Below are 57,671 nucleotides of genomic sequence, written 5' to 3'. Positions count from 1 at the left end.
AGGGGCCGCTGAAGCTCTAGATGGTTCACCTGCTCAGCTGTACAAGATGGGTGAGTTCATTGGCAACAAGGATGTGCAGAGCTATGCTGCTCGCAAAGGCGGAAGCTACGTGCCCTTGCAGAAGGTGTCGTCAAAGTTCTTGCACACCCTTGTGCTGAACAAGGTAGACCTACGGTGGTCGGAGAAGCAGAAAGCGTGGTACTCGGTGGGTAAAATTGGCTTAGCTAGCATTGGCAAAAAGGACCTGAATGCCATGATTGACGGCTACATCGAAATCAAGAGGGAAGCTAACGGTGATGCCGTAGAATTGTACCTAGAAGCCGACCCCTTGACGTGGTATTACCTTAAGTACACCAACAATGTGCTGCTGGCAAAGGCCCAGCACGGTAGCTTCGACGAAATCATCGGCTTTAAGGCCAAAGGTGACTACAACACGGCCACGCAGTACGGCTTCTACCTAGGTGATGACCAGGAAGTGCAGAACTACCTCACGCACTTCCGCAAAGACTACAACGTCGACACGAAAGGGAAGAAAGTAGCGCCTGTGGTGAGTAGTGGCAACGACTACGACTCGATGGAGGAAAGCGGTAAGAAAAAGAAAAAGAAGAGTAAAGACGAGGTGGTGGAAGATGGCAGCCAAACTGCCGACGCCCCGGTAGAAGAAACGTCGAAGAAGAAAAAGAAAGACAAGGCTGCTGCTGGTAGCGCCTTCGATACCGATGCTACTCCACCAGCTGCCACGCCGGTAGAGGACACGGGTAAGAAGAAAAAGAAAGAGGAAAAAGTAGAAGAAGCCGCTCCGGCAGCCGACACTCCGACGGAGGAACCAAAGAAGGAGAAAAAGAAAAAGAAGAAAGGTGACGACGACCCCTTTGGTGAGTAGCAACCTAGCCCCGCCCGGTTTCCGCGGCGGGGCTTTTTTGTTGGTGGCACTATCAACGCTGCCCCCGCGCTGCACACCGGTTATAAAATTGCGTATAAGCCTCCTGTAGACTCTTATATTTGACCACCACCCTAGCCCGCCCCCTTCTGCCATGAATCTTCCCATTGTACTTGGCTTGCTTGTGCTCGCCTATCTGCTTGGTTCCATCCCGACTGCGCTGTGGGTTGGGCAACGTTTCTTCGGCCTCGATATTCGGGAGCACGGCTCCGGCAACGCCGGTGCCACCAATACCTTCCGGGTGCTCGGTAAAAAGCCTGGCTCCCTAGTGATGGCCGTGGATGTGCTGAAAGGCTGGGCTGCCACTTCACTGGCGCAGGTAATGCTTCAACAGGGAGCTATTCAGGAAGGTCAACTGCTGTACTTTCAACTTGCATGCGGCATCTTAGCGGTGCTAGGTCACATTTACCCCGTCTTCGCGGGTTTCCGTGGCGGCAAAGGCGTGGCCACAGTACTGGGCATGATGCTGGCTATTGCGCCGCTCACAGTAGGCGTGTGCTTATTGGTCTTTTTGGCCATGCTCTTTATCTGGCGTTACGTGTCGCTATCTTCTATGACGGCAGGGCTAGCTTTTGCCTTATTGCAACTGTTGCCTCCCTTTCGGCCGGACAATTCTCTACTGTTGATCTTCGGCTTTGTGCTAGCTGGCTTGCTGATTTACACGCACCGAGCAAATATTCAGCGGCTGTTAGCTGGCACCGAGAGCCGGGTGCCGCTATTTGGGCGCCGATAATTTTCTGACTTCCATCTGGATGAAGAACGGAAATGGACCTCGCAAAAGAGTCCTCCTACCAAGCTTAATGACGATATTCTTGCTTCAGCCAAGCATAGCTAGGTAGTATAAGTTGAAGAGGCTATGAGGACAATCAACCGGCAGCGTAGTTACCTTTACCCCCAGATTCCCAACTAACACTACTGCTGCATGGCTTCCTTCCTTCAAGATAACCAAGATCGGTTTCTCACTGAGCTAGTCGATTGGCTGCGCATTCCTAGCGTATCAGCCGACCCAAAGTTTCACAACGATATCCTCAAGGCGGCCGAATACCTCAAAGCGCGTCTCGAAGAAGTTGGCTTAGAGAACGTAGAGCTGTGTCAAACGGCAGGTAACCCCATTGTCTACGGCGAGAAAATAGTAGACCCTAGCTTGCCCACGGTGCTCGTGTACGGGCACTACGACGTGCAGCCCGCTGACCCCCTGGAACTGTGGACTTCGGGACCGTTCGAGCCAGTTATTAAGGACGAGAAGATCTATGCGCGCGGTGCTTGCGACGACAAAGGCCAGGTGTACATGCATGTGAAGGCCTTTGAAGTAATGATGCAGCATGGCGGCCTGCCTTGCAATGTGAAGGTGATGGTAGAAGGCGAAGAGGAAATTGGCTCCAACAACCTAGGTATCTTCGTGCGAGAGAACAAGGAAAAGCTGAAGGCCGACGTGATTCTCATCTCCGATACGGGGATGATTGCCAACGATACCCCGAGCATTGAGGTCGGGCTACGTGGCTTGAGCTACCACGAGGTAGAAGTAACTGGCCCCAACCGTGACCTACATTCCGGCCTCTATGGGGGTGCGGTGGCCAACCCCATCAACGTGCTGTGCAAGATGATAGCGAGCCTGCACGACGAGAACAACCACATCACCATTCCCGGCTTCTACGACAAGGTAGACGTGCTGAGCGATGCCGACCGCGCCGAACTCAACCGCGTGCCGCATTCCGATGAGGAGTTCAAGCAAAGCATCGGCCTGCCCGCTACTTACGGCGAGGAAGGCTACACAACGGTCGAGCGTATCGGGATTCGTCCGACGCTGGACGTGAATGGCATCTGGGGCGGCTACACCGGCGAGGGCGCCAAAACGGTTATTGCCTCCAAGGCCTTCGCCAAAATCTCGATGCGCTTGGTGCCCCACCAAACGTCTGAAGAAATTACGGCGCTGTTTCAGCAGCATTTTGCGAGCATTGCGCCCGCAGGCGTGACAGTGCAAGTGCGGCCCCACCACGGCGGTGAACCAGTTGTGACGCCAACTGATTCGGTGGCGTACCAGGCCGCCGCGAAAGCCATTGAAACGACATACGGCAAGAAGCCCGTGCCCACTCGCGGCGGCGGCTCCATTCCGATTGTAGCCATGTTCAAATCGGAGCTAGGTATTGATACGGTGCTGCTTGGCTTTGGCCTCGACTCCGATGCCATTCACTCCCCTAATGAGCATTTCGGAGTATTCAACTTCTTGAAAGGAATCGAGACGATTCCGCTGTTTTACCAGAACTACGCGCAAGATTTTAACAAATAGAAGTAGCGCCTGCTGCTGATAGTAAAAAGCCCAACTTTAAAGATAGGAGTTGGGCTTTTTGTCAAGTTATGAACTGTTATTCTACCGCAGAGCCTAGACCATTTATCGTTTTCTGCCAAACAAATTGCCAAACATATAGCCCACATAGAATTGCACCACGCTGTTGCGAATCTGAACTTCAGACGTTACTTGTGTTGTCGTATTCGTGATAAATTTCTTGAAAGGAATTAGGCTATGTGTGTACCTCCATCCCACGTTAAATCCTTTTGGATCTTGGTAACCAAAACCAAGTGCATACCCATACTCTAGCGCTGGGTGTTGAAAATCAACCTTCGTGTTAGTGGCTACATTACCGTTGGCCGTAATGGTCTTATTCGAATACAGAAAGCTAATCTGAGGTCCTGCTTCGAAGAACAAGCCGCCAACATTAGCCTTCAATAATACAGGCACATCTAAGTAAACCAACTGAGCGTTGATGGAGGAATCAGTAGCAGTAGCTTGGTCTCCTTTTAGGGAGTACAATATTTCGGGCTGAAGGAAAAGCACACTGTCGCCGAGCAAGCCTAGGCCAATGTTCAGAACAGCACCTGCATGATACCCAACTCGGTATTTGCTTTCCTGAACGTCTTTGCCCACTCCGTTTGCTAGGTTGCCCCCAGCTTTGATACCGAGCCGTACACTCTGCGCTTGGCTCGAAAAGGTCATGCTAACGATGAGTAACAAGAAGACAAAAAATGCTTTCATGGAATAGGCCGGTACTGTAGAATAGGAGAGGATAAGTAGCCAGTAAAACTACGAACAGACCACTAGTCCTATTGCTTACCTGCGAACAACTTGAGGAATAAAAAACGCCCGACTCTTAACAGAGAGTCGGGCGTGCAATAAATTAATCTAAATAACTATTTCAGCTTCAGTAAATAACCCACCGAAGCTTGGAACACCGAGAAACGGGCGTTAGCCAACTCGTTGTTATGATAAAAGCGTTGGGCAAACTCGGTGAAAGAGCCGTTGTAGCGAAGCCCAATCAGCAAGCCGTAGCTCGTTTGTACTCCAAGTCCTGCTGTTAGGCTCATTTCGTTGCGGTTTACGCGTGCTAGGCTAGGTTCGGTATTGCTGTGGCTGGCTTGGTTGCCGTTGAGCAGGTAGCGCTCCTCATCTTTCACATGTAGGAGTCGGCTGTATTGCGGCCCAGCCTCAACGTAAAAGCTCTTGAGCTTAAATTTGATCAGTAGCGGTATATCGAGGTAGTTATAGGACGAGGTGCCCTTAAGGGTGTAGGTGCTGTTACCAACCTTTGCCGTCGGATTATCAATCTGGTAGCCACGCTGTGAAAACAACACCTCCGGCTGCACGGAGAGCATGCCATCTTTCAGAAAGCTTACATTCAGTAGCAGCCCCCCGTGGCCACCATACCTAGTGGTGTAGTAGTCCTTGTTGGCTACGTCGCCGGCTAGGCGGGAAGCGTTGCCCCCTGCTTTTATTCCAACGCCAAGGCCGATACCCTGCGCGTGCGCCGCCGGGGCTAGTGAGGCGGCAGTACCAACTATAGTCGCCGTCAAGAGCAAAAACTTATTCATAATAAACGAGGTAAGAAAACGGCAAATGCAGCACGCACAAGGGGAGAAAACACAAACGTAAGGCGACTACAGCAAGGCTCGAAAGTAGTGAGTAAGTGGTTTTTGCTGCTTTATAATCGACCAGAAGCACTATTTCATAGATACAGAAAAGCCTACTGCCCAACGCCTAGGTTAGGCGTTGGGCAGTAGGCTTAGGAAAATAGGAAAGGAGTACTTAGTTGCCGCTGGGGAACAAGAACCCTAATGAAGCTTGGAACACCGAGTTGCGAGCATTGCGCAAGTCGTTGCCTTGGTAACCGTTCTTAGTGAAGTCGGTGAAGGCACCATTGTAACGCACGTCCAGAATAACACCAACTAGTTGCACACCGATGCCGGCAGCATAGCCTACTTCAAAGCGATTCACATTGCTGAGGTCGCGCTCTGCGGCGCTATAATCCAACTGGTTACCGTTGAGGTAACGACGAGTTTCGTCTTTACGGTTAAGCAAGTAGCTAAACTGTGGGCCAGCTTCTACGAAGATAGGACCAGCCTTTATCTTAGCTAGTACGGGCAAATCGAGGTAGTTGTAAGTGGCTTTGCCTTTGTAAGTATACAAGCCGCTCAGGTAAGAGCCATCATTTTTGAAACCCTTTTGCGAGTACAATAGCTCTGGTTGCAACGACAAGAAGTTGTCTGCAATCAACGGCACGTTTAGCATCAGGCCGCCCACAAAACCAGTTTTGTTCTGGAAACGATCCTCATTAGCCAGATCGCCAGATAGGTTCGATAGGTTCGCGCCGGCTTTGATACCTAGGCGTACGCCTTGTGCCCGCGATTCAATGGCTGAAATAGAAGTAATAAGGAGTAGGGCAACTACTGCGAGAAATGACTTTTTCATGATAAAAAGGAAATGCCTGGCCAGCTGAAAATGACCAGCGTAATGAAGCAAGAGGTGTAGTGTGAGAAACCGAAAGGCTGACTAGCAGCTAGTCAGCCTTTCGGTTGTAGTGTTATTTGCCGAGTGGGAGCAAGTAGCCGAGTTGTACTGTAAACTGCCGGTTGAACGCTTTTGGCTCGTAACGGGCGCTCACGTCTTTCGTGTCGAACAGGGTTTTGAAACCTTGGTTGTAGCGGACACCGAGGCTAAGACCACCTTCCGTTTGGTAGCCTAGGCCAGCTACACCACCAATGTCGAAGCTCGAAAGATCTTCTTTGTAGTCACCTCCAGGGCTGCTGGGTTTGTCTTTGGTACCGTTGTTATACTTGGTCGTTTCGGTGAATTTTTGGCTTGAACGAGCCATGTAGCCGACTTGTGGACCTAGCTCGAAATATAAACCCGATCCGCCGGGAGCTGTGTTGATACGTACTGGAATGGGGAGGTCGATATACGTGAAGTTACGCTTGCCTTCACTTTCGAACTTATCAATACTTGGTCCTTCTGCACCAAAACGCGTATTCAGTGTGTTACGGTCCGTGATCTGGTAAGAGCGCTTAAAGCCTTTACGGTTTACAAGAAGCTCCGGAGCTAGCGTCCAGAAACCGTCGCTGCTGAGCGGGAGTTGGAACGACAAACCTGCATTGAAGCCAGGTAGATAATTAATATCGGCGCTGCCATTAGGACCAGCGACTTGATCAGCATTCTTGCCACCAATAGTGGAAAGAGTACCACCAACGCGGACTCCGATACGGAAGCCGGATTGAGCGTGGGCCAAAGAAGCAGTAGCAAGGCCGAGCGTGAGTAGGGCGAGCTTTTTCATAAAAAAGGTAGGTAAACTTTAGGGTCAACTGTTAGAAGCTCAGGCAACCAATATTGGATTGACTAGCGTGATGTATGGGCGTCTATAGCGTAAGAGAAAAAAAAAAGTTGCGACTAGGCATATAATAAATTGTTAAAAATGAGTAAAATCGAGGTCAAGTTTCCCCCAAGCTAAAGAAGCAGAATAGCTTACCCTAGGAGGGAGAAGTGCGCGTTTCCGTAACTGTGGCGCGCTGGTTGCGTTAGTTGAAGCATTGCTTGTTAGTTATGCTTCACGTTTCCGTATCTCGCTTACTCGTTATTGGGTTTACGTTACTCGGGTTGTTACCAGGAATACCGCGCCGCAGCCAAGCGCAACAACTGTCGCCGACGCCTTCTAGTGCTGGTCCGTTAGTTATTGGGGCCTACGGGCAAGGAAGTTTTATTATTGCCCACACCCCGGCGGTAAAGCACCTAGCGGTATCGCACCCTACAGGCTTCGAGCTGAATGTGCAACGTCAAACCAATGGCTCTGCTCCTTGGCACGCGTGGTACCGCTATCCAAAAATTGGACTGGCGTTGGTTTACTATGACTATCATAATCCGATTCTAGGTAAGTCGTACGCTGCCACTGTTTACCTCAATAAGTCGTTTTGGCGCATGCCCCGGCAGGAACTCAACTTTCGCCTAGGTACTGGGGTAGGGTACTTTCCCGATGCTTTCAACCAAGAAACCAATCATAAGAACAACATCATCAGCTCGCATCTGAACGCAACGATTCAGATGCGGGTAGAGTACGATGTGGCCTTGTCGGAGCACCTAGGTTTGCTCATGGGCGTAGGGCTCAATCATTACTCCAACGGCGCCACTACGAAGCCAAACTTCGGTATCAATCTTCCTTCGGTGGTGTTGGGTGTCAATTATCATCAGCAGCGGTCGTTTCGGACGTTGCCACTTACCCCCGCTGACAAACCTGCCGACGTGGGGCATAACTTCATCAACCTAAGCAGCAGCCTAGGTTTCAAGCAGCGCAACGAATCAGATCGGCGCAAGTACCTCGTCAACTCCGTATCGGCGATTGGCGGCCGGCGCATCAACCGAAAGAGCAATTTACTGGTGGGGTTAGAAGGCTTCTATGACCATTCTTTGAGCGCAGAACTACGCGACACCGCCAGTGCTGGTGAGAAGCTGCCTGACGTTAAGAAAGCGGGCGTCTTGGTGGGGCACGAGTTGCTGTTCGGCCGTTTGGCCTTCGTCACGCACCTCGGCTTTTACATCTACAATCCCTACAAATCCAATAAGTTTTACTACGAACGGCTAGGTCTGAAATATCAATTTACCGACCTGCTTTTCGGTGCTGTCGATCTAAAAGTTCATCGCGGTTCCGCTGATGTCATTGAGTGGAAAGTAGGCGTCAAGCTCTAATAAGCGTAGCTAAGTGACCGACTAGGCGTGAAAAGTGATGAGTAGAGAAGCAAATGGTATTGCCAACAAGTGAGTCGCAACGGAGCATCACCTCATTGTCTTGCGTCTTAGCAAGATGCTGCCGCACAGCAGCTTTTGTCAACAACAAGGAAGCAGCGCTACAACTTAGTTGTCTTCTCCGGCTTTATTCGATTACACAGTGCAAAGAATGCAGCTACTCAATTACGCTCCGCTAGGGTTTGGTTAATACGTTTCACCAAAGCCGGACCTTCGTAAACGAAACCAGTGTACAGCTGCACGAGCGTGGCGCCTGCCGCCAGCTTTTCTTGAGCATCAGCGGCCGAGTGGATACCTCCTACACCGATAATAGGCAGTTCCCCGTTGGTACGGTGGTGTAAGTAGCGGATTACTTCGTTGGCCCGCTGGCGTAAAGGCCGGCCGCTAAGCCCACCCGCCCCGATGTCGGTCAAGCTAGCTGCCGGTGCGCGCAGACCGCTCCGGCTGATGGTCGTATTCGTCGCTACCAAGCCGCTTAATTGCGTCTCGCGGGCAATGGTTAGGATATCATCCAGCTGGCCGTCGGTTAGGTCAGGGGCAATTTTGAGCAACAGGGGGCGAGGGGTCGGCTGACCTAGGTTTGCTTCCTGCACCTGCTGAAGCAGCCGGATCAAGGGTTCTTTCTCTTGCAACTGACGCAGGTTAGGCGTGTTCGGCGAGCTGACGTTGACCACAAAGTAATCAACCGTATCAGCCAGGGCCTGTACACAAGCAACGTAGTCATCGGCGGCTTGCTCGTTGGGCGTGTCTTTGTTCTTGCCAATGTTGCCACCGATAATAACCTGCGAGCGACGTTGCCGCAGCCGCGCCGCTACCGCCGCCACCCCGTCGTTATTGAACCCCATGCGGTTGATAAGCGCTTCGTCCGCTTTCAACCGAAACAACCTAGGTGCGGGGTTGCCTGGCTGTGCACGCGGCGTTACGGTACCAATCTCAACAAACCCAAAGCCAAGGGCACCTAGCTCATCCGTCAGCTCGGCGTTCTTGTCGAGGCCGGCCGCCAAACCTACGGGATTCTTAAACTTTAAGCCAAACACCTCCCGCTCTAAGCTAGGGTGCTGGTAGTCGTACAGCATCCGGAGCAGGGCAGCCGTGCCAGGCACCCGACCCGAGCGCTTCAGGCTGCTGAAGACAAGATGGTGGGCCTGCTCGGCATCGAGTTGGAACAGGAGCGGCTTCAACAAGGACTTGTACATAGCGCCGCAAAGCTACGGAAAGAGGAACGGATCAGCGGAGTAATTAAGTAATGTTGAACGCCATTGCTCAGTTACGTTATTAGTCCGCTACTCTCTTCCTCACTATCCGGCCCATCCTTCCCGGTCGAGACTGCGATACTGGATGGCTTCCGCTAAGTGCTCGATGCGAATTTCGTCGGTACCCGCTAGGTCGGCGATGGTGCGCGCCACTTTCAGAATACGGTCGTAGGCGCGGGCCGAGAGGCCTAGGCGTTCCATTGCGGTTTTGAGGAGGGTGCGGCCTGCTTGGTTGATCTGACAGATATCCTTCACCATTTGCGGGGGCATCATGGCGTTGGAGTGCACATCCGGAAATTCCTTGAACCGCTCAGTTTGCACCGTGCGCGCTTTCTCTACGCGTTGTTGAATATGGCTGCTATGCTCGGCTTTGCGGGTTTCCGTCATCTGGTCGAAGGTAACGGGCGTGACCTCTACGTGCAGGTCGATACGGTCGAGGAGCGGGCCACTTACTTTGTTGAGGTACCGTTGTACCACGCCGGGGCCACAAACGCACTCTTTCTCCGGGTGATTGTAGTAGCCGCACGGGCAAGGGTTCATGCTGGCGATGAGCATGAAATTGGCCGGAAAATCGATGCTAACCTTTGCCCGCGAAATGGTGACGCGGCGTTCTTCCAGGGGTTGGCGCATCACCTCCAGTACTGTGCGTTTAAACTCTGGGAGTTCATCTAAGAACAGTACACCGTTATGGGCCAGCGAAATTTCGCCCGGCTGCGGATTGCCCCCGCCGCCCACTAGGGCCACATCCGAAATCGTGTGGTGCGGGCTGCGGAAGGGCCGGGTGCTCAGCAGCGAAGCATTCGTACCTAGCTTGCCAGCCACCGAATGAATCTTGGTAGTCTCCAGCGCTTCCAGCATATTCAGAGCAGGCAAAATGCTTGGGAGGCGCTTCGCTAACATCGTCTTGCCCGCCCCTGGAGGGCCGATCATAATCACGTTGTGCCCGCCCGCGGCAGCTATTTCTAGTGCCCGTTTGATGTTCTCTTGGCCTTGCACATCGGCAAAGTCGGCCGCGTACTGATTGGCAGCATGCTGGAATATATCGCGGGTATCGACTTTCAGAGGAGCTATTGACATGCGACCTTCAAAAAAGTCGATGGCCTCCTGCATGGTCTCGACGGGAATCACGTCGAGGTTGTTGACGATAGCAGCTTCTTGGGCATTTTCCTTGGGTAAGATAAAGCCTTTGAAGCCTTCTTTGCGGGCTTGAATAGCGATGGGGAGTACGCCCCGGATGGGCCGCAAGGCGCCATCGAGGGCTAGCTCCCCCATGATAATGTAGTCGCCGAGCTGCTCGGTCGTCAGCTGCTGTGAGGCGTGCAGAATACCTAGGGCAATGGGCAGATCGTATGCGGAACCTTCCTTGCGAATGTCAGCAGGAGCCATGTTCACGACCACCTTGGTACGGGGCATGCGGTAGCCCCGAAACCTGAGGGCTGCCTCAATACGCTGCTGGCTTTCTTTGATGGCACTATCGGCCAGCCCAACTACATAGAATAGAGTGCCTTGAGATACAACAACTTCAATCGTAATAGTCGTAGCATTGACACCTTGCACGGCCGAGCCGTAGGTCTTGGTTAGCATAATGGGAACTGCTAGAAAAGCGAGATGGGAACGGAGGAAGGCATGAAAAATCGTGCCCATCGCAGAGCAATACCGCAAGCTGCGCAAAAGCTAGGTGCCACGCGCGCAGAGCCGTTAGTGAGCAGGCACTACCAGCTGCTCGATCAGCATAATCAAAATGTGGATGACCTTGATGTGAACCTCTTGAATGCGGTCGGCAAAGCCGGTGTGGGGCGCCCGGATTTCCACGTCGCTCAAGGCGGCTAGCTTACCGCCATCTTTGCCTGTGAGGCTAACTACGCTCATGCCTTGCTTGTGTGCCGCTTCGGCTGCCAGCAGTACGTTAGGCGAGTTACCGCTAGTACTGATGGCTAATAACACGTCGCCAGGCCGACCCAAGGCTTCTACGTAACGGCTGAATACACGGTCGTAGCCATAATCATTCGCCACACAGCTCATGTGTGACGCCTCCGTAAGCGCAATAGCAGCTAGAGCGGGCCGATCACCGCGGTAGCGGCCACTAAGCTCTTCGGCAAAGTGTTGCGCATCGCACAAAGAGCCTCCATTGCCACAGCTAAGTAGCTTACCATGACTTTGTAAGCTAGCTGCCATCAACCGGGCGGCTTGCTCGATGCGGCTTAAGTTATTTGAATCAGCTAAAAAGCGGTCGAGTAAGTTACGGGCCTCGGTTAGCTCGGCCCGAACGAGGTCGGTTAGGAGAGGGGTCACGAAGAAAAGGTTACAGCGACGAACGGCCGTCGCGGCCCGGCGCTGGGGGAATGATGGTATTGGGCTTTTCGATAGGGGCGTTAGCTAGGCCCGGGTCAGACTGCGGAAACATAGGTGAGTGCGACGTCGGCTCCACGGTGGGAGGAGTCGTCACGGAGCGGCGTTGCAGGTCCCGGTCGCGCTGCTCCATCTGATGATCGTAGAGCTTGGCTTTCAGTTCGTTGATCTTGTTTTCGTGCCGCGTGATGTCGCGCTGCAAAGCCAACGAGTTGACGTTTTCCGCCAATAATTCTAACCCTAGCAACACCAAACCAATGATGAACAATGTGTTGTAAAAAGTAGCTAGGTGGTAAGCACTATCGGGGTTACCGATAGTTGAGGCGGTATTAAGACCAAGGGCAGAGGCGAAGGTATCGCGCGTGGCAGGGCTGAACACAAACAGCAGCGCCAAGAGCAGATACACCATGGCAACGATGTTGATAATGCGTTTGAGAGCGAGCATAAGGGTAAAGGCTAAATGGAAAGGAAATCACGCCTATTACGCAAATAACGTCTTAATAGATGAGCGGTAAGCTCAACATTAAACCAGAGTCGCGTTGCTTTGTAGCTGATTCAGACGTTGATACAAGCCCCCCGATTGGCGTAATAGATCTTCGTGGGTGCCGCGCTCCACAATACGGCCGTGTTGCAGAACCACTATCTCATCGGCGTGCTGAATCGTGCTTAGGCGGTGCGCAATAACCAAGGAAGTACGACTTTTCATAAGACGAGTTAGTGCTTCCTGCACGAGCTTCTCAGACTCTGTATCGAGGGCGGAAGTGGCTTCATCGAGAATCAGAATAGGTGGATTGCGCAGAATAGCGCGGGCGATACTCAACCGCTGGCGCTGACCGCCCGAAAGCCGTGAGCCTCGGTCACCGATCAGCGTTTGGTATCCATCCGTAGTAGCGGTAATGAAGTCGTGTGCGTTGGCAATTTTAGCCGCTTCAATCACTTCGGCTTCCGTCGCGGCAGTATTGAAGCGGATATTGTTGAAGATGGTATCGTTAAACAAGATGCTTTCCTGGGTCACAATACCCATCTGGTCGCGCACGGAGTGAATAGTACACTCACGGATGTCGTGGCCGTCGATCAGAATTTTGCCGCCCATTGGGTCGTAGAAACGGGGCAGGAGGTCCGCTAGGGTCGATTTGCCGCCGCCCGAAGGCCCAACCAAGGCTACTGTCTTGCCTTTCGGAATAGTCAGGTTGATATCCTGCAACACGGGCTGCTCGCCGTAGGCGAACTGCAAGTTGCGGAGTTCGATTTCGCCCTGGAAAGGTGGAAGTATTTGCGCGTTAGGTAAGTCGCGGACGGTAGATTCGGTGTCGATGATGCTCAAAATTCGCTCACCAGCAACCAAGCCGCGCTGAATGTTTCCGAACGATGACGACAGCGCCTTGGCCGGTGTGAGCACTTGCGAAAACAGAATCACGTAGCCAATAAACGTTTCCCCATTCAGGCTTGATTGACCACCCAAAATCAGGGTGCCGCCAAAGTACAGCAGCCCCGCCACGACCGATACACCGGCGAATTCTGAGAACGGTGAAGCTAGGTCACGGGTGTTGTCGATGGCACGCGAAGTGCGGGCATATTGGTCATTCTGCTCTTCAAACTTGCCTTTGATGTACTCCTGAGCGTTAAAGGCCTTGATGACGCGGATGCCACCTAGCGTTTCGTCAATCACGGAGAGCATAGAACCTAGGGTGCTCTGGCTCTGCTTGGCTTGGGTGCGCAGGCGCTTGGCCACGCTTGCAATGATGCCCCCAGAAATGGGCAGCAAGATCAGCGTAAACAGCGTGAGCGGCAGCGAAATGTGAAACAGCACCGCAAAATAGGCTATGATAGTGAGCGGCTCCTTGATAACAGCAGTCATCGTATTCACCACTGAAGTTTCCACTTCCTGCACGTCAGCCGTAAAGCGTGACATCAGGTCTCCTTTCCGCTCCGCACCAAAAAAACCTAGCTGCAGCCCGATAATGCGGTAGTACAAGTCACGGCGCAGGTTGCGAATGACGCGGGCACGCACCTTCGCTAGCAACCGCAAACTCAGGTAGCGGAACACGTTGCTGAGCAGCACCGAGCACACCACTACCAAGCACACAAAAGCAAGCGCACCTAGCTTGCCTCGGTCGGCTAGCACGTCAGCAAAGAAGTAATTGAACGTATCTGTCACCCACTGAATAGTAGGGCGAAAGGCAGGCAGAGCGGCCGGCGCCTGCAACTCAACCTTGTCGGTTTTGTCGAACAGCACTTTCAGCAATGGGATAACCAACGTGAAATTGGCGATGCTGAAAATGATGGTCAAGACCGTATAGATCAAGTATTGAGGCAAGAAAACGATCCAAGGGCGCGCGTACTGGAGAATGCGAAGGTAGGTCTTCATGGTCGTGGCAAAGGTAGCGCATTCATCGGGCTCAGCTTCGTGCTCGCAGAGCCGCCTTTTAGATGAGCGTTACGCTCACAAGCTAGTAGCGCAACGCAGAAGAAAAATCATTGGCTGTGCAGCTCTATATGGCAACGTTCCCGATAACGTTTGCACAAATAAGTACAGGCAGCTAGCTCCGAAATGCTAGATTAATAGGCTAACATTAATAAAGTTTGGCCTCTCTGTTTGCGCTTAAATTTAGTAGTAACTAGCAGTTCGCACGTAGCGAGCTACTCACTTGAACTTATCACCTCAATACAACCCACTCTTGAAAGCACTATTCTCTTCTGCTCTGCTAGCCATGGGCAGCTGGCTGATGCATTTCGACGCTACGGCAACTCCCAACCCACCCTTGCCGCCGGTAAAAACGCCTGAGTTTCGGAAAGACACGGTCAACATCACCAAGTTTGGGGCAGTGCCTAATGGCTTAACGAAGTCGACCGCTATTCAGCAAGCCATTGATGCTTGCAGCAAAGCCGGTGGTGGCGTAGTGCTAGTCCCTCGTGGGCATTGGCTAACGGCAGGCATCGAGATGCGCAACAACGTGAACCTGCACCTAGCTAAAGGCGCTCTGGTGCAGTTCAGCGACAACCACGCCGATTACCACCTGATCAAAACCAGCTGGGAGGGAGTGGAAGCTGTCCGCAATCAAGCCTTAATTTATGGTGAGAACCTAGAAAACATTGCCGTTACGGGGGAAGGCGTTTTTGACGGGGCCGGCGATACGTGGCGCGCCGTTAAAAAGAACAAGCTAACCGAAACCCAGTGGAAGCGTCTTACCGCTTCGGGCGGTGTGGTGAATGAAAAAAAGGATACATGGTATCCCTCTGAGCAGTCGTTGAAAGGCTCCACTATTCCCGAAGCCTTCTATATCCGGCCGGGTAAACAGACGCCAAAAGACTTCGAAGATATCAAGGATTTTCTACGGCCCGATATGATTGTGCTAGCTCGTTGCAAGCGCATTCTGCTGGAAGGGGTGACGTTTCAGAACTCTCCTGCCTGGACCATTCACCCGCTGATGAGTGAAGACATCACTGTACGTAACGTGTATGCTTTCAATCCCGAGTACGGCCAAAATACCGACGGAATTGACCTAGAGTCGTGCAAGAATGGCATTCTGGAAGGTAGCACGTTCGATGTCGGCGATGATGGAATCTGTATCAAGTCAGGGCGCGATGAGCAAGGCCGCAAGCGTGGCATGCCCACGGAAAACTTCATCATCCGCAACTGCACGGTGTATCACGCGCACGGCGGTTTCGTGATTGGCTCCGAGATGTCTGGTGGGGCGCGTAACCTGTACGTGTCTAACCTCACGTTTATGGGCACCGATGTAGGCTTGCGTTTTAAGGCAGCTCGTGGTCGAGGCGGCGTAGTAGAAAACATCTTCATCGACAACGTTGATATGAAGAACATCGTCGGCCAGGCGATCATCTTTGACCTCTATTATATGGCTAAAGATCCGGTGCCCCTAGCTGGCGAATCGACGGCCCCACCCGTCATCAAAGCTGAGCCCTTAAACGAAGGCACCCCAACGTTCCGGCATATTGAAATCAAGAACGTGACTTGCAATGGTGCCGAAACGGCCATTATGTTGCGCGGCCTGCCCGAAATGCCTGTGAAGGATATTAGCATCGAAAATGCTGTGTTACAAAGCACAAAGCCCATGCTGTGCATTGAAGCCGAAAACATCCGCCTGAAGAATGTGACGCTTCTTTCTAAGGAAACAAAGCCAGTATTGGAAATCCAGAATAGCCAGAACATCAGCTTCGATAACCTGAAGTACACGGCGGGTGCTGATCTTCTGATGCGCATCACCGGCGACCGTACGAAGAATATCAAACTCACCAACACCGATACCAAAGCGGCCAAAAAGGACGTGGAGCTAGGGGATAAGGTGTCGAAGAAAGTAGTGCTGGTTTCTAAAAATTAAGTTTCTTGTTTATTGAACTTCAGTCTGGGCGGATGCGGCGATTTGTTGTCGTGCATCGGTCTGGACTGACGTTGTAATAGAGGCATTACGTACTTTTCTCCCATGAAAAAGAGTTTTCGCTTGCTAGCTGCCTTGTCGCTGCTAGGCTTAGGGCAACATGCAGTGGCGCAAACCAGCAGCCCTGCTCAAACTATGTCGCAGCGCATGGCCGATGCATTCATCAGCTGGCATCCTGACTCCATCCTGATCGGTAACCGCAAAACAACCCGCTGGGATTACGAGCAAGGCCTTATGCTGAAGGCGCTGGAACGCGTGTGGCAGCGCACTGGCGATGCTAAGTACTACACGTACATTGTGAAGGACATCGACCAATTTGTACAGCCTAATGGGGTTATTCGAACCTATAAGCTGGAAGATTACAACCTCGATAACCTAACTACTGGTCATGCTCTGCTGACCCTAGCTCAAGTGTCGCAAGGCAGTCAGGCTGCTCAAGAGAAATACAAGCAAGCCGCTCAAACGCTGCGTAAGCAGCTAGACGGTCAGCCGCGCACGAAGGAAGGGGGCTTCTGGCACAAGAAGGTCTACCCGAACCAGATGTGGCTTGATGGCTTGTATATGGCCGAACCCTTTTACGCCGAGTACAGCAAAGTTTTCAATCAGCCGGCCGGCTTCGACGACGTTGCCAAGCAATTTTCTTTGATCGAGAAGCACTTAGTTGATCCTAAAACCGGCTTGCTTTACCACGGCTACGACGAAAGCAAGGAGCAAAAATGGGCGAACAAGCAAACTGGTCAATCACCAAACTTCTGGGACCGGGGCATGGGCTGGTATGCCATGGCCCTAGTCGATGTACTCGATTATTTTCCAGCAAATCATCCCCAGCGCGCGCAACTCATCAAAGACGTGCAGCGCTTAGCGCCAGTGTTAGCCAAGTACCAAGATCCTAAGACTGGTACTTGGTCGTTGGTCGTTGACCAAGCTTCGCGCAAGGGCAACTATGCCGAAGCCTCGGGGTCTAGCATGTTTGTGTATATGCTCGCCAAGGGCGTACGCATGGGCTACCTTGATAAGAAGTATGCTGCTGTTGCGCAGAAAGGCTACGACGGATTGCTGAAGACCTTTGTAGCAACAGAAAGCAACGCCCTAGCTTTCAATGGAACCGTCAGCGTCGGGGGACTAGGTGGCAACCCGTACCGCGATGGTAGCTATGAATATTACCTCAGCGAGCCGCTGCGCAAGAATGATTTGAAAGGGGTAGGACCTTTCATCCTGGCTAGCATCGAAATGGAAATAGCCAAGGAGAACAGCGTTGGTCAGAATAAGACGGTTGGGCTTGATTACTACTTCAACCATGAGTTTCGTAAGAATACTTTCACAGGTGAGCAGGAGCAATGGCACTACACCTGGGAAGATCGGACGCATGGTGGTTTCTGGTTGCTAGGCAACCAATTCCGGGAGCTAGGTGCCAAAACGGTTTCCGTCCCGACTGCCCCTACTGCCGCCTCACTGAAAGGGATTGACGTCTACATCATTGTTGACCCTGACAGTAAGAAGGAAACTGCTAAGCCCAACTTCGTTCAAGCCAATGATATTAAGGCCATTACTGATTGGGTCAAGGCTGGGGGGACGCTCGTGATGATGGCGAATGATACTTCCAACTGCGAGATTCCGCACTTCAACGAACTTGCTAAAGCCTTCGGTATGAGCTTTATTCCGAAGAGCTTGAATATGGTAAAGGGAGACCAATTCGAGCAAGGCCGCGTGGACATCCCAGCGGGTAATGCGGTATTTAAGCACACCAAAGCAGCCTACATCAAAGAGCTAGCTCCTATTGGTCTACAAGGAAACACCGGCAAAGCCTTGGTTTCGAAAGGCACTGATGTTATCATGGCTACTGCTAAAGTAGGGAAAGGCACCGTATTCATCGTTGGTGACCCATGGCTGTATAATGAGTATACGGATGGACGTAAGATCCCAGCAGTGTACGAAAACTTCAACGCTGGCAAAGACCTAGCTACTTGGGCGTTGCAGCAGAAATCAGCTAAATAAGATTGCGCAATATAGTATTCACGCTAAAGCCTCTGTTACCTAGGTAGCAGAGGCTTTAGTATGTACAAGGCTAGCTGCCTTCCTAGCTTTGATCTAAGTACGATAAAGAGTTTAACTCTCCCATCCGGCTGGACGACTCCCGGATAACTAGCTCCGTTGGAAGCTTTACAGTGTTAATTGGCGCGGCTTTCTGTTTGCGCTCAATCAAGTCAATGAGCCGTTCGGCCGCTACTTGCCCAATTTCCTGTGCCGGCTGCACGACTGTACTCAAAGACGGATATAGAAGGTCGGCGACATTCAAGTTCGTAAATCCGATAAGCGAAACATCGCGTGGAATGGCAAGATGGCGCTGACGCAAAGCTGTAAGGCAACCTACGGCCAACCGGTCGCTCGCCGTAAAGAAGGCGTCTGGGGCAGGCGTCAGCGCCATGAGTTCATCTACCATGGGACCTACCTCGTTCGGCCCAAAAGTGCCATAGCGAATAAGTTGCTCATCGTAAGGCAAGCCATAACGCTCCAGCGCTGCTTGATAGCCCGCTAGCCGCTCTTTCGTAATAGATAACCACGGCGGAATTGTCAGGTGAGCGATGCGCTTGCGTCCACTCTTGATCAGGTGTTCAGTTGCGGCGAAAGCACCAGCAAAATTGTCGGCAACTACTTGCGTTGCTTGTAGCTCTGGTGAGACCCGATCGAAGAGCACGAGCGGTAGTCCTTTCTGTTGCACTTCTTTCAAATGATCTACCTTGTCCGTTTCACTCGAAAGCGAAATAAGAAGACCATCTACCTTCCGATCCATCGATTGCTCGACGTTCGCTACTTCCCGCTCGTACGATTCATGGCTTTGAAAGATAATAACGTGATAGCCACGATTATAGGCAATAGCCTCAATGCCATTGATAGCTTGGGCAAAAAAGAAATTAGCAATCTGGGGGACAATAACCGCAATAGCGCGGCTCGAACTACCCTTTAGACTAAGTGCAATAGGGTTTGGTCGATAGTTAAAGCGCTCAGCACATTCCATGACCAAGCGTTTTGTCTCCGGGTTAATCTCGTAGCTGCCCCGTAACGCCCGCGAAACAGTAGACGTCGAGATATTAAGCTCCCGGGCAATATCTTTTATGGTGAAGTTACTCAACTGACGGACGGTAGAAAGCTAGGTAGAGTACAATAATCTGAAAGTACAAACCCTACTGACATTTGACTCTGTCAGAAGAAGGAGGCCCTAAATTCAGCTTTTTTCTGCAATAAGTTTTTAACGGGACCTACTGTGGCAACGTTCCCGATAACGATTGCACGAATAAAAACAGTAATATTCTTCCTTTTTTCTTTTTGAGAGACTAATCTTATTGACCAAAAACTTTCCTCACCGTTGTTGGCACGTTGCTTGAACCTTTCGAAAGGTCTATAAAGTAGTTCGGCTTGCAGGTGACTTAGTCTGACGATCAAAAACTTCAGTTTATCTATTTTCTGCTATTCGAATCAGCTGATTTTACTAACGATTTAGTTAAGGCTACTTCTGAAACTGCCCGTGCTGCTGATTGTCAACTCTACGTTCTGGAGCACTAGGTTCCTACTTACCAAAGGTGGACTGGACGTTTTACTTAGCCAATATCTGTTGACTAACGCTGGCCTTGACTATATGGAGGCCAGCCATTCAAAGCAAATCAATTTAACCTAGTCCCACACCCTTCTCTTATTTTATGAAAAAACATTTATTGCTGTTGCTATTGCTGCTACACGCTGCATTGCTTGCGTCAGCACAACAGAGGGCCATTCAGGGCATAGTTCGTTCAACAGAGAAGAACGAGGTGTTACCAGGCGTTACGGTCGTAGTAAAAGGAACAACTATCGGTGCTACTACGAACTCGGAAGGTATGTTCACCATGACCATTCCCGAAGGAGATGCCACCTTGCGCTTCAGCTATATTGGCTTTGTGTCTAAAGATGTTCCGATTGGGAATAAGACAAAAATTGATGTTCAGCTGTCGCCTGACTCTAAAGCTCTTGATGATGTAGTTGTAATTGGCTATCAACCAGTGCAACGGCGTGATGTAACCGGTTCAGTGTCATCTGTTAGCGCACAGCAAATTAAAGACGTCCCGGTTAACTCAGCTGCGGAAGCGCTGAATGGCCGTTTGGCAGGTGTGCAAGTAACCGCCTCCGAAGGACAGCCTGGCTCTGATATTCGGGTGCGAGTACGGGGCGGTGGCTCCATCACGCAAGATAACTCTCCCCTCTACGTTGTGGATGGAGTGCAAGTAGAAAATGCGTTGTCTGTACTGTCTCCCCAAGATATTCAGTCAGTAGATGTACTTAAGGATGCATCGGCTACTGCTATTTACGGTGCTCGTGGCGCCAACGGTGTAGTAATCATTACGACCAAAAATGGTCGTGAAGGCAAGACTGTCGTGAGCTATAATGGCTTTGCAGGCTTCCGTCATATTACCAAGACGATTGACGTACTAAAAACGTCCGACTACTTGGACTATGCATATGAGCGCTCAGCCATTGCAGGAGCTGATGCATTGAATTCATTTAAAAGCCGCTTTGGTACTCGCAACTATACCAGCGATACACTAGCTCTTCAAAGAACAGCTCCATTCATCGATTGGCAAGACAAAGTATTCGGTCGCGATGCTTTCCAGCAAACACACAACTTGTCTATCTCGGGTGGCGGAAAAGGTACAACATACTCTTTGAGCCTGACCCATAATGATGAAGATGGCATCCAGATTCAATCAGGTTTCACACGAAACTTGGTAAACTTCCGCTTCGATAGCAAAGCTAGCGACAAGTTTCGCTATGGGTTCAATACTCGCTTCTTAGACCAGTCAATTACAGGTTCGGGCACTTCTTCGCAAGGCACCAGTTCCACGACAAACACTCGTCTGCGGAACACAATTGTCTACCTACCATTTGCTTCGCTACTACCAGGTTCAGTGGATCCCAATAACCTGAACGTAGATGATGAGTTCTTCGCGGCCTCGGGTTCGTTATCGAACCCAGTCCTGACTATCCAAAATGAATACCGCAAAGACAAGCGTCGCCTTTTCAACTTGAGCGCTAACGCTAGCTACAACTTCACGAAGGACCTAGTCTTCCGTTCGACAGTTGGTTTTGACAATACAAACAACCGCACAGATACTTTCAACGGTCAATACTCGCCTACAATCCGAGGTGGTAACTATTCTGGCTTGCCTTTCCTAGGTATAACGACGAGCCAGCAGGTAACCTTTAACAACTCCAACGTCTTGACCTACTCCTTTAAGAAGGGCAAGCACTCTGTGGATGCTTTGTTAGGACATGAAATCTATCAGCAGCGGACAACAGCTCTAAACGTGCTGAGCTATTACTTGCCACTGCAGATTACAGCTGATCGGGCATTCGACAACATCAACCAGCGCGACCCTGCCGCACCTGCTACTCAGCAGCCTGCTCCTACCACCAGCGTTCCTTCTGACTATCGTTTACTGTCAGGCTTTGCTCGTGCTACTTACTCTTATGAAGACAAATACCTGTTCACTGGTACAGTCCGCGGCGACGGTTCGTCTAAGTTCAAGGGGAACAACAAAGTAGGTTACTTCCCAGCTGGTTCGTTTGCTTGGCGCATTTCGCAAGAAGATTTCATGAAGTCGATCAGCAATACTGTATCGGACATGAAACTGCGTTTGAGCTACGGCTTGGCCGGTAACAACCGCATCGGCGACTTCTTGTACGATCCGCTCTTCACTACTGGTGGCAATATTCAGTATGCTGTAAACCATACGATTGTTCCTGGTTCGGCAGCACTGACGTTGGCTAACCCAAATCTGAAATGGGAGACGACAGTATCGCGCAACCTAGGTTTAGACATCAGCTTGTTCAACAACCGGGTTCAATTCACGGCAGATGCTTACTACAATAAGACGCGCGACCTGCTGCTGAACCTAGCTATCCCATCTACTTCGGGATATGCAACTCAGTTGGTTAACATTGGTGCAACTTCAAACAAAGGCTTGGAGCTACAAGCTAGCGGTACGGTCATCCAAGGGAAAGATTTCACCTGGACCTCTAACGCAAATATCTCATTCAACCGGAATAAGGTTGAGAGCCTAGGGCCTTTGAGCGAGTTACCCCTACAGTACTCCGGGTGGGCTAGCACCGCTATTGCCGCTGACTACTATGTCGCAGTTGGTAAGCCAGTAGGTTTAATGTACGGCTATGTAACTGATGGCTGGTACACTGCCGATGACTTCGAAGGCTATGACAGCAGCAAGGCTAGGTGGGTACTGAAAACAGGTGTTGCTAGCGACAAAGGTGTAACGGGTTACAGCAGCACAGAGGTCAATCCAGGTACTATCAAGCTGAAAGATGTGAACGGTGACGGCACTGTAAACGAACAAGACCGCACCGTTATAGGCAATGCTAACCCTAAGTTCTCGGGTGGTTTGAACCAACAGTTCAACTACAAGAACTTCGATGCCAGTGTCTTCTTGAACTTCGTGTATGGCAATGATGTCTACAACGCCAACAAAATTGAATTGACATCTTTCCTTGCTAACTCCCAGCTTAGCAATGGCCTAGCTATCATGAAAGATCGGTACCGCACGATTGACGAAAACGGTGCCATCATCACGGACCTAGAGACCTCACGTCGTTTGAACCAAAATGCTAAAATCTGGTCGCCAGCTCGCCAGCTTTTCCCCCATTCTTGGGCAATTGAGGATGGCTCATTCCTGCGCGTGAACAACGTCACGGTGGGCTATACTGTGCCGAAAACCATCACGCAGCGCATCAAGCTTTCTCAAGCTCGTTTCTACGTGACGCTGAACAACCTTTACACATTCACAAAATATAGTGGCTTTGACCCTGAGGTTAATACCCGCCGTGGTACACCGCTTACTCCTGGCGTTGACTATGCTGCCTATCCCCGCAGCAAAGCTTATCTGTTCGGTATGAACCTATCCTTTTAATTACTAAGGCTACTTTATTATGAAACGCATATTTCGTCCCACTTTTCTAGCCGCAGCTATTGCCGGTTCACTAGGCGTTAGCTCGTGCAAAGATTACTTAGAAGTTAACCCAACGGCTGTTGACACGCCCGAAACGATATTCAGCAACGTAAGCGGCGCTACTAGCGCAATAATTGGCGCTTACGACCCTTTGTCAGGTGATGCTGGTTATGGCAACCGCCTTAGCTCTTATTATCCCTTCGACTCCGATGAGATGCAAAGCAGCCAAGGAGGGGATGACGCTGGTTCAGGTCGTCGCGGTATTGCCCGCTACACGTCCGTTACCACCAATGCAGAAGTACTCAACCCTTGGAACCAGTTGTATCAAGGTATTGAGCGAGCTAATCTCTGTATCAAATACGTCCCGGAGATGACGCAGTATAACAGTGGTACCGATATGATAGCCGTCAGACGTATTCATGGGGAAGCGCTAACACTGCGGGCTCAATATTACTTCGAACTAGTACGTAACTGGGGCGACGTGCCAGAACCACGCACCCCTTCAGTAACGGGCCAAGACTTCAACTTGCCTCGAACTGACCGCGACGTGATTTTTGATCACTTGCTGGATGATCTAGCTTTGGCTCAAACGTTGGTACCTTGGCGTTCGGAGGTTGCCAGTGATGAGCGCATCACAAAAGGTGCTGTGAAAGCCCTGCGGGCTCGTATTGCTATGTACCGCGGAGGCTATTCACTGCGCCAAAATGGTCAAGTAAGCCGTCCTAGCAACTATAAGGACTTCTACACCATCGCACGCAATGAGTGCTCTGAGCTAATGGCTAACCGTGGTCAGCACACACTTAATGCTAGCTACGAAGAAACTTTCCGGAGCATCAATGAGCTACGGGTTGAAGCTGCTCACGAAATCATGTTCCAGGTAGGTATGGGTGGCGCTAGTGCAGCTTCAGATAGTAAGTTAGGATATTACAACGGTCCACGTATCACGGCTTCACCGAAGTATGGCCAGTCAAGCGGCGCCGTGACAGTACTACCCACTTACTTTTATGCTTTCGATTCGCTGGATACACGCCGTGATGTAACAATCGCGCCTTACACCATCGGCTCAACCGATAACCAAGCGCTTACTACCCTGATCAGTATGTACGATGGCAAGTTCCGCCGCGACTGGCGGTTGCCATTGGTTCCAGCAGTGTCAGTACAAAGCTTAAATTACAACTGGCCCCTCATCCGGTTTGCCGACGTGTTGTTGATGTTTGCGGAAGCACAAAACGACCTGGCTGGGCCGACAGTAGCTTACAACGGAATTACTGCTACACAAGCTTTGATGGAGGTGCGTCTGCGTGGGTTTAAAGCAAACGCAAAAGCTGCTGGCACCCCCCCGACAGATCAAGCAGGCTTCTTCAATGCTATTGTTAACGAGCGTTTCGTAGAATTTGGGGGCGAAGGTATTCGCAAGTATGACCTCATTCGCTGGAATCTGCTCGGAACAAAGCTTGCAGAGGCAAAAGCCACCATGCGAGCTTGGATAGCTGACCAAACGGCATCTAGCCCCTATGCCAAGATTCCATTGGTGATGTATTACACTGTTGTGAACGGTCAAGCAAAATACTCTCGGTCGCTTTATCGCCCGACTCCGGCTACTAAGCCAGCGGGTACCACCAACGTGAACTGGCGTTCGTCTATTACGGAGGCCAGAATCGCTGACATTGCCTCCGGTTATACGACCAACCGACAGTTGCTCCCTATTCCAGCATCAGCTATTACAACAAACCCCAACTTGGTACAAAACCCAGGATATTAATAATGGATAGTAGCCAAACCTCCTTTTCAGAAGATTCCTCCCTATCGTGGGAAAACGTAGGTGGAGGTGTGCAACGCAAGATCCTCGTCTATAACGCTGACCTGATGATGGTGAAAGTTGCCTTTGAAGCAAGTAGTATTGGCGCTATTCATCAACACGTGCATACACAGATTACTTACGTGGAAAGTGGTGTGTTTGAAGCCACTGTAGATGGGCAACAGCGAGTGCTTCGAGCAGGAGATACATTCCTCGCTTCTTCTAACGTGTGGCATGGGGTAGTTTGCCAAGAGGCAGGTGTCCTAGTAGATGTGTTCAATCCGATGCGCGAGGATTTTGTGTAATCCGCTGAGCTAGTAAATACAAACGCATGAAGCAGTTTTGGAAACTGTTATGCTTGATTTTGGGCCTGACCGCAGGATTTATTCCTGCGGCTCAGGCTCAACGCATTATTGTGGCTGCGGATGGCTCGGGAGCATTTCGAACCATTCAGGAAGCAATCAACAGCTTACCTACTCAGGCTGCACAGCCACGGACTATCTTCATCAAGAATGGCACTTACCGTGAAAAGGTATTTGTTGATGGGAAGAGTAACCTAATCCTTGAAGGAGAAAGTGAAAAAGGAGTTGTATTGACCAATGCACAAGCCCGGGATGCTTGGTACTGTAACCCTGAATCGCACGCCAATGATTGGGGAGTAGCAACGCTAAACATGCGTAACAGCCCCGATGTGACCTTGGAAAAGCTCACCGTCATTAATAGCTACGGCTTTGATGCTACGAGTGAAGTAACTATCGACTGTCCTACTGCTTCGGGGGGAAAGAAAAGCATTAGCAAAACCGGGCATCAAATGGCATTGCGGACAATGGCAGGTACGATCCGGCTTATTGCTCGCCATTGCACGTTTCGCGCCTTAGGTGGCGACACTGTTAGCCCTTGGGATGTAGAAGCCGGCCTGTACTATTTCGCTGACTGCACGATGGAAGGTGGGGTTGACTTCTACTGCCCGCGTGGTTGGGCTTACGCTGAGAACTGCCGCTTTATTTGTCACAACATGGAAGCAGCAATTTGGCATGATGGCTCAGGCAGTAAAGACGAGAAGAGCGTTCTAAAGAATTGCACCTTCGAAGGTGACGATAACTTTAAGCTAGGTCGCTATCATCGGGAATCACAGTTCTACCTGATAGGTTGCAAGTTCCCGAAGAACATGGCTGATGCTGACATCTATCATGCGAAGTCGGGCCCTGGTACTCCCCTATGGGGGCGCCGAGTGTATTACTACAATTGCCACCGGAAAGGCGGTGATTATGCTTGGCACAAAGACAACGTGGATAAAGCAGAAAGCACACCCAACCCAAGACAAATTACTGCTAATTGGACCTTCGGGGGACGCTGGAATGTCGATAAAAAGGCTGCCGCAGTGGCTGCACCGGCGCCAGTGGTATTAACTAAAGACTCCGTAGCCGAACGCATGCTAGTCTTTCAGCGCAGCGTTGGTGGCTGGCCCAAAGCAGTGAACGGCCAAAAGGTAAGCTATGAGCACCCACTAACGGCTGCTGAGAAAGCTAGTACGCGCAAGGATGCCGGAAAAGACGATGCTACTATTGATAACAATGCCACCACTCGGGAAATACGCTACCTATTAGCGGCAGCTCAGCGCACAGGCAATACAGCGTACCGCAGTGCCGCGGAGAACGGTATTCGTTATCTGTTAAAGATGCAGTATCCGAATGGTGGCTTTCCGCAATACTACCCAGATCATAGTCTTTACCGGCATCAGATCACCTACAACGACAACGCCATGATTCGGTCCTTATTGGTGCTGCGGGACTTAGTCGAACAAAAAGGAGATTTTACGCTCGTCGATCGGGCGTTGGTGCCACAAGCAAAGCTAGCTGTAGAGCGTGGCGTCGACTGTATTCTAAAAACACAGTATGTGCAAAATGGAAAGCTCACGGCCTGGTGCGCCCAACACGACGAGAAAACACTGCAGCCCGCTAAAGCCCGAGCCTTCGAGCTAGCTTCGTTGAGCGGCGACGAAACCGTTGAAATCGTGAAATTTTTGATGGGAGTTGACAACCCTACGCCGGAAGTGCGCAAGGCTATTGATAGCGCAGTGGCCTGGTTGAATGCGGTGAAGATGCCTAACCAAGCCGTGAAGGATATCGCCGATCCGAAGCAGCCAACCGGCCGCGACCGGGTTATTGTTGCTGAGGCTGGCTCTACTCTTTGGGCCCGGTTCTACGATTTAGAATCAAATAAGCCTATCTATGTAGGTCGTAATTCAGAGAAGAAAAATACCTTAGCTGAAATAGAAAACGAACGTCGGGCTGGCTACCTCTATGTAGGTACTTGGCCTGAAAAGCTGCTGACCAAAGACTATCCTGCCTGGCAGCAAAAATGGGAAAAAGGCAGCAGCAAACTGTAACCAAAGCACAAGAGTCAATCTACAAAATGAAGCATTTATCTCGCTCTATTGCGGCCAGCCTGGCCAAAGCACCTGTAGCAATACCAGAGGAAAAGCTGTTCGAGCTGCCCGAGAAAGTCATACAGTTTGGCACTGGTGTGCTGCTGCGCGGCTTGCCTGATTTCTTGATCGATAAAGCCAACCGCCAAGGCATATTCAATGGCCGCATCGTGGTGGTGAAGTCAACGGATGGAGGTGACATCGAAGCGTTCAACCGGCAGGATGGCCTATATACGGTATGCGTCCGCGGTGTTGAAGATGGTCAAACAGTAGACGAGAACGTAGTATGCTCAGCCATTAGCCGGGTACTGTCAGCGAAAAGTCAGTGGGAGGAAATTCTGAAGTGCGCTGCCAATCCGGAACTGCAGGTAGTTCTTTCTAACACGACAGAGGTAGGCATTCAACTGGTGCCCGATGATATCCGGCAGTCGCCGCCTCAGTCATTCCCAGGTAAGCTATTGGCTTTCCTGTACGCGCGTTTTCAAGCGTTCAATGGCGACAAATCGAAGGGGCTAGTGATTGTACCAACGGAGCTAATTCCAGATAACGGCAGCAAACTGGAGGCGATCCTGCTAGAGCTAGCGCACCGCAATGGCCTTGAAAGCGAGTTCATGGATTGGCTGGAAGCGGCGAATACCTGCTGCAACTCCTTAGTTGATCGGATCGTACCCGGCCGCCCCGACGAGGCTACCTATCGCGGTATCACGGAGCAGCTAGGTTACGAAGATGATTTGCTCACCATGTCAGAAGCTTTTCTACTATGGGCTATTCAGGGCGACGAGCGGGTGAAATCCATTCTGTCGTTTCATGAGGTAGATAAGGGCATTGTCATTCAGCCTGATATTAACCTGTTCCGCGAGTTGAAGCTCCGCCTTCTTAACGGCACGCATACTCTGAGCTGTGGCTTGGCCTATCTGAGCGGCTTCGAAACGGTGCGTTCGGCAATGGAAAACGATACGGTGGGTACTTTTATCAGCAACCTGATGTTAGCTGATTTGCTACCCGGCATTCCATATCCAGTAGACGAAAAAGTAGCCCAGCGTTTTGGTTTGCAAGTCATGGACCGCTTTCGTAATCCCTTCATGGAACACCGCTGGCTAGCCATTACCATGCAGTACACCGCGAAGATGCAGATGCGCAACATTCCTACGTTGATGCATTATTACAAGCGCTTTAATGCTGTGCCAGAGTGCATGGCCCTAGGTTTTGCTGCCTATTTGCTGTTCATGAAAGGCACTGAACAACGTGATGCTACTTGGTATGGCCAAGCCAATGGGGGTGAGTATGTCATTCAGGATGATAAGGCTGCCTACTTTGCTGACATTTGGGCAAACCATGAAGCAGAGGAATTAGTCAATACGGTGTTGTCCAACCAGTCGCTATGGGGACACGATTTGACCCAGTTGCCTGACTTTGCGAAGCAAGTGAGTGACTATTTACAAAAGATGCTGGAAAATGGCGCTTACCCAACAGTAGCTGCTTATTTCAATAAAACGACGCTCGTAAAATAGATGAAGCATTTAGTAGCCAAAATCCATCCCGACGACAACGTACTGGTGGCATTAACCGATTTGCCAATTGGAACACCAGTAACGTGGGATGGTACAACCGTAACAACCACGGAAAAAATACCCGCTAAGCATAAGTTAGCTTTACAAGCCCTACAGCCTGGCGACTCTATTACCATGTATGGTGTGCTTGTTGGTAAGGCCCGGCATACCATTCAGTTAGGTGGCCTGCTCACGACGGCTAACATCCAGCATGCTACTAACAGCTACGACGAGCACCAAGAGAAGCGCCGGAGCTGGAATGCACCAAATGTAGATTACTGGCAGGAGCAGACTTTTATGGGCTTTCACCGCTCCGATGGACGCGTGGGTACGGCCAACTACTGGTTGGTCGTTCCGCTGGTATTCTGCGAAAACCGCAACATTCAGGTCTTGGAAGAAGCCTTGGTCAATGACCTAGGTTACGCTCGCCGCAAGAGCTACCAGCCGCAGACGCAGGAGCTTATCTCGCTTATGCAATCGGGCAAGACAGTAGAAGAAATTCTGGCTACCGATCTGCGCAGCGCAGACAACGCGGCTGCTCGGCCTCGACTGTTCCCCAATGTGGATGGCATTCGTTTCCTTTCGCATGAAGGTGGCTGCGGCGGTATCCGCCAAGATGCACAGTCATTGTGTGGGCTACTTGCTGGCTATATCACGCACCCCAACGTAGCAGGTGCTACGGTGCTTAGCCTAGGTTGCCAGAACGCCCAGGTGAGCATGCTGCAAGATGAAATCAACAAGCGTAGCCCTAACTTCGACAAGCCACTCTACATTTTGGAGCAGCAGAAGATAGGCACCGAAGAGGCACTTGTAAGCCAGGCCTTGCGCCAAACGTTTGCTGGTCTAATGATAGCTGACAAAAGTGAGCGTCAACCGGCGCCACTCAGCAAACTGACAATTGGTTTGGAGTGCGGTGGCTCGGATGGCTTCTCAGGTATTTCAGCCAACCCAGCTGTGGGGCATGTGTCCGATTTGATGGTTGCCCTAGGTGGTTCCGTGATTTTGGCAGAGTTCCCCGAATTGTGCGGGGTAGAGCAGGAGCTAGTAGACCGTAGCGTCGACAGCGAAACGGCCGAGCGTTTCAGCAGCCTCATGAAGGCGTATGGCGACAGCGCCATTGCTGTTGGTTCGGGCTTCGATATGAACCCTTCACCTGGTAACATTCGTGACGGCCTCATTACCGATGCCATGAAATCGGCCGGAGCTGCCCGCAAAGGTGGTTCCTCACCCGTAGTAGCTGTGCTCGACTATCCGGAACTAGTTACGAAGCCCGGCTTGAACCTGCTGTGCACCCCCGGCAACGACGTTGAGTCGACAACGGCCGAGGTAGGCTCAGGTGCTAACCTAGTGCTATTCACCACTGGCCTAGGTACGCCCACGGGTAACCCGATTGTGCCCGTAGTGAAGATTTCGAGCAACACGGCGCTAGCGAAGCGCATGCCCGATATCATCGACGTGAATACTGGTACTGTTATCGACGGCGAAGAAACCATCGAGCAGGCTGGGCAGCGGATCCTGGAATACGTGGTACGGGTTGCCAGTGGGGAAGAGGTAAGCGCCGTGCGCCACGGACAAACTGACTTTATTCCTTGGAAACGGGGAGTCTCGTTGTAATATCCCAGCTTTAAATAGCCACATTGCAGGAGACTACGGGGAAGCAATTTCCGCGCAAGCTCCTACCTTTCCGAACTAGTGCGAAGGAGGAGCTTCGCCCCTAATTTTACCAATTATGAAGAAGCCTTTTTTGAACGAGGACTTCCTGCTGCAGACCGATACGGCCCAGCAACTCTACCATGAGTTTGCTAAGCAGATGCCCATCATCGATTATCACTGCCACCTTCCTCCCGACCAAATTGCCCAAGACAAGCAGTTCGAGAACCTAACGCAGATTTGGCTCTACGGCGACCACTACAAGTGGCGCGCCATGCGTGCCAACGGGGTAGACGAACGCTGTATTACCGGCGACGCTTCCGATTGGGAGAAATTTGAGAAGTGGGCGGAGACAGTACCGTATACCATGCGGAATCCGCTTTACCATTGGACGCACTTGGAGTTACAGCGCTACTTCGGCATCACAGAGCTGCTAGATGGCAGCAGCGCCCGTCGCATCTATGATGCCTGCAATGAGAAGCTTCGTACGCCAGAATATTCAGTGCGCAACCTGCTGCTGAAGATGAAGGTGGAAACCGTCTGCACGACCGACGATCCAGCCGATTCGTTGGAGCACCACCACGCTATTGCTGCTGAGCCATTTGGCATTCGGGTACTACCAACGTTCCGCCCTGACAAGGCTATGGCGGTAGAAGACCCTGCCGTTTACAATACTTACTTAGATAAGCTAGCTGCCTCAGCTAGCGTAGAAATCCATACGTACGGCAACTTATTAACTGCCTTACAACGCCGCCACGACTACTTTGCGAAGCTAGGTTGCCGTTTGTCGGACCACGGCTTAGAGCAGATCTACGCCGTTGACTACACCGACGAAGAAGTTATTGACATCTTCGCCAAGATTCGTGGCGGTCAGGCCCTGACGCACGACGAAGTTCTGAAGTTTAAGTCGGCCATCCTCATTGCTTTGGCCGAAATGGACTGGGACAAGGGCTGGACGCAACAGTTTCACCTAGGTGCTCTGCGCAACAACAACTCGCGCGCACTACGGCAGCTAGGCCCCGATACTGGCTGGGACTCTATCGGTGATTTCCCCCAGAGCCGTGCCCTTTCGACTTTCCTCGACCGCCTCGATTCGCAGGATCGGCTTGCCAAAACGATCATTTATAACCTGAACCCTGCTGATAATGACTTGATAGCTACCATGATTGGTAACTTCAACGACGGCTCAGTGGCGGGTAAGGTTCAATTTGGTTCCGGCTGGTGGTTCCTCGACCAGAAGCTAGGCATGGAGAATCAGATAAATTCTCTTTCGAATATGGGTCTGCTGAGCCGGTTTGTGGGCATGCTCACCGATTCGCGCAGCTTCCTTTCCTATCCCCGCCATGAGTATTTCCGCCGGGTGCTGTGCAACCTCTTCGGTACCGACGTGGAAAACGGCGAGCTACCCGACGACCTAGCTTGGATCGGTCAGATTATCCAGAACATTTCTTACGGCAATGCCAAGGCCTACTTTGGTTTCGAGAATGAAGCAAGTGGTAACGTTCGGCGAAATCATGATGCGGCTATCGCCACCGCTGAATTACCGATTCATACAAACGGATAGTCTTGAAATAACTTATGGTGGCGGCGACGCCAACGTAGCGGCATCGTTGGCGCGGCTGGGTATCCCGGCCGCCCACGTTACTTGCTTTCCTGATAATGAGCTAGGTCAGGCTGCGGCGCAGTCCTTCCAACGGCTCGGGGTTGACATGTCGCACACGGTGTTTCGTGGTGAACGACTAGGTCTTTACTTTCTGGAAGTAGGGGCTTCGATGCGAGCTAGTAAGATCGTATATGACCGCTTCAACTCGGCCTTCGCGAACCTACAACCCGAGTGGCTCAATTGGGAAGAAATTTTGAAAGATGCCCAGTGGTTTCACTGGACGGGTATCACGGCAGCGGTATCAGCCACAGCAGCACAAGCCTGCCGCGACGCAATTAAGGTGGCGCGCCGCTTAGGTATCACCGTTTCGGCAGACGTGAATTACCGCCGCAACTTATGGCAGTACGGCCAGAAGGCACAGGACGTAATGCCCGAATTGGTAGAAGGCTGCGATGTGATTGTATGCACGGAGGGCGATGCTGACGATTTGTTCGGTATCAAACCCGAAGCTGATACTTCAAATCGGTTCGAGTCAGTTGCAAAGCAGCTGGTACAACGTTTTCCGCAGGTACAGAAAGTAATTGCTACCAATCGTGAAACGCTTAGCGCCTCGCACAATCGATTGACGGGCATCATGTTCAACGGCCAGGAGTACATCGAAACGCAGGCGTACGACATTGTCCCGATTGTCGATCGAATTGGGGGAGGAGATGCTTTTATTGCTGGGTTTATCTATGGTTCGCTAACTTACCCCACTGAGCAGGCAGCCCTCACCTTTGCAGTTGCTGCCTCGGCGCTCAAACATACCATTCATGGCGACGTCAACTTAGCGACTGTTGCCGAAGTGGAGCAAGTAGTTGGAGGAGATACCTCCGGCCGCTTACTGCGCTAATGTTCTAACAAACTAATTACATGGCTCGATTTTCCGCTGCTGACGCCCTTTCCACTGTTCTGCAGTACCCTATAGTACCAGTATTCTATCATGCAGATGTGGTGTATGCAAAACGCATCGTGCAAGCTTGTTACGCAGGTGGTCTTCGGGTGTTTGAATTCACGAACCGAGGAGGCAATGCCTTCGACGTTTTCTCGGAATTGCAATCGTTTGTTGCCGAGCAATGCCCGGACATGTTGCTAGGTATTGGCACCATCTACAAAGCCGAGGATGCCGAGCGTTTCATTGCGGCTGGTGCTGACTTCGTAGTGCAGCCCGTAGCAACTGCTGAGGTAGCTACTGTGTGCAAACAGCACAACATTCCGTGGATGCCTGGCACCATGACGCCGACTGAGATTTATAATGCGACGCAGCTGGGCGCCGCAGTCGTTAAAATCTTCCCTGGCAACATGGTTGGACCTAGCTATATCAAAGCATTGCGCGGCCCCATGCCCGACGTCACGCTGATGGTAACAGGCGGTGTAGAGCCCACGAACGAGAGCCTAGCGGATTGGTTTGGTGCTGGTGTTAATGCAGTGGGTATGGGTTCGCAACTTTTCAAGAATGCGGACGATACGGAGGCTCTGAGCGCTAGCATTGCTAAGCTCCTGCAATTCGTGAATACGCTGAAAAAATAACGCTGCACGTAGGTAGCCGTCGGCGTTCAAGCTGGGGCTAGCTTCGCTGTAAGTCCCGCTCACTCATTTGACCGATCGACTTTGATGACTCCATCCACGCCTGTCGCAACGACATCTTCTACTATCGGCAAATACCGCTGGACGATCTGTTCGCTGGTATTTTTCGCTACTACGGTCAACTACCTCGATAGGGCTGTTATCTCTTTGCTAAAGCCGTACCTCGAAACGGAGTTTCACTGGAATTCGGGGGATTACGCTAACATTGAAATAGCTTTTAAGCTAGCCTATTCGATAGGTATGTTGGGCGTAGGCCGAATCATTGATAAGCTCGGTACCAAGATGGGGTATGCCATGTCGACGTTCCTGTGGAGCTTGTCGGCAATTGGTCACGCTTTCGTGAGTAGCACGTTTGGCTTTGGGGTGGCACGGGCATTCCTAGGTATCACAGAAGCTGGCAACTTTCCGGCGGCTATCAAAACCACGGCTGAGTGGTTTCCGCAGAAAGAAAGAGCACTAGCCACAGGCATCTTCAACTCCGGCTCCAACGTGGGAGCTATCATCGCTCCACTAACGGTGCCGCTGATTGCTGAAACGATTGGTTGGCAATGGGCTTTCATTATCACGGGTGCCCTAGGTTTCGTGTGGCTTATTCTGTGGTTCGTTTACTATGAAGTTCCGGCGCGTCATGCTAAGCTCACCGAAGCCGAGTTCAAGTATATACACAGCGATGTAGACGACTTAGCAGCAGCATCGATCGAGACAAAGCCAAAAGTTTCGTGGTTCAGGCTATTGAGCTATCGACAGACCTGGGCTTTCGTGATAGGCAAATTCATCACGGATCCTATCTGGTGGTTCTACCTGTTCTGGTTGCCCGACTTTCTGAATAAGCAATACGGTCTTAAAGGTACTGACATCGCCATGCCCGTAGCGCTGGTATACGTGTTGTCCAGCATTGGAAGCGTTGGAGGTGGTTGGATTCCCTTGAATTTCATCCGGAATGGGTGGCCAGCGTTCAAGGCCCGCAAAACGTCGATGTTGCTCATTGCCTTGTGCGTGTTCCCAATTGTGTTCGCGCAGTACTTAGGTCAGATTAATATGTGGCTGGCAGTAATTGTAATTGGTATTGCCGCTGCCGCGCACCAAGCTTGGAGTGCCAACATCTTCACGACGGTATCCGATATGTTCCCTAATCGGACTGTCGCTTCGGTGACGGGCATCGGGGGTATGGCTGGGGGCCTAGGTGGTATCCTGCTGTCGGCGCTGGTGCAGAAACGCATGTTTGTATACTATGAGAGCATCAACCAACTCGACAAGGCTTACTTCATCATGTTCCTGATATGTGGTGGGGCCTACTTAGTCGCTTGGCTCATCATGCACTTCCTCGTGCCCCGCATGAAGCCCATCAACTTAGACGAGGCATAAGTAACTCGTTGGTTTTCCTTTGCTTTTCCAAAAATGAAAAAACTGTCGTTGCTGCTGGTGATGCTATTGCTTGCGCTACCAGCCCTTACCATCGCCCAAACCAAAAAAGATCAAATGGCCGTCAAAGAGGTAGAAGCCCTAGAACGTCAACGGTTCGACGCACAGGTAAAAAAGGATTACCCCGTTCTGGAAAAGTTATTTGGCGAAGACCTCGTCTACACGCACTCCGACGGGCACCAAGATACCAAGACGAGCTATATCCAGTCGATTCGCGACGGCAAAAGCCAGTACGAGAAGATTGATATTGAAGCGCTGAACGTACGTTCTTATAATGACGGCAACACCGCCGTGGTGAATGGCACTATTGTTATCACCTCGCCTCCAAAGCCTGATGGCCAACCTAACCTAGCTCGGCTGAAGTATGTGGTCGTGCAGATTAAGGACACGAAAAAGGGCTGGCAAGTGGTGCTTTGGCAGTCACAAAAACAAACAAAATAAGCCAGCGCAAACACGCTCTGCTTGTCTGAGCACAGCAAGATAAACGGGCCTCGCGCGCAGTGTAATCGAAATCGGACACTGCACGCGAGGTCCTTCTTTTTCCAAGAAGAAGTTGAACTAACGCATACAATCTCCCTCATGAGTACGAATCCTGACAATATCTTGGCCCAGCCAGTAGGCACTACCCTGGAGCGTTATATTATGCGAAAGCAAAGCGAGTTTGCTTTCGCCACGGGCGAGTTGTCGCAGTTGCTTCGTGATATAGCGCTGGCTGGCAAAATCATCAACCGCGAAGTAAACCGCGCCGGTTTGTCGGAATTGAAGGGAGCTTTTGGGACCGAAAACATCCAAGGTGAGCAGCAGCAAAAGCTAGATGTAGTTGCCAATATCCGTTTTATCCGGGCGCTTAAAAACGGAGGACAAGCGTGCGCGGTGTTATCAGAAGAAGAGGATGAAATTATCCAAACGGGTAACAACCAGGGCAAATACGTCGTCGCCATGGATCCGCTGGATGGGTCGGCTAACATCGACGTAAACGTGCCGATCGGAACGATCTTCTCTATTTACCGGCGCGTGTCGCCGGTAGGCACCCCGGCCACACGCGAGGATTTTTTGCAAGGCGGTCGGAAGCAAGTAGCGGCCGGTTATGTGTTGTATGGCTCCAGCACCATGCTCGTGTACACGACTGGCCACGGCGTGGTTGGCTTTACTTATGAACACTCTTTAGGCGAATTTTTCTTGTCACATCCTGAGTTACGCATTCCGCAGGACGGCAAGATTTTCTCGTGCAACGAAGGGCACTGGTTCGATTACCCGGAGTTTGTGCGTACCTACTTAATGGAGTGTAAGCGCAAAGGCTATAACGGACGCTATGTAGGGTCTCTGGTTGCTGATTATCACCGGAGCTTGCTGATGGGAGGCATCTATATGTATCCGCCCACTGAAAAGAAGCCACAAGGAAAATTACGCCTGTTGTATGAGTGCTATCCGCTGGCGTTTATCATTGAGCAGGCCGGTGGTGCTGCCGTCGCAGGCGCCGACAATACCGCTGTGCTGGATATAGTGCCTACCGACTGCCACCAGCGCAGCCCTCTTTTTATCGGCTCGTCGCACATGGTAGAAAAGATCGTAGCAGGAGCTACTGAGAAGGCCGCAACTACCGTGAAGGTCTCTTAAATTATTATAACATACTAGGTACCAACAAGAAGAGGCATCCGCCGTGGACGCCTCTTCTTGTTGGTACCTAGGTCGAGCCTGCTAGCTAGATTTTCTCTGGGAGTAGCGTAGAGTCTTCGAAATTGCCGAGGATCGGTTTATCACCTTCCGTTACAGCTTCCACCAGAAGGGCGCCACCTACGAATGCACCCTTCCACGATTCGCCCAGACCACCAAATACCTCCTCCCGGTCGCCGCGGGAACGGAGCTTGTTGATGCCGACTTTGAAGGCACGGATTTCCTTAGCGGTGCGGCTTGCTAGGTGTGTATCATCACTAGCCAAGGCCGACACGAGGGCTCCGTTAGAGATGTTCATCTCGCCCACCAGTTCTTCCACACGGTCGACCAAGACAATTGAATCGATGGGGCCGAAAGGCTCCTTGAAGTATAGCTCGCTCTGGCGTGGCAGGTTTACTAAGGCGCGAGGTGCCACATACGACCACCGATTTTGGCCAGGTAGGAACAGACTGTCGTCGAGCTTGCCTTCCAATAGGGGAGTGGCGCCAGTTTTCAACGCATTCTCGTACAGGCGGTTAAGGTCGGCGGCCTGGTTGGAGTTGATAACCGGACCAAAAGCTAGGTCCGGTAGTGCATCAGTGGGGTTATCCACTAGTGTGGGGTTACCCACCTTCAGCGTGTGGATAACATTCCAGTACGTCTCTAAAAACTGCGGAAACAAATCGCGCTGCACTACAAAGCGCACGTAAGCGGTGCAACGTTGTTTGCCGTAGTCGTAGCCTTTCTTGAGCTGATCCGCCAGGGTGCTCCAATCGGAGAAGTTCCAGATGCCATACGTGTTCACGCCTTCCATCTCCAGCATGTAGCGCTTGTGTTTCGACGCCAAAGCATCGGCGATGTTGCGGCCATTGTAGCGGCCTCCTACAAAGCTGAGGCAATCCACATGGTCGTCCTTCACTAGAACATCGCTTAGCTCGCCCCCGGGGCCACTTACAAGCGTAACGGGCAACCCACTCCGACGAGCTAGGGCAAATGCCAAACTCAACGAAATGAAGCCACCATCCGTTGGGGTTTTCGCAATGACTGAGTTGCCGCACAGAATCTGCACAAGCACCGCGTGCATCAGCACCGACATGGGGTAGTTCCAGGAGGCAATGTTGCTCACTAGCCCAAGCGGCTTGCGCTTATCCAACATGCCTTCAATGTTGTCCACGTACCACTGCACACCGTCGATACAACGGTCGATGTCGGTAAAACCTAGCTTGTAGGTTTTGCCAATTTCCCAGATGAGCAGCTTGCCAATAAGTTCTACGTGCTTACGTAATAGGTCCAAGCACTCCTGCACGCGTAGCTTGCGCTCGTCTAGGTCGGTAGCGGCCCAGGTGGCGGCTTCGCCTTTGGCCGCCCGCACAGCGCGCAGAGCTGTATCGCGGTTCAGCATGGGTAAGCCACCGAGTACTGTGCCATCGACCGGCGAGATGAACTCGCGCGGCGTACCCGAACATTGCCATTGACCTTCTAGGAGGTTCAGAAAACGACCCTGCTGGTCAAAAATCTCAGGGGCAATCTGCTTTACCTGCGCCAGCAGGCCAAAAAACTCAACTTGAGGAGAAATGATTTTAGGCATGAAAAGGAGGTCGTTGTGGGCAAGCTGATACGATGGGACCAAGATAGGCCAGGGTTTGCTAATATTTCGCACTCCTAGCTACTCAATCTAGTCTTAGTCTGATGCCAACCCGCAGCGTACGCGAGCTAGCTCTTAAATACACCTACTACTTCAATCTGACCATAGATATTGCGGTTGAACTCGGCTATCTCTTCCGCGGGCACCCAAAGCTCCTCGTGGTGCCGGTCGCCTACATTTTGTACCGGAAACTGGGCAGCATAATCTGCGTCGATGGCAAAGCGCAATACGTAGCCGACGCCGTAGTAGGGCACGTTCCAGTCCCGAGCTATTTGCGCCGCATACTCTTCGTTAAGTACCGGATAAAAAATGGGTTGCTCTGGTAAGCGCGGCGGAAAAGCTAGCCATCCGGAAGCCGCTATAAGATCTAGCTCCTGCTGATTAACGGGTCGATAGAGTAGGAGGGTAGCCGATTCGTGGCGCATGGGACAAACCTAAACCTAGGTTGATGAACTTGAAGAGGGGCTAGGTTCAAAACTCGTGCAAGCGTTGCGCGATGTTCCAGCGCAGCGCCAGCGTTGCAAACACCTCGTTCGTCTTGGCCGTAGTAGGCAACGCGGACGTTTGGTGACGCGCAATGAGCTTGGCATCGAGCCACACGCTGTGTCGCACTTGGTAAGTAGCCGTAAAATCTGTGTGGAGCAGGCGGGTTTTGTTGCCGTCGCCCACGCGGAAGCCGTACTCAAGAACGTTTCCGTTTGCGTCGGTGGGGCGCACTGTGTAGGGTAAGAGCACATTACCGCCGTAGTTGAGCAGGGTATTGTTAGCACCTAGGTAGTCGGTGCCCTGCACGGTATAAATTCCTTTGGCAACCAAATTCAACCGCGGCAGCACCGACGGCTGATAGCTGATGATGCCTAGCAGTTCGTAAAGATTAGCACCCATGGGGTGAGCCAACGGTTGCTGGTAATGCTGGTAGTTGCGAAACCGGTCTTCGTGCTGATACGTGTACGGGCGGATGTAGCTGAACTCACCTTGAATATCGAGGTTCGAAATACCCGCTACATCCAGCAGTTTGCCTCCTAGCTGCACGGCCTGCTTGTTCGCCCACCAGCCATTGCCCGAGCGAATCTCGCTCAATACGAACTCATCTAGTATTAGCTGCCCGTATAGCTGTGCTCGGTGCTTGATGTTCCATTTGAAATCTAGCCCCAAGATGGCGTTGTCTTCTGAGCCAATATGCTGCTCGATAGCGCGGTAGAAGATAATAGGGTTCAAGTATTGCAATTCGAAATTGCCTTTACGCCGTGAAAAGACTTCCGATTCAAATACGCCAATATTAAAGTTGGGCGTAACGTCGAGGCTCAGATGATGCAGCGCAAAGTATTTCTTCTGGAATACGGTATCTGGCGTCACCCCGCGCTCGGTGTACTTACCACTAGCCGTCATTTCGGCGAAGAGGTTTTGGTAGTTCAATTTCCAGATGCGGGTGTTCAGCTTCAGGAAAAAATAGGGCGCGCTATAATCAGATAAAATTAAGGAGCGATACCCATTGCCAATAATATTCCGATCATGGCCAAGCTGCACGTTGATATGCTTGGTTGCTGCATACGTGACGTAGCCGCGCGCTGAGAAGAAGTCGTATTGGTCAGTTTTCCCTTTAAAGGGTTTCCAGTACCCTTCGTGCGGCACAGCCCGGTCACGGTCGATGCGGCGCTGTACGTAGCCTGGCACAGCCATCTGGTTGTCGGCCAGGAAGGTGTAAAAACCGAGGCGCTGATCAATGACGCCTTCCACTTGTATGCCCCGCGTATTCACGTAGCGTAAGCCGCCAAGCTCATTATCCTTACCAGCTTGCAGCAAAAGCACTGGGTTGACACGCAGCGTAAAATCGGGCGTAGCGACGTGGAATAAATCGGACTGATTTCGGTAGAAGTTCTTCAGGATCGGCCGGCGGCTTTGGTTCTGGCCTAGGGCTGAATCTTGGGGCGTATAGTGCCAGTTGTCACGTAGCAAGTACCTGGCATTAAAGCGGTCGGCCGCCGACAAGCTAGCTCCGGCCGTGCTATCATGGACTATGCGTTGGGCCAGCCGGGCCACACTAACCCGCGAGTACGGCCGCACGGAGGTATGCGGATCATTGAGCGTATCTGGGCCATACTTGATAGCGTAGCGGTCGATGAGCCGGTATACGTCCTGGTCGAGCGGGACGTAGGTGGCGCCCTGGGTTGTTTTAGGAGCTGGTGTAGGGTTCTTCGGCGCAGCTTTGTCAAACACTAGCCACGTGGGGCCATCGGCAGGAGTCGTTTGTGCGATGGCACGCCCCGTTAATAGACCTAGGGTGCTAACAATCAGTAAGGATTTTCTCATAAGGTAGGTAGAACGCCGCAGGCTGGGTGGTAGTACAGCACAGTTGTACAAACCTACGCAGTTGTGGTGGAGTGCACACGAGAAGACAGTAGAAGAACACACGTAGCAGCTTGTCAGAGCGCACGTCTTACTTTTAAGAGCAAATTGCTAACCAACCATTTGGGCTACTACTCTTCTCAGCACCTGTGTCACTCCGCTACCTTCGCCACGCCGAAATCAACCTAGCTGCTTGGGACGCTTGCGTAGCCGCCTCCCAAGCAGCTGTGCCTTACGCGTATTCGTGGTGGCTAGGGGCAACCGCTAAGCAATGGGATGCTGTGGTGGAGCTACATGCCGAAACCGATGCATATACCTCGGTGCTACCACTTCCTTGCAAATGGCGGCCTTGGGGCCGGCAAGTGTACCAGCCAGCTTTCACGCAGCAACTAGGTTTGCTCACTACCAAAGAAAGTCAGCACCGAGTTATAGCAGATTATTTAGCAATGACGGCTGGCCGCTTTTCGCGTTTTTATACGCAAGCAAACGTAAATAACCTGGTGCCTCCATTGCCCGCTGACTTCACTTTTACGGAGCGCCGCACGTATCTGCTAGACCTAGCCACTGATTACGCCACCTTACAGGCCCGTTATAGTGCCGATTACCGACGACGGTTGCGCCGCAATTTAGAGCAAGTTCGACCGTTAATAGTAACAGAAGCAGTAGCAGCGAAGGAGCTGATCCAACTGTTTCGTCGGCATAAGGGAGGGGAGGTAGCAGGATTGAAGGCCTGGCATTATGAGCAGCTAAATGCCTTAATGAAGGCCTTACAAGCTCGGCAGCTAGCTAGAATTGTGGAGGTTCGCCAGCCTGACACCGATAACTTACTTGCTGGTGCGCTGTTCGTACAGCATCAGGCTGGCCTGATTTACTTGTTTGCGGCCGCCTCGCCGGCAGGCAAACAAGCCGGGGCGCCCTTGTTGTTGCTCGATCATATGATCCGCCAGCACGCGGGTACTCCTGGGTTGGTTCTCGATTTTGAGGGAGGGATAATACCGTCAATTGCTCGTTTTTTTGCCAACTTCGGGGCAACACCCGCCTCATACGCGGCTCTATCTTACTCTACCCGTCAACCTTGGTACTTGCTATGGAAACCATAACACCCGCCTCCGATACTTCTCTGCCTGAACGTGTGCACGTTGTGTGCGCCGAGCCCTCGATAGCAAATCATTTCTTGGCAGAGCTACGCGACGTGGATGTGCAGCGCGACAGTTTGCGGTTTCGGCGCAACTTGCAACGGCTCGGGGAAATTATAGCGTACCGGATCAGTTCGCAGCTGAGCTATACCACTAAAACGGTGCAGACGCCCCTTGGGCAATCGGATGGGGAGCTGCTACGCGACTTTCCCGTGCTAGCCACCGTGTTGCGGGCAGGATTACCGTTTCATCAAGGCTTCCTCAACTATTTCGATCAATCGCCTAGTGCATTTGCAGCAGCATACCGCATTGAGGGCACAGCCCAAGTGCAAGTGCAGCTTGATTACCTAACGGCACCAAATTTGGACGAGCGGGTGTTGATCCTAGCCGATCCGATGCTCGCTTCTGGCAAATCATTGGTACAAACATACCGGGCGATGGTGCGCTTCGGCCAGCCTCGGCAGGTACACATTGCCGCCGTCATTGCTAGCCCAGAAGGGGTGGAGTACGTTACGCGTGAAATTCCGGAAGCTACGCTCTGGGTTGCGGCTGTTGACGATGGCCTCAACGAGCAAGCTTATATCGTACCCGGCTTAGGTGATGCTGGTGATTTATCGTACGGCAGTAAATTGTAATGAACACGTAATGTTTCAATCCTAAGCACTTGTCTTGTAACTTGTTATTTTCATTAATCGATTAAGGATAACCTGACCTCTTTTCCGCAAATACACCTGTTTCGTGATACCGTACGCAGTTAAATATCTTTCCGTTTTCCTGCTGAGCATGCTCAAATTCCTGGGCGGCCCGGTAGCAGGTGCAGCCGCTGGTCTGCCTCCTAGCCTTATCTGGGGGCTTACGGTGGCGGGGATGATGACTAGTGTCGTGGTAGTGTCAGGGCTAGGTCGGGCGTGGGCGCTGCATCAGCGGCAACGGCGGCAATTGCGTGGCAAACCGTTATTCAGCAAAAGGAGCCGAGGAATTGTGCGTATTTTCCGACGCTTCGGAATGCCAGGTATTGCTTTCCTAACGCCCATCTTGTTCAGTCCCATTGGCGGCACAGTCATCGCTACGCAGCTACATGTGCCCAGGACCAGAATTTTGTTTCATATGCTTTGGAGCGCCGCCTTCTGGGCCGCTGCTCTTACCATGCTAGCTTGCCGGTTTAGTCACCTGTCCATTTTTCATCATTAAACCAAAGAGCTCCTAATCACAGTGGGAGCTCTTTGGTTTAATGATGAATTGATTAGAAGAGAAAGGGCTAGGCTTGGAAATACCTACTAATAGGTATTTCCAAGCCTAGCCCTTTCTCTTAGTTTTAGCAAAATAAAAGTGCGATTAATTCTACTGTCTCTGTTTTCTCTGCCTTTTACTCTCCGCTACCTGTTGCATATGAAAAAAGACTTACTTCTCAGCCTACAGTACCGTCGGGCCATGTTAATCTGGCTAATCACCGCTAACACCCCCGCAATTGCGTAAATAACGCGCGGTACAAACCACCCCTAGCAAAGGCAGGCTAAGCTTACTTTCGGCGCGAGCCACGTAGCTTCGCAATGGCCTTTGCTGCGGGCGACTGGCTTTTGCCTGGCGAGGGTCGCTTCTTATTCCCTTTTTGACTACGATTAGGCCCTTCTACATACGGAAGGCCGGTGCGCTTGTCAATTGTTTTCTGCAAAGGGGCTTTCTTCTCGTGAAAAGCTCCTTTGAAGTCTGGGTCTTCGCGCCGCCGCCGCTCGTCCATTTCTCGATCCATGCTTTGCTGCTCCTCAAACGTAGTTGGCATCACCTTCACTTCGGGAGGAAGAGGCAGTTCCGGTATTTCTTGGTGAATCAGCTCCGCAATGCGTTCCATGTGGTGCATCTCGGCCTCATTAGCAAAGGTGATGGCTGCCCCCGTGTGCGCTGCCCGGCCTGTACGTCCGATGCGGTGCACGTAGTCATCGTACACGAGCGGCACGTCGAAGTTGATGACATGGCTTACCTGGGGCACGTCGATGCCGCGGGCTGCTACGTCAGTAGATACTAAGAAGCGTAACTCCCCATTGCGGAATGCTTCCATGGCATTGATGCGAGCATTCTGGCCTTTGTTACCATGGATGGCCCTAGCTTCACCGACTACTTTTCGCGCTAGAAAGTTGTTGATGTTGTCGGCGTGCTCCTTCGTACGGCAGAAAATCATGACGCGCTGAAACGTGTCCCAGTCGAGCAGCAGGTAGTCGAGTAAGTTGATTTTGGTGAGAAAGTTCGGCACACGATACAGCGTCTGGCTCACCGTCTGCGCAGAAGTGGCTGACGGCGTCACTTCCACCCGTACCGGAAATTCTAGGAACTCCTCACTTAAAACAGCCACCTTATCGGGCATGGTAGCCGAGAACAGTACGTTCTGGCGCTTGCGCGGAATTACCTCCAGAATGCGGCGAATTTGGGGCATAAAGCCCATGTCCATCATCTTATCGGCCTCATCGAGTACCAGCGTCTTGAGCTCCTTGAAGACCAAATCGCCTTGCGAGTAAAGCTCTAACAGGCGGCCGGGCGTAGCTATGAGGATGTCAACGCCCTGCGCGATGGTTTCGATCTGCGTCTTAGGACCTAGGCCTCCGTAAATAGCGAAGATGCGCAGATCAGTGTACGTGGCTAGGCGCTTCAGGTGCGTTTCGAGCTGCATAGCTAGCTCTCGGGTTGGCGCCAGCACCAGCGCACGAGGATGAACGCCTTGCGCATATTTCACTTTCATGAGCAGCGGGAGGCCAAAGGCGGCCGTTTTGCCCGTGCCGGTTTGCGCAATACCTAGCACATCATGCCCGGACAACAGCAACGGAATCGTCTGCTCCTGCACGGGGGTGGGATGCTCAAAGCCGGCTTCGGCTACAGCAGTTAACAGCTGCTTATTGAGCTTAAAATCGGCGAAGGAAAGAGGAGCAGAGGATTCTGACATAATGAAGTAACTTGAAAACGAGCCGTAAAGGTACGGCGAAGCGACGGAAGGCAGTAGGAACACGGCTAGGTATGTTCTCGTTCGCCCTTTAACTGCTAAGTTTAGCGGCTATTGTACAGTGGCGCTGTCTGTTAGGAGCACCGTTGCGTAGCCAACCTAGGTCATAAGCTAGGTTCTAGCAGTGAGGTTCATAAAAAATAATCCGCAGTTCTATTGCATAAATCCGACCATCCGCTACTTTTGTGGCTCTATTACCTACATGGTGGTCATAGCTCAGTTGGTTAGAGCATCGGATTGTGATTCCGAAGGTCGTGGGTTCGAGCCCCATTGTCCACCCTCATTAGAAGACGAAAAATCCCCGGAAATTCTTTTCCGGGGATTTTTTTTATGATTGTGCCGTTGTGCACAGCAGAAATCATTGCATGCATCACTTTTTACTTCTCCCTCTATGAGTTTAGTAGTTATCGGTACCGTTGCGTTCGACGCGTTAGAAACGCCATTCGGCAAAACCGACAAAATCATTGGTGGGGCAGCTACTTATGCTACCCTTTCCGCTTCTTACTCAGTGAAGCCCGTGAAAATGGTAGCCGTAGTCGGCGACGACTTCCCGCAATCTGACATTCTGTTGTTGGAAGAGCATGGTGTCGATACCCAAGGCTTGCAGATTAAACAAGGGGAGAAATCGTTTTTTTGGTCGGGTAAGTACTCTAATGATCTAAACTTGCGCGAAACGCTCCAAACTGAGCTAAACGTACTGGCTGACTTCGACCCTGTTCTGCCTGATTCTTACCAGGATTGTAAGTACTTGATGCTCGGCAACCTGACTCCTCAAATCCAGCGTCTTGTGATTCAGCGCCTCGTCAACCGGCCCAAGCTGATTGTGATGGACACCATGAACTTCTGGATGGACGTAGCAATGGAAGAGCTACTGACGACCATTGAAATGGTGGACGTGCTCAGCATCAACGATGAAGAAGCACGTCAGCTTTCCGGTGAATACTCACTAGTGAAAGCCGCTAAGAAAATCATGGCCCTAGGCCCAAAGTACCTGATTATTAAGAAGGGGGAGCATGGTGCGCTGCTGTTCTGCAAGAACAAAATCTTCTTTGCGCCTGCTCTACCATTGGAAGAGGTATTTGACCCAACCGGTGCCGGTGACACATTTGCGGGCGGCTTTATCGGCTACCTAGCTGCCTCCGACGACATCAGCTTCGACAATATGAAGCGCGCGGTAATTCATGCTTCCGCCATGGCTTCTTTTTGCGTTGAAAAGTTTGGTACGGAGCGGTTGCTCAACCTCACCAAAGAAGAAATTGAAGCGCGCGAGGCTATGTTCTCAGAACTTGTGAAGGTAGTGCCGGCCACTACGGCTGCTACTGTTTAGCTTAGAAAGAGTTACCAGGCAAAGACCTGGATTTAGTCGGGCGTTTTAGCAACCAAATGCGTTTAGGCTAGGTAAGAAGAGTATTCTACTTCTCACCTTAGCGCCGAATGTTATGGAAAAGCATAAGAACGATTCGCCGAGTAAATCGAATAAGAAAGAGAACAGCCCAATGGGCCCTGATGCTCTACAGCACAAGCCCGTTGACCCAGAAGCACATGGTAGCGGTAGTACCCAGCAGAACGTGAACCAGAACCATATCACGGAAACAGGGAATGAAACGAAGGGCAACACACCCGGTGGTAACTTCAACGAAGTTCGCCATAGCCGTGTGAATAAGCCACGTAACAATCCGAATCCTAGCCAGCAAAACGCAAAGTAGGCGTGCAACACCTCATAAAAAAGACCTTCTACGTTAGTGTAGAAGGTCTTTTTTATGAGGTATACCTAGCTCAAACCTAGGGTATGACTTTCATGCGCACCACGCGGGTATCTACGTCGTCTTTGTCAAAGAAGTCTTGTTGAAAGAGGATGGAGTGGTTGTCAAGCCAACGAGGTTCTTGCACACCCCATTCAGTTTCTCGCTCCCAAAGCAAGCGGGGTGTGCCTTCCGCCGACCATACTTGCAAGCCGTTAGGCTCATAGTGCGCTAGCACGTCAGAGTTGCCACACACAAAGTGCCGGCCATTGGGTGATATAGCAGGTGGCCCCCAAATAGGCGTGCGACGGCCAGTCCGTTGATCAATCAGCACATAATAGCCGCCCTCATACAAGTGCACTGACAAAAGCCACTGGCCGATTTTTGGGAGTGAAGCAATGTACTCGTAGGCGATGTTGGTATCGTAATCTTCTGCCGGGTTATCCATGAGCCGCAGAGGTGGATGAGCCGTTGGGTGTAGCCACAACGTACGCCCCGCCCGTTTCACCGTTGGTCCGGCGTTGCGTAAGCGTTGGCGCTCTTCTTTTTGCGGATCTATGTCTAGCTCGCTGCCTTCGCCCTCCTCAGTATTGCCGGTACGCATCCACTCAGGGCTAGGTAGGGCATCGTAGGCACTACGCGCCGCCGGATAAATGGCGAGCACATGCGTGCGGTGCACCGCCAACGTGTCGAGGTGTGCTAGGCTGTAAATGCGGGGAGGCTTGGGTGGCGGTAGTAGCGTCACTGGTGGCATAACATTCACGACCGGACGCGGGCGCTCTGCTAGCGGCATGCGGAAGGTGCAGGCTGCTAGGGTTGTTGGCAAAGCCACTACCAATAATAAACGAGGCCGGAGCATTGGAACGCTACCCACTAACAATACACAAAACTAAAACGCCTGCTTAAGCCATTGCTGAAAGCTAGCTTGCTGCTCGGGCGTAGCATCAGGCAATTTTTCGACCGTTATTTTTTGCCAGAAGCGTTGTTCTGCCGAAGCAACCAGCGTGACAGTTACCAAGCGGCTTTGCCGGAAGATGCTTACTTCGTATTGCTGGGCACCATCTGCAAACAAGCTTTGCAAATTCATGGTGACTCGACGCCCGTTCACGGCAATAATTTCGTCGTCAACCGTCAGGACCGCTGCGGCTGGTGAGCTAGGCAGAATCGCCGTTACTTCTGTCCGCTCGCTCTTTACCGCTGTTCGGAACCCAAATAGCCCTTCCGAAACAGAAGCATTTTCGCGGATACGTAATTGGCATCCGACAAAGGTAAGCACTCTGTTAAGGGGATCTTCCAACGGTGCAGTTCCATACACAAATTGGTCGAAGTAGCGCTGCATCGATTGGCCCGCCACTTCCGATACAATGCGGATGTAATCTTGTTCCGTGTAGCCGCTTCCAACTCTTCCAAATTCCTCCCATAGCCGCCGCATCACATCGTCGAGGCTACGCTGATGGTGGGAGAGCCGTCGGATAGTAAGATCGAGTAGCAGGGCTACTAAGGCTCCTTTATGATACACCGATACTTTACGGTCGGGCACGCCAGCCTTGTAGCCGTCAAGCCACAAGTCCATGGAAGCATCTGCTAACGAAAGATTAAAGCGACCGTAATCGTCGTAGTGCTTGCGCAGCACCGTATTTAACTCTTCAAAATATTGCTCGGCCGTGCGCACACCACTACGCGCTAGCAGGTACTCGCCATAGTAAGTCGTGACGCCCTCAGCGATATAGCAGGTGCGGAAATAGTTTTCTCGGGTGTAATCGTACGGCAGCATCTCAGCCGGCCGAATGCTTTTGATATTCCACGTATGGAACAGCTCGTGGCAACTCACGCCTAAGAACTCCTTGTACAAACCTTCCGTCATCAGAAGCTCGCCCGGACCTAGGGTAATCACTGTGGAATTAGTGTGTTCTACGCCGTGATAATGCTTATAAGGTAATATCTGATTTAAAAAGTGATAATCTGCAACAGGAAAGCCACCAAAAAGAGAGACTTGCTCGGTAGAGAAAGCTGTGAAGTCGCGCACAACACGGCCCCAATCGGGTGCACATTCGCCTTGCATCCAGACATAGAAGGGAATACCTTCCACTTGGTATTCACGGTGTTGAATGCTCGCGCTAGCAATAAGCGGGCATTCAACTAATTCATCGAAGTTCTTAGCTTGTAGCGCGTTTGGGCCACTCTGGGGCATGCCGCAGGCGATTTGCCAGCCGTCCGGCAAAGCTAAGGTAAGTTGGCAAGTTTCGTCCCGGCGTCCTTCGATGTACATGAAGCACTGGACTCCGTTAAGATAAAGCTGCGATTCATCGAGCCACGAACCCCCTGCATCCATTTGATGCGCATAAAAGTTGTAGCGCACGCGCAAGGTTCGGCCCGCAGCGTTAGCTACTTGCCAACGGTCCTTGGTAGTTTTCTCAAAAGCTAGATTCTCGCCTGAAGCAGCATCTTCAATGACTACACGCTGAATTTTTTGCGCAAAATTCTGCAACTCATACCGGCCCGGACGCCAGGCTGGTAACTGTAACTCCACAGCCTCCTGAGTGGCGGCAGAAACCTCAAAAGTCATCTGCACCTGCACGTAGAAAGTAAGCGGATTGTCAAACGAAACGTAGTAGTGGATCATAGAGCGCCAAAAGCGGGAGCACAAAACGAGAAGGTAAAGCTAGGGCATCCTAGCAAAAGGTAGCCCAACAATAAATCTTGTTTCTTCTACGTAAATTGTCGGTTTTTAGCTTAGCTGTTGAGGATCAAATTGCTACTATTAACCGGGTAGCAAAAACAAAAGCTAGGGTAAGCTTTGGCATTTACAGATCAACCGCTTACCTTTGCCGGCCATCCCCGAATAGCACTATACGACGACGATGAAAAGAACATTTCAACCCTCGCAGCGCAAGCGCCGCAACAAGCACGGCTTCCGCTCACGCATGGAAACCGCTAACGGCCGCAACGTGCTGGCCCGTCGCCGCGCCAAAGGCCGCAAGCGCCTGACGGTATCCGACGAAGGACGTCATAAGCGCTAAACCGCTGACGATTCCCACTGTGTCGCCCCAGTCTGCTGTAGCGCCGGGCGCGCGTTCGTACTCCTTCCCGAAAGAAGAACATTTGTGTCGTAAAAAGCTCATTCAAGAGCTTTTCGGCCAAGGTTCTTCTTTTGGTTTATACCCTTTGCGCTTTATTTGGCGGCTCACGGAAGTGCCCACGGCGAACCCACCCCAAGTACTGATTAGCGTATCGAAGCGCACTTTCAAACGAGCCGTCGACCGCAACCGGCTCAAGCGCCTCGTGCGTGAGGCCTACCGGCTTAATAAGCATGTATTATTGGAAGCGCCCGGTGGCCATTCCGTTGCTTTATTGGGACTTATTTATACCGGGAAGGAAGAAAAGCCTTTTGCGGTGGTAGAAAAAAAATTAACTTCAGGGCTGGAGCGTTTGCTGAACGAGACACGTCCCGCACCGGCGGCGGCTGAGGTCTCGTAAGTTGCGCGTTATCTGCTTCCCGCCTTTTCTATGCGTAAAAAAATTATTGCGAGCCTTGTTGTGGGCGGCGCACTACTGGTAGCCTTCCGGCCCGCTGATAACGAGCGTTACTTCGAAATAGCTAAGAATCTCGACATCTTCGCCACCTTATTCAAAGAGGTGAATACCTACTATGTGGACGAGATAACGCCCTCTAAGATGGTGAAAACGGGCATTGACGCGATGCTTAAGTCGCTGGACCCGTATACTAACTATATTCCTGAGGACGATATTGAAGACTTCCGCACGATGACCACCGGACAATACGGGGGCATTGGGGCACAAGTAGTGAAGCGTAGTGGCCGAACTATTGTGCAGTCAGCTTATGAAGGCTACCCTGCCCAAAAGGCAGGTTTGCTACCCGGCGACGAACTCTTGACTATTAATGGTGTCAGTACCGATAAGAAAAGTAACGGCGATATTAGTAAGCTTCTGAAAGGGCAAGCTAATTCGGTGGTAAAACTTGAAGTGACGCGTTACGGGCAAGACAAGCCCATTGAGATTAGTATTACGCGTGACAAAATTCAGGTGGACAACGTGCCGTACTACGGTATGGTAACGCCAGAAATTGGGTATTTTCAACTGTCCTCGTTTACGGTCGATGCCGGTAAGGAAGTTCGGATGGCAGTAGCCAAACTGAAGGAGCAAGGAGCCAAGAAAATCATCTTTGATATCCGAGATAACCCTGGTGGCTTGCTAAATGAGGCCGTGAATATCTCCAATGTCTTCGTTGATAAAGGGCTAGATGTGGTAAGTACTAAGGGCAAAGTGACGGAGTGGAATAAAACCTACAAGGCACTTGACACCCCACTCGATACCCACATCCCGGTGGCGATTATTACCAGCAATCGTTCGGCGTCTGCGTCCGAAATCGTGTCAGGCGTGTTGCAGGATTACGATAGGGCCGTGGTGGTAGGAGAGCGCACCTTCGGTAAGGGTTTAGTACAAGCTACTCGGCCATTGAGTTACAATTCGCAACTGAAGGTTACGACCGCCAAATACTACATTCCGAGTGGGCGTTGTATTCAGGAAATCGACTACGCACACCGCGCGGAAGATGGCACCCTGGGTAAAGTACCCGATTCATTGCGGACTGCCTTTAAAACCGCTAGCGGCCGTACCGTATACGATGGTGGTGGCGTGGCACCGGATGTAGCTGTGCAGGAACGCGAAATTGCGGACATTACCCGTGTGTTGCTCCAGAAGAACTACATCTTCGATTATGCTACGCGCTACCGCTCCGAACACACGACTATTTTATCGGCCCGTGAGTTCGTGCTTTCAGATGCCGATTACCAGAAGTTCACGCAGTTCTTGGCTACAAAAGACATCAATTACTCTACAGACGCGGAGAAATCTTTAGCCGACCTTACCAAGAAAGTGAAGGACGAGAAGCACTACGATGACGTGAAAACGGAGCTAGAAGCTATTCGGCGTAAAGTTTCCACGAATAAGAGCAATGACTTGACGCGGTTCAAACCCGAAATTCGAGAGCTATTGGAGCAGGAAATCGTTTCGCGCTATTACTTCCAAAAAGGCCAGGTAGAAGCTAGCTTCGATGATGATCCTAACATTCTGGCTGCTATGCAAGTGCTGAACGATTCACCTAGATATGCCGCTTTATTGAAGCCTGGTACACCAGAAGCCAAGACTCGACCGGAGGCAAAGCGGAGCACGGCAGGAGGGAAGTAAGCCTAATTATTGGTTGAAGAAAGCAGACTCGTAACTGGGTCTGCTTTTTCTTTAGCTCTTGCACGAAGATTAAATAATCAAAGCTTAACCAGAGTCCTACTTGCCAAGTAACGGTGAATAGAGGAACTGTACCTTTGTGCTATGCTCATTCTTTCCCTCGAAACGTCCTCGCCTATTTGTTCTGTGGCTTTGCACCAAGATGGTGTTTTGCTAGGTCAATCAGAGTTGCGACTAGAGAAGTCGCACTCGTCGCACCTGAGTGTATTGTTAGAACAACTGTTGGACAATACAGGCTACACGATGCATGACTTAGGTGCCGTGGCTTTGTCTGATGGCCCTGGCTCTTATACTGGCCTACGCATTGGCGCGGCGGCGGCCAAAGGGCTATGCTATGCATTGGATATTCCGCTGATAGCAATTAGTACATTACAAGCGTTAGCGCATCAAGTTGCTATTTATATAGGTAAGCCTAAAAGTGTATTGTATTGCCCTATGCTAGATGCCCGACGAATGGAAGTGTATGCGGCAGTATACACGCACAATGGGCAAGAAGTGGTAGCGCCTACCCCGTTGGTACTAGAAGCAGATACAATGGCCGAACAAATGGCCCACCATCGATTGTTATTCTTTGGAAACGGCGCACCCAAATTTCAGCCACTTGTGGCCGAGCACCCAAATGCTGATTTTCTGACGAATATTGAACCGTCGGCAATAGCTGTTGGGGAGCTAGCCCAGCAAGCTTACCTGCGGCAAGAATTCCGCGATGTAGCTTATTATGAGCCGTTTTACCTAAAGGAAGTTTACACGACTACGCCAAAAAATAGAGCTTAAAAGGCAAAACTGAGAATCTAGCTACCTTTTGAGCGCTCAAAACGCCATGGAAGAAATCATCAACCGCGTTGCGCAAAGCGCCCTAACGACGCTAAACCTAGAAGAGCTACTGCATCCTGGAGAAAGAGTCGTATATGATATCAAAGACAACCTGTTTCAAGGACTGATTCTACGGGAGAAGGATTTTCGGGAGTTTGTCAAGACGCATGATTGGACACAGTACGCTGACAAGAATGTAGCTATTATATGCTCCGCTGATGCCATTGTGCCGACTTGGGCGTATATGCTGTTGGCAACAAAGCTGCAAAATTACGCGCATCGTTATGTGTTTGGTAACCTAGAAGCTTTGGAGCAAGAGTTGTTTCAAGAAGCTATTGCGGCCATCGATGTCGAAGATTACCGAGATGCTAAAGTAGTAGTAAAAGGTTGTGGCAACGTGCCCGTACCTACTTACGCTTATGTAGCTATCATGCAAAAGATTCTGCCTGTAGCAAGCAGTATCATGTACGGGGAGCCCTGCAGCACAGTGCCACTCTATAAGCGGCCGAAAGCGTAAGGTTTCTTTTCAAAACCTACTTGTTGTCACCTGGCGGCTAGCTCAAGATCTAGACTAAGTAAGTGTCCTAGATGTAGCGTTAGTCCCTAGGTGACAATTTTGTTTGTAGGTTCCTGCTCAAGAAAGGCTCTTCGAGTCGAGCATCCTCGAGGTTTCTTTACTCACCATGACTCAATTGGCCACACCTGTTTATCGTATCGGTTTGTACACTGGCATTGCCATCGTTGTTGCCAACATGGTTGGGACGGGGGTATTCACCAGCCTGGGCTTTCAGGTGATAGGTATCCAGAGCGGCTTTGCGTTGTTGATGCTGTGGGCAGTTGGCGGACTGATTGCCCTGTGTGGTGCGTTGAGCTATGGGGAGCTAGCTGCTGCTTTGCCGCGCTCGGGTGGGGAATACCATTATCTGTCTTACATCTATCACCCGATAGTTGGCTTTTTATCGGGCTGGGTATCGGCAACGGTCGGTTTTGCGGCCCCCACCGCTTTGGCGGCTATTGCTCTGGGGAAGTATGCGGTTAGTGTGTGGCCCGGACTGAATGCGCAGGTGCTATCAATACTTGTAGTAGCAGCACTGACACTCATTCACGCAACAAATAGCCGAGCTGGTAGCCGTTTTCAAGTCGTTATCACCTTAGTGAAAGTTATCTTGCTCGTTGCGTTTATTGGGGCTGGCTTGGTGTGGGCTACGCCACAAAGCCTGACTTTCACTCCGCAGCGCGTTGATTGGCAGCAAATCATTAGTCCCGCTTTTGCCGTCTCACTAGTGTATGTGTCGTACGCGTACTCAGGCTGGAATGCCGCCGTTTATTTGGCAGGGGAAGTTGAGCAGCCTCAGCGTAACCTACCGCGCATATTAGTAAGTGGAACAGCTGTGGTCCTCCTGCTATACGTTGGGCTCAACTTTGTTTTTCTCTATGCTACACCTCTATCGAAGCTGGCTGGGCAAGTTGAAATAGGCTACCTCGCGGCCATCCAAATTTTTGGTTTCGCTGTTGGACGCTTAATGGGTGCCGTAATTGCCGTGCTGCTTATTTCCACCGTAAGTTCTATGGTGTTCGCAGGCCCTCGGATCGTGCAGGTGATGGGGGAAGACTTACCTGCTTTGCGAAGCCTAGCCGTCGTCAGCCGCCAAGGTATTCCGGTGCGGGCAATGCTGCTCCAAGCATTCCTCACCCTATTCTTTATTGTTACTTCTACCTTCGAGGACGTATTGCTCTATGCTGGGTTTGTGCTCAGCTTATTCACCTTCCTGACAGTGCTGGGGCTGTTCGTGCTGCGTTGGCGCCAGCCGCACCTCCCGCGGCCATACCGTACGTGGGCCTATCCCGTGCCGCCACTGCTTTTCCTAGCTCTGAGCGGTTGGACACTTGTATTCATTCTGCGGGATAAACCGCTAGAATCATTTCTAGGGTTGCTCACTGTGCTCCTAGGTGCAGGTATCTATAAGCTTGGTAGCAGACAAGTGAGCAAAGAATAACGAAGCAAGCGTGGAGGAGCCAACCACTTGCGTAGTGGTAGGCAGTATATTGCTAACCATTTAGGATATACTCTCTTTCATACTGCGTAATCTTTCATGCGTTTTTCTACAGTTTGGCTACTCTGCCTCGCACTGCTAGGTGGTGCTTGCTCTGAACAAGCACCTTCCCAAAAGTCAGCGGCTATTATCCGCCAGCCTGCGCCTTCTACAGTCGATTCGAGCGCCCGCCAAGAAGTAACACCTAAGGTTGACCAGGCTATAACGGAGGAACAAGATATAGCTGCATTTCTGGCGGGCATGCCAGTAAGCACTCAGAGTAGCCTACACCAGCTTACAACACGCCCTGCATGGCAAGCCTTTGCTGCTGACGCAGAAAAGAGTTGGCGCAATTACCACCAGACGCGTACTACCAAAATTCAACAATGGGCTGCGGCTAAATTAGATTCAGTGCATCGTGCTAGTGCTACTGTTTTCTATCCGTTTAGTGGTCCCGACTTATTAAACGTAATAACGCTGTTTCCTACTAGTCAAACTTACGTGCTAGTAGGGCTAGAGCCAGTCGGCACAATTCCCCCACCTAGCACGCTCGAAGATTCTACTTTGTTTCCGGCTGTTAAAGCCTCGTTGTGGTCGGTGCTAAACTTTAGCTTTTTCCGCACCAATGATATGGCAGTAAACCTTAAGTCAGTTGAGCTGGATGGTGCATTGCCACTCCTGATGCTTTTTGCTGCACGTACTGACCAGCAGGTACAATCGCTGCGTTATGTGCAGCTTAATGCCGATGGGCAGCTTCTTCCTGCCGATACTACCCTAATTCATAAACCAGGCCCTAAAGTTATTCCTGGCGTTGAGCTAAAGCTCACAGCCAAAAATGGCCAAGAAAAGACCGTATATTATTTCTCCGCAGACCTTAGCGATTGGAAGCTAGGTATCACTAAAGAAGCTATGCTACGGTACGTTCGCACCCTAGGTCCGCTAACGACTTACGTGAAGTCCGCGACTTACTTGATGCACAAGATCTATTTCTCAAAAGTCCGTAAGCTAATTTTGGAGAATAGCCGTTACATCTTGCAGGATGATTCGGGTATTGCCATGAAGTACTTCCCACCTAATAAATGGCAGTTTACTTACTATGGTACCTACCGCCATCCTATCAATCTCTTCAGCAAGTTCTATCAGCCGGAACTCACTGCTGCGTACCAAGATTCAACTCGCAAGCCACAACCCCTTCCTTTCGGTACCGGCTATAATTGGCGACAAAACGATTCTAATTTGCTCCTAGCACGTCGGCGCGACGCCCCAGCAAGCTAGCTAGGTAATTGCTTAAACGAGAGTGGCAGATGAGGATGCGTTGGTTATGCGTGATTACAGTTTCTCTAGGCTACGCTGTCGTTAATGGATCAACGCTCAAAAGGCAAGGGCAAGCTCCGATACCTAGCTCACAGGCGAAGGTTAAGAGAAACGAGAACAGAACAGATGAAAAATCACTGTTGCTGGATAGTCTGCTCCATTCTGATACGCAACTAGCTCTTGTTGTTCGTCAAGCTGCGCAGTATGAGTTACAAATCATCTACACGCAGATTGATCGTGACGAGAAAAACCAACCGCATTTTACACAGCACAATTTTCGGTTGGATGCGCGCCAATACTTCGATCCTGCTAGCTTAGTTAAGCTGCCCACAGCCGCATTGGCTTTAGAAAAGCTGAACAAGCTCCGTAACTATGGGGTTACTCGCCGTTGCGTTATGGCTACAGGAGTCGCTTATCGTTGCCAAACTCCAGTCGCGTATGTCGCTACTGCCGATTCCGACTACCAGCATAGCGTTGGGAACTATATAAAGCGTATGCTACTCGTTAGCGATAATAACGCTTACAACCGTCTCTACGAATTTCTCGGCCAGCGCCCACTCAATGAACGGTTGGATTCCTTGGGGTACTCAAAGGTCCGTATTGTGCGTCGTTTTGCTCCATGCGATACAGCTGCCAACCGCTATACCAACCCCATCACCTTCTACGACGCTAACGGTAGCATTCTCTATAAACAAAGCGCTAATCGAAATCCAAAGCCTTTCGATTTTCCATTAGGGCAGATCACGAAAGGCAAAGCTTATAGAGTAGGGAGTAAACTAATTCAACAGCCATACAATTTCACAACTGCCAACTACTTGCCCCTACAAGACATTACAGATATGCTGAAAGCTGTAATGTTCCCAGCTTCTATAGCTGAAGCTAACCGTTTCAACTTAACCAGTTCTGATTATCAGTTTCTGCAATACTACTTACACAGCACGCCACATAGCTCAGGTTTCGAGCCATATCATTCCAAAGCATATTTCGATGCCTATAAAAAATACCTGTACTATGGTCGACGCCAGCAAGCTATCAGCAAGCCAGACTTAAAGATTTATAACATAGTAGGCATGTCGCATGGTTACCTAGCCGATGTCGCGTATATCACAGATTCCACTCAGCATACCGAATTCATGCTTAGCTGTGTGCTATACGTAAATAAAGATGGGATAATTAACGACGGCTCATATGAATACACAACCGTAGGGCTACCCTTCCTAGAACGATTAGGAAAAGTAGTTTACGACTATGAGATAAATCGGCCGAAGGTTTATACAACCAGCCAACAGAATTAGCCATGGCTGGAAATTATTAGTGGAATAGCACGTAAAAGGCTATGTGTCTAGCTATGATCCTCATACAGAAGTTTTACTTCTATCTCTACGCATAAAAGAACAGCGTTAAACGAAAAGAATGAAGCTAGGGTTTGGAAATTATGATTCTGATCTACACTTTTGCACTCCCAAACCGGAACGCGGTACGGGAAGTAGCTTAGTTGAAGGGTCCGGTTTCTGCGAAGAAATAAAGTGTGGCTGGGGGTTGCAAAAGACAAACGCGCTGTCGTACCTTTGCCCTCCCGAAACGCGGGACCAGCGACTACACTGCCTTCGAGTAGTGACGAGCAAAAAAATTTTTACGACAGCATTTGCAAAAGACGATCACTTGGCTGTAGT

At 51.1% G+C, this 57,671-nt stretch carries 47 protein-coding genes and 1 tRNA gene (1 of these 48 running past the window's edge); 32 read left to right on the top strand and 16 right to left on the bottom strand.

Translation table 11 applies throughout. From position 1 onward, the window contains the following. The 3 genes from BXP70_RS21290 to BXP70_RS21280 form a co-directional block, all read left to right on the top strand. Nucleotides 1-883 carry the 3' end of a hypothetical protein gene (locus tag BXP70_RS21290; RefSeq protein WP_086596145.1) on the top strand. It extends 4,487 nt beyond the left edge of the window, so 883 of the gene's 5,370 nt are visible here — the last part of the coding sequence; its start codon lies off the left edge, out of view; the stop codon is at nt 881-883. Between the two features lie 151 nt (nt 884-1,034). Further along, nucleotides 1,035-1,673 (top strand): glycerol-3-phosphate 1-O-acyltransferase PlsY, encoded by a 639-nt coding sequence (gene plsY, locus BXP70_RS21285; RefSeq protein ID WP_086596144.1) that lies wholly within the window; start codon nt 1,035-1,037, stop codon nt 1,671-1,673. Between the two features lie 189 nt (nt 1,674-1,862). Next, nucleotides 1,863-3,227 carry a dipeptidase gene (locus BXP70_RS21280; protein WP_086596143.1) on the top strand — a complete coding sequence of 455 codons (1,365 nt, stop codon included), beginning with the start codon at nt 1,863-1,865 and terminating at the stop codon, nt 3,225-3,227. A gap of 102 nt (nt 3,228-3,329) precedes the next feature. Here BXP70_RS21280 and BXP70_RS21275 read toward each other — a convergent pair whose 3' ends face one another. The 4 genes from BXP70_RS21275 to BXP70_RS21260 all read right to left on the bottom strand — a co-directional run bounded on the left by BXP70_RS21275 (nt 3,330) and on the right by BXP70_RS21260 (nt 6,540). Continuing rightward, entirely contained in the window at nt 3,330-3,971 is a 642-nt protein-coding gene (locus BXP70_RS21275; RefSeq protein WP_086596142.1) for a porin family protein, read from the bottom strand. A gap of 155 nt (nt 3,972-4,126) precedes the next feature. Beyond that, a complete protein-coding gene (locus BXP70_RS21270) occupies nt 4,127-4,804 on the bottom strand; it encodes a porin family protein (protein WP_086596141.1) in 678 nt (225 codons plus the stop codon). A 214-nt stretch (nt 4,805-5,018) separates the two neighbouring features. Beyond that, nucleotides 5,019-5,681, bottom strand: coding sequence for a porin family protein (locus BXP70_RS21265; RefSeq protein WP_086596140.1), 663 nt, complete (start codon nt 5,679-5,681; stop codon nt 5,019-5,021). Between the two features lie 112 nt (nt 5,682-5,793). Then, the gene (locus tag BXP70_RS21260) at nt 5,794-6,540 is read right to left on the bottom strand and encodes a porin family protein (protein WP_086596139.1); all 747 of its coding nucleotides are present in this window, start codon (nt 6,538-6,540) and stop codon (nt 5,794-5,796) included. 266 nt (nt 6,541-6,806) lie between these two features. Here BXP70_RS21260 and BXP70_RS21255 point away from each other — a divergent pair, with 266 nt between their 5' ends. Beyond that, on the top strand, nt 6,807-7,943 hold the full coding sequence (locus BXP70_RS21255) for an acyloxyacyl hydrolase (protein ID WP_086596138.1): 1,137 nt from the start codon (nt 6,807-6,809) through the stop codon (nt 7,941-7,943). 218 nt (nt 7,944-8,161) lie between these two features. Here BXP70_RS21255 and BXP70_RS21250 read toward each other — a convergent pair whose 3' ends face one another. The 5 genes from BXP70_RS21250 to BXP70_RS21230 form a co-directional block, all read right to left on the bottom strand. Continuing rightward, nucleotides 8,162-9,196 carry a quinone-dependent dihydroorotate dehydrogenase gene (locus BXP70_RS21250; protein WP_086596137.1) on the bottom strand — a complete coding sequence of 345 codons (1,035 nt, stop codon included), beginning with the start codon at nt 9,194-9,196 and terminating at the stop codon, nt 8,162-8,164. Between the two features lie 102 nt (nt 9,197-9,298). Further along, a complete protein-coding gene (locus BXP70_RS21245; protein ID WP_086596197.1) occupies nt 9,299-10,837 on the bottom strand; it encodes a YifB family Mg chelatase-like AAA ATPase in 1,539 nt (512 codons plus the stop codon). A gap of 114 nt (nt 10,838-10,951) precedes the next feature. Continuing rightward, nucleotides 10,952-11,545 carry a D-sedoheptulose 7-phosphate isomerase gene (gene lpcA, locus BXP70_RS21240; RefSeq protein WP_086596136.1) on the bottom strand — a complete coding sequence of 198 codons (594 nt, stop codon included), beginning with the start codon at nt 11,543-11,545 and terminating at the stop codon, nt 10,952-10,954. 10 nt (nt 11,546-11,555) lie between these two features. After that, the gene (locus BXP70_RS21235; protein WP_086596135.1) at nt 11,556-12,047 is read right to left on the bottom strand and encodes a hypothetical protein; all 492 of its coding nucleotides are present in this window, start codon (nt 12,045-12,047) and stop codon (nt 11,556-11,558) included. Nucleotides 12,048-12,125: 78 nt separating this feature from the next. Continuing rightward, nucleotides 12,126-13,970 carry an ABC transporter ATP-binding protein gene (locus BXP70_RS21230; RefSeq protein ID WP_086596134.1) on the bottom strand — a complete coding sequence of 615 codons (1,845 nt, stop codon included), beginning with the start codon at nt 13,968-13,970 and terminating at the stop codon, nt 12,126-12,128. Nucleotides 13,971-14,280: 310 nt separating this feature from the next. On the opposite strand from BXP70_RS21230, the gene BXP70_RS21225 reads away from it, so the two are divergent. Together BXP70_RS21225 and BXP70_RS21220 are read left to right on the top strand one after the other, a co-directional pair. Then, nucleotides 14,281-15,942: a glycoside hydrolase family 28 protein gene (locus BXP70_RS21225; RefSeq protein WP_317044480.1), complete on the top strand. Its 1,662-nt coding sequence runs from the start codon at nt 14,281-14,283 to the stop codon at nt 15,940-15,942. 102 nt (nt 15,943-16,044) lie between these two features. Continuing rightward, on the top strand, nt 16,045-17,994 hold the full coding sequence (locus tag BXP70_RS21220) for a glycoside hydrolase family 88/105 protein (RefSeq protein WP_086596132.1): 1,950 nt from the start codon (nt 16,045-16,047) through the stop codon (nt 17,992-17,994). An 82-nt stretch (nt 17,995-18,076) separates the two neighbouring features. Here BXP70_RS21220 and BXP70_RS21215 read toward each other — a convergent pair whose 3' ends face one another. Next, a complete protein-coding gene (locus tag BXP70_RS21215) occupies nt 18,077-19,129 on the bottom strand; it encodes a LacI family DNA-binding transcriptional regulator (protein ID WP_086596131.1) in 1,053 nt (350 codons plus the stop codon). A 565-nt stretch (nt 19,130-19,694) separates the two neighbouring features. Here BXP70_RS21215 and BXP70_RS21205 point away from each other — a divergent pair. The 12 genes from BXP70_RS21205 to fbp all read left to right on the top strand — a co-directional run bounded on the left by BXP70_RS21205 (nt 19,695) and on the right by fbp (nt 36,679). Next, nucleotides 19,695-22,946 (top strand): SusC/RagA family TonB-linked outer membrane protein, encoded by a 3,252-nt coding sequence (locus BXP70_RS21205; RefSeq protein ID WP_086596129.1) that lies wholly within the window; start codon nt 19,695-19,697, stop codon nt 22,944-22,946. 19 nt (nt 22,947-22,965) lie between these two features. Continuing rightward, complete coding sequence (locus tag BXP70_RS21200; protein WP_086596128.1) at nt 22,966-24,747, top strand: RagB/SusD family nutrient uptake outer membrane protein; 1,782 nt, start codon at nt 22,966-22,968, stop codon at nt 24,745-24,747. Between the two features lie 2 nt (nt 24,748-24,749). Next, the gene (locus BXP70_RS21195) at nt 24,750-25,088 is read left to right on the top strand and encodes a cupin domain-containing protein (RefSeq protein WP_086596127.1); all 339 of its coding nucleotides are present in this window, start codon (nt 24,750-24,752) and stop codon (nt 25,086-25,088) included. A 26-nt stretch (nt 25,089-25,114) separates the two neighbouring features. After that, on the top strand, nt 25,115-27,172 hold the full coding sequence (gene pelA / locus BXP70_RS30595) for a pectate lyase (RefSeq protein WP_245849706.1): 2,058 nt from the start codon (nt 25,115-25,117) through the stop codon (nt 27,170-27,172). Nucleotides 27,173-27,198: 26 nt separating this feature from the next. Further along, entirely contained in the window at nt 27,199-28,722 is a 1,524-nt protein-coding gene (locus BXP70_RS21180; protein WP_086596195.1) for a tagaturonate reductase, read from the top strand. Then, nucleotides 28,723-30,375 (top strand): UxaA family hydrolase, encoded by a 1,653-nt coding sequence (locus tag BXP70_RS21175; RefSeq protein ID WP_086596126.1) that lies wholly within the window; start codon nt 28,723-28,725, stop codon nt 30,373-30,375. Between the two features lie 115 nt (nt 30,376-30,490). Further along, the gene (uxaC, locus tag BXP70_RS21170) at nt 30,491-31,975 is read left to right on the top strand and encodes a glucuronate isomerase (protein WP_086596125.1); all 1,485 of its coding nucleotides are present in this window, start codon (nt 30,491-30,493) and stop codon (nt 31,973-31,975) included. Further along, nucleotides 31,896-32,906 (top strand): sugar kinase, encoded by a 1,011-nt coding sequence (locus BXP70_RS21165; protein WP_086596124.1) that lies wholly within the window; start codon nt 31,896-31,898, stop codon nt 32,904-32,906. The genes uxaC and BXP70_RS21165 overlap by 80 nt, the downstream gene beginning before the upstream one ends. Nucleotides 32,907-32,926: 20 nt before the next feature. Continuing rightward, nucleotides 32,927-33,583 carry a beta/alpha barrel domain-containing protein gene (locus tag BXP70_RS21160; protein ID WP_086596123.1) on the top strand — a complete coding sequence of 219 codons (657 nt, stop codon included), beginning with the start codon at nt 32,927-32,929 and terminating at the stop codon, nt 33,581-33,583. Nucleotides 33,584-33,667: 84 nt separating this feature from the next. Beyond that, nucleotides 33,668-35,005 (top strand): MFS transporter, encoded by a 1,338-nt coding sequence (locus BXP70_RS21155; protein ID WP_086596122.1) that lies wholly within the window; start codon nt 33,668-33,670, stop codon nt 35,003-35,005. Between the two features lie 33 nt (nt 35,006-35,038). Further along, entirely contained in the window at nt 35,039-35,503 is a 465-nt protein-coding gene (locus BXP70_RS21150; protein ID WP_245849705.1) for a nuclear transport factor 2 family protein, read from the top strand. A 138-nt stretch (nt 35,504-35,641) separates the two neighbouring features. Beyond that, complete coding sequence (gene fbp / locus BXP70_RS21145; RefSeq protein WP_086596121.1) at nt 35,642-36,679, top strand: class 1 fructose-bisphosphatase; 1,038 nt, start codon at nt 35,642-35,644, stop codon at nt 36,677-36,679. Nucleotides 36,680-36,764: 85 nt separating this feature from the next. On the opposite strand, the gene BXP70_RS21140 is transcribed toward fbp, so the two are convergent. The 3 genes from BXP70_RS21140 to BXP70_RS21130 all read right to left on the bottom strand — a co-directional run bounded on the left by BXP70_RS21140 (nt 36,765) and on the right by BXP70_RS21130 (nt 40,670). After that, a complete protein-coding gene (locus tag BXP70_RS21140) occupies nt 36,765-38,303 on the bottom strand; it encodes an aldehyde dehydrogenase family protein (RefSeq protein WP_086596120.1) in 1,539 nt (512 codons plus the stop codon). A 125-nt stretch (nt 38,304-38,428) separates the two neighbouring features. Then, complete coding sequence (locus BXP70_RS21135) at nt 38,429-38,785, bottom strand: ADP-ribosylation/crystallin J1 (protein ID WP_086596119.1); 357 nt, start codon at nt 38,783-38,785, stop codon at nt 38,429-38,431. A gap of 46 nt (nt 38,786-38,831) precedes the next feature. After that, entirely contained in the window at nt 38,832-40,670 is a 1,839-nt protein-coding gene (locus BXP70_RS21130) for a hypothetical protein (RefSeq protein WP_086596118.1), read from the bottom strand. A 185-nt stretch (nt 40,671-40,855) separates the two neighbouring features. Between BXP70_RS21130 and BXP70_RS21125 the strand changes: the two genes are divergently transcribed. The 3 genes from BXP70_RS21125 to BXP70_RS21115 all read left to right on the top strand — a co-directional run bounded on the left by BXP70_RS21125 (nt 40,856) and on the right by BXP70_RS21115 (nt 43,033). Further along, on the top strand, nt 40,856-41,806 hold the full coding sequence (locus tag BXP70_RS21125; RefSeq protein ID WP_086596117.1) for a GNAT family N-acetyltransferase: 951 nt from the start codon (nt 40,856-40,858) through the stop codon (nt 41,804-41,806). Continuing rightward, a complete protein-coding gene (gene upp / locus BXP70_RS21120) occupies nt 41,794-42,477 on the top strand; it encodes a uracil phosphoribosyltransferase (protein ID WP_086596116.1) in 684 nt (227 codons plus the stop codon). The genes BXP70_RS21125 and upp overlap by 13 nt, the downstream gene beginning before the upstream one ends. A 148-nt stretch (nt 42,478-42,625) precedes the next feature. Next, nucleotides 42,626-43,033 (top strand): hypothetical protein, encoded by a 408-nt coding sequence (locus BXP70_RS21115; RefSeq protein ID WP_143436609.1) that lies wholly within the window; start codon nt 42,626-42,628, stop codon nt 43,031-43,033. A gap of 328 nt (nt 43,034-43,361) precedes the next feature. On the opposite strand, the gene BXP70_RS21110 is transcribed toward BXP70_RS21115, so the two are convergent. Then, nucleotides 43,362-44,774: a DEAD/DEAH box helicase gene (locus tag BXP70_RS21110; RefSeq protein ID WP_086596193.1), complete on the bottom strand. Its 1,413-nt coding sequence runs from the start codon at nt 44,772-44,774 to the stop codon at nt 43,362-43,364. 262 nt (nt 44,775-45,036) lie between these two features. Between BXP70_RS21110 and BXP70_RS21105 the strand changes: the two genes are divergently transcribed. The 3 genes from BXP70_RS21105 to BXP70_RS21095 all read left to right on the top strand — a co-directional run bounded on the left by BXP70_RS21105 (nt 45,037) and on the right by BXP70_RS21095 (nt 46,537). Continuing rightward, a tRNA-His gene (locus tag BXP70_RS21105) sits at nt 45,037-45,110 on the top strand. Between the two features lie 112 nt (nt 45,111-45,222). Next, nucleotides 45,223-46,158, top strand: coding sequence for a PfkB family carbohydrate kinase (locus tag BXP70_RS21100; RefSeq protein ID WP_086596114.1), 936 nt, complete (start codon nt 45,223-45,225; stop codon nt 46,156-46,158). A gap of 112 nt (nt 46,159-46,270) precedes the next feature. Next, entirely contained in the window at nt 46,271-46,537 is a 267-nt protein-coding gene (locus BXP70_RS21095; protein ID WP_086596113.1) for a hypothetical protein, read from the top strand. A 76-nt stretch (nt 46,538-46,613) separates the two neighbouring features. Here the strand turns inward: BXP70_RS21095 and BXP70_RS21090 are convergent, their stop codons facing one another. Further along, a complete protein-coding gene (locus BXP70_RS21090; RefSeq protein ID WP_143436608.1) occupies nt 46,614-47,432 on the bottom strand; it encodes a hypothetical protein in 819 nt (272 codons plus the stop codon). A 30-nt stretch (nt 47,433-47,462) separates the two neighbouring features. After that, on the bottom strand, nt 47,463-49,196 hold the full coding sequence (locus BXP70_RS21085) for a M61 family metallopeptidase (protein WP_086596111.1): 1,734 nt from the start codon (nt 49,194-49,196) through the stop codon (nt 47,463-47,465). A gap of 238 nt (nt 49,197-49,434) precedes the next feature. Between BXP70_RS21085 and rpmH the strand changes: the two genes are divergently transcribed. From rpmH to BXP70_RS21045, 8 genes are all read left to right on the top strand, one after another. Then, nucleotides 49,435-49,593 carry a 50S ribosomal protein L34 gene (gene rpmH, locus BXP70_RS21080; RefSeq protein ID WP_086596110.1) on the top strand — a complete coding sequence of 53 codons (159 nt, stop codon included), beginning with the start codon at nt 49,435-49,437 and terminating at the stop codon, nt 49,591-49,593. Between the two features lie 19 nt (nt 49,594-49,612). Next, complete coding sequence (rnpA, locus tag BXP70_RS21075) at nt 49,613-50,050, top strand: ribonuclease P protein component (protein ID WP_086596109.1); 438 nt, start codon at nt 49,613-49,615, stop codon at nt 50,048-50,050. A gap of 30 nt (nt 50,051-50,080) precedes the next feature. Then, on the top strand, nt 50,081-51,781 hold the full coding sequence (locus tag BXP70_RS21070) for a S41 family peptidase (protein ID WP_086596108.1): 1,701 nt from the start codon (nt 50,081-50,083) through the stop codon (nt 51,779-51,781). A gap of 141 nt (nt 51,782-51,922) precedes the next feature. Further along, nucleotides 51,923-52,612, top strand: coding sequence for a tRNA (adenosine(37)-N6)-threonylcarbamoyltransferase complex dimerization subunit type 1 TsaB (tsaB, locus tag BXP70_RS21065; protein ID WP_086596107.1), 690 nt, complete (start codon nt 51,923-51,925; stop codon nt 52,610-52,612). A 46-nt stretch (nt 52,613-52,658) separates the two neighbouring features. After that, the gene (locus BXP70_RS21060; protein WP_086596106.1) at nt 52,659-53,168 is read left to right on the top strand and encodes a DUF2480 family protein; all 510 of its coding nucleotides are present in this window, start codon (nt 52,659-52,661) and stop codon (nt 53,166-53,168) included. A 166-nt stretch (nt 53,169-53,334) separates the two neighbouring features. After that, nucleotides 53,335-54,648 carry an APC family permease gene (locus BXP70_RS21055; protein ID WP_086596105.1) on the top strand — a complete coding sequence of 438 codons (1,314 nt, stop codon included), beginning with the start codon at nt 53,335-53,337 and terminating at the stop codon, nt 54,646-54,648. Between the two features lie 96 nt (nt 54,649-54,744). Beyond that, complete coding sequence (locus BXP70_RS21050; RefSeq protein ID WP_143436607.1) at nt 54,745-55,959, top strand: hypothetical protein; 1,215 nt, start codon at nt 54,745-54,747, stop codon at nt 55,957-55,959. Between the two features lie 50 nt (nt 55,960-56,009). After that, entirely contained in the window at nt 56,010-57,293 is a 1,284-nt protein-coding gene (locus BXP70_RS21045; protein WP_179197773.1) for a serine hydrolase, read from the top strand. Nucleotides 57,294-57,671 lie beyond the last annotated feature (378 nt).

The sequence above is a fragment of the Hymenobacter crusticola genome, from assembly GCF_002154225.1.
Classification (GTDB): Bacteria; Bacteroidota; Bacteroidia; order Cytophagales; family Hymenobacteraceae; genus Hymenobacter; species Hymenobacter crusticola.
This window is presented reverse-complemented; position numbering and strand designations above follow the sequence as displayed.

What these genes read in the sequence shown, in the direction of transcription:
- BXP70_RS21110 (WP_086596193.1), bottom strand. Translation starts at nt 44,774, where the DNA reads ATGTCAGAATCCTCTGCTCCTCTTTCCTTCGCCGATTTTAAGCTCAAT.
- BXP70_RS21180 (WP_086596195.1), top strand. Translation starts at nt 27,199, where the DNA reads ATGAAGCATTTATCTCGCTCTATTGCGGCCAGCCTGGCCAAAGCACCT.
- upp (WP_086596116.1), top strand. Translation starts at nt 41,794, where the DNA reads ATGGAAACCATAACACCCGCCTCCGATACTTCTCTGCCTGAACGTGTG.
- BXP70_RS21150 (WP_245849705.1), top strand. Translation starts at nt 35,039, where the DNA reads ATGAAAAAACTGTCGTTGCTGCTGGTGATGCTATTGCTTGCGCTACCA.
- pelA (WP_245849706.1), top strand. Translation starts at nt 25,115, where the DNA reads ATGAAGCAGTTTTGGAAACTGTTATGCTTGATTTTGGGCCTGACCGCA.
- BXP70_RS21140 (WP_086596120.1), bottom strand. Translation starts at nt 38,303, where the DNA reads ATGCCTAAAATCATTTCTCCTCAAGTTGAGTTTTTTGGCCTGCTGGCG.
- BXP70_RS21205 (WP_086596129.1), top strand. Translation starts at nt 19,695, where the DNA reads ATGAAAAAACATTTATTGCTGTTGCTATTGCTGCTACACGCTGCATTG.
- BXP70_RS21265 (WP_086596140.1), bottom strand. Translation starts at nt 5,681, where the DNA reads ATGAAAAAGTCATTTCTCGCAGTAGTTGCCCTACTCCTTATTACTTCT.
- BXP70_RS21095 (WP_086596113.1), top strand. Translation starts at nt 46,271, where the DNA reads ATGGAAAAGCATAAGAACGATTCGCCGAGTAAATCGAATAAGAAAGAG.
- BXP70_RS21235 (WP_086596135.1), bottom strand. Translation starts at nt 12,047, where the DNA reads ATGCTCGCTCTCAAACGCATTATCAACATCGTTGCCATGGTGTATCTG.
- BXP70_RS21250 (WP_086596137.1), bottom strand. Translation starts at nt 9,196, where the DNA reads ATGTACAAGTCCTTGTTGAAGCCGCTCCTGTTCCAACTCGATGCCGAG.
- BXP70_RS21200 (WP_086596128.1), top strand. Translation starts at nt 22,966, where the DNA reads ATGAAACGCATATTTCGTCCCACTTTTCTAGCCGCAGCTATTGCCGGT.
- BXP70_RS21220 (WP_086596132.1), top strand. Translation starts at nt 16,045, where the DNA reads ATGAAAAAGAGTTTTCGCTTGCTAGCTGCCTTGTCGCTGCTAGGCTTA.
- BXP70_RS21280 (WP_086596143.1), top strand. Translation starts at nt 1,863, where the DNA reads ATGGCTTCCTTCCTTCAAGATAACCAAGATCGGTTTCTCACTGAGCTA.
- BXP70_RS21275 (WP_086596142.1), bottom strand. Translation starts at nt 3,971, where the DNA reads ATGAAAGCATTTTTTGTCTTCTTGTTACTCATCGTTAGCATGACCTTT.
- BXP70_RS21155 (WP_086596122.1), top strand. Translation starts at nt 33,668, where the DNA reads ATGACTCCATCCACGCCTGTCGCAACGACATCTTCTACTATCGGCAAA.
- BXP70_RS21160 (WP_086596123.1), top strand. Translation starts at nt 32,927, where the DNA reads ATGGCTCGATTTTCCGCTGCTGACGCCCTTTCCACTGTTCTGCAGTAC.
- rpmH (WP_086596110.1), top strand. Translation starts at nt 49,435, where the DNA reads ATGAAAAGAACATTTCAACCCTCGCAGCGCAAGCGCCGCAACAAGCAC.
- BXP70_RS21090 (WP_143436608.1), bottom strand. Translation starts at nt 47,432, where the DNA reads ATGCTCCGGCCTCGTTTATTATTGGTAGTGGCTTTGCCAACAACCCTA.
- BXP70_RS21115 (WP_143436609.1), top strand. Translation starts at nt 42,626, where the DNA reads ATGCTCAAATTCCTGGGCGGCCCGGTAGCAGGTGCAGCCGCTGGTCTG.
- BXP70_RS21130 (WP_086596118.1), bottom strand. Translation starts at nt 40,670, where the DNA reads ATGAGAAAATCCTTACTGATTGTTAGCACCCTAGGTCTATTAACGGGG.
- BXP70_RS21060 (WP_086596106.1), top strand. Translation starts at nt 52,659, where the DNA reads ATGGAAGAAATCATCAACCGCGTTGCGCAAAGCGCCCTAACGACGCTA.
- BXP70_RS21270 (WP_086596141.1), bottom strand. Translation starts at nt 4,804, where the DNA reads ATGAATAAGTTTTTGCTCTTGACGGCGACTATAGTTGGTACTGCCGCC.
- BXP70_RS21195 (WP_086596127.1), top strand. Translation starts at nt 24,750, where the DNA reads ATGGATAGTAGCCAAACCTCCTTTTCAGAAGATTCCTCCCTATCGTGG.
- BXP70_RS21165 (WP_086596124.1), top strand. Translation starts at nt 31,896, where the DNA reads ATGAAGCAAGTGGTAACGTTCGGCGAAATCATGATGCGGCTATCGCCA.
- tsaB (WP_086596107.1), top strand. Translation starts at nt 51,923, where the DNA reads ATGCTCATTCTTTCCCTCGAAACGTCCTCGCCTATTTGTTCTGTGGCT.
- BXP70_RS21245 (WP_086596197.1), bottom strand. Translation starts at nt 10,837, where the DNA reads ATGCTAACCAAGACCTACGGCTCGGCCGTGCAAGGTGTCAATGCTACG.
- plsY (WP_086596144.1), top strand. Translation starts at nt 1,035, where the DNA reads ATGAATCTTCCCATTGTACTTGGCTTGCTTGTGCTCGCCTATCTGCTT.
- BXP70_RS21255 (WP_086596138.1), top strand. Translation starts at nt 6,807, where the DNA reads ATGCTTCACGTTTCCGTATCTCGCTTACTCGTTATTGGGTTTACGTTA.
- fbp (WP_086596121.1), top strand. Translation starts at nt 35,642, where the DNA reads ATGAGTACGAATCCTGACAATATCTTGGCCCAGCCAGTAGGCACTACC.
- BXP70_RS21100 (WP_086596114.1), top strand. Translation starts at nt 45,223, where the DNA reads ATGAGTTTAGTAGTTATCGGTACCGTTGCGTTCGACGCGTTAGAAACG.
- uxaC (WP_086596125.1), top strand. Translation starts at nt 30,491, where the DNA reads ATGAAGAAGCCTTTTTTGAACGAGGACTTCCTGCTGCAGACCGATACG.
- BXP70_RS21230 (WP_086596134.1), bottom strand. Translation starts at nt 13,970, where the DNA reads ATGAAGACCTACCTTCGCATTCTCCAGTACGCGCGCCCTTGGATCGTT.
- BXP70_RS21070 (WP_086596108.1), top strand. Translation starts at nt 50,081, where the DNA reads ATGCGTAAAAAAATTATTGCGAGCCTTGTTGTGGGCGGCGCACTACTG.
- BXP70_RS21260 (WP_086596139.1), bottom strand. Translation starts at nt 6,540, where the DNA reads ATGAAAAAGCTCGCCCTACTCACGCTCGGCCTTGCTACTGCTTCTTTG.
- BXP70_RS21135 (WP_086596119.1), bottom strand. Translation starts at nt 38,785, where the DNA reads ATGCGCCACGAATCGGCTACCCTCCTACTCTATCGACCCGTTAATCAG.
- BXP70_RS21085 (WP_086596111.1), bottom strand. Translation starts at nt 49,196, where the DNA reads ATGATCCACTACTACGTTTCGTTTGACAATCCGCTTACTTTCTACGTG.
- BXP70_RS21050 (WP_143436607.1), top strand. Translation starts at nt 54,745, where the DNA reads ATGCGTTTTTCTACAGTTTGGCTACTCTGCCTCGCACTGCTAGGTGGT.
- BXP70_RS21175 (WP_086596126.1), top strand. Translation starts at nt 28,723, where the DNA reads ATGAAGCATTTAGTAGCCAAAATCCATCCCGACGACAACGTACTGGTG.
- BXP70_RS21055 (WP_086596105.1), top strand. Translation starts at nt 53,335, where the DNA reads ATGACTCAATTGGCCACACCTGTTTATCGTATCGGTTTGTACACTGGC.